Genomic DNA, 57,671 nt, shown 5'->3' on the forward strand with positions numbered 1-57,671 from the left:
TCACAGGTTCGAGTCCTGTTCGGGGAGCCATTCATGGAGAAGTACCCAAGTGGCTCAAGGGGACCCTCTGCTAAGGGGTTAGACTGCGTAAGTGGTGCGTGGGTTCGAATCCCACCTTCTCCGCCATGCTTTTCTTCGCTAAAAAAACTATTAAAAAAAGACTTGATTTAATAGTTTAGAGATGATATTATATCTCTTGTCGCTGAAATAAAAGCAGTGAAATTGATAGAATTACATAAAGCAAGGCCCGTTGGTCAAGGGGTTAAGACACCTCCCTTTCACGGAGGTAACAGGGGTTCGAATCCCCTACGGGTCACCAAATTGCCGCTTTAGCTCAATTGGTAGAGCAACTGACTTGTAATCAGTAGGTTGGGGGTTCAAGTCCTCTAGGCGGCACCATTTTTGCGGAAGTGGCTCAGCGGTAGAGCATCGCCTTGCCAAGGCGAGGGTCGCGGGTTCGATTCCCGTCTTCCGCTCCATACATCGGGATGTAGCTCAGCTTGGTAGAGCACTTGGTTTGGGACCAAGGGGTCGCATGTTCAAATCGTGTCATCCCGACCATCATTACATATTAACTTTGCAGATCACTGCAAAGTTTTTTTGTTTTAAATTCATACTTCGAATTACTAGTCTATTCGTCGCTATCTGTATACGATAGAGTAAATTCGATCCTCCCATGAATCTTTTATCCTTATTTGGGCATGCTAACAACAAATAGGGCAATTGGAGGAATGAAGGTGAAGTATACAATAAAGCTGATGAGCATATTGCTTGCTGCAGCTATGATGGTTGTTGTTCTGATTGATTGGGATGTTAACGCAGCGGCTAAAACAGAAAAGCCCTTCCATTTTGGCTTTAAGCGCAGCATTGGTGGAAATCTGCCATCGATCGAGCAAGAAGGCTTTTCAAACATTATACAAAAAAATGATGCACTATTTTTAGGAAACACAACAAAGAAGGTGTTGTATCTAACCTTTGATAATGGATATGAAAATGGATTTACAGCTCCAATATTGGATACGCTTAGAGAAAAAAATGTTCCAGCTACTTTTTTTGTAACTGGCCACTATATACAGGATCAGCCGGACTTAATTAAAAGAATGGTTGATGAAGGCCATATTATTGGTAATCACTCGTGGAGTCACCCGGATATGACAACGATGAGTAATGATCAGATTAGACAGGAGCTTGCAAAAGTTAGGGATGGAGTGGCTGCAATTTCCAGTCAGAAAACAATGCAATATTTAAGACCACCACGTGGAATTTTTAGCGATCGTGTACTCGCTGTAAGTCGGGAAGAAGGGTATACGAGTGTTTTTTGGTCACTTGCTTACAAGGATTGGGAGGTTAACAATCAGAAGGGTGGAGAATACGCTTATCAGCAAATCATGAAGCAGCTGCATCCTGGCAGCATTATGCTTATCCACTCTGTATCGAGTGATAATGCAGCTGCACTTCCTAGAGTTATCGATGACGCTCGAGCAAAGGGATATGAATTCGAGAGCTTGGATACACTTATGGCGGAGCAGCTTCTACCGTTTACATTTTAAATTAAAGATGCCAGTAAATCTTAACGCTGCTCAATTAACACGTTAGCTTTACTGGCATCTTTTTTATGGTTGCGCAGGCTGTTTCGCAAAGAAATGAGTAAGTGCTTTATAAACTTCGCCCTTTTCACGAATTATGAAGTGTTTAAACTTCTTATTGGAAATATGCTTATATGCACTCATTAACGTACTGTTCCGATTGTATTGATTAACCTCACCGTAGCCAAACATATTGCTTCGCTGCATAAGCTTCTCGATTAGGCGCACACACCGCTCATTATCTGATGTAAGATTGTCACCGTCCGAAAAGTGGAAGGGGTAAATATTCCACAGCTGTGTAGGGTAACGCTCATCAATGAGGTCTAGTGCTTTTTGATATGCTGAGGAGCATATCGTTCCGCCGCTTTCTCCGCGCGAAAAGAAATCTTCTTCGGAGACTTCCTTAGCTTCTGTATGATGGGCAACATATATGATTTCAACATGCTCATATTTTCTGCGTAAAAATCTCGACATCCAAAAGAAAAAGCTTCTAGCACAGTATTTCTCAAAAGCCCCCATTGAACCGGATGTATCCATAAGAGCAAAAATGACTGCATTCGATTGTGGCTTAACAATTTCTGTCCAAGTTTTATATCTTAGGTCATCCGGAGAGATCCCGCCAATTCCTTTTTTACCTGCATTGGCATTCCGCCTTAGATTTTCAAGCAGCGTTCTTTTTTTGTCGATATTCGACATGATGCCTTTTTTACGTATATCATGAAACACAACCTCTGAGGTTTGCAGCTGGTCCTTTTGCTTTTCCTCTAGGTTTGGTAGCTCCATTTCTTCAAAAAGCATATCCTCCAGCTCATCGATGCTAATCTCAGTATCGTATACGTCCTCTCCTGGTTGATCTCCGGCATCCTGGCCTTTTCCAGGCTTTTTAGCTGCTTGTGGATCTACACCAAGTACATCACCAACCTGTGAATCTCCATCACCTTGACCAACATGTTTCTTTTTATTGTAATTATAAATAAAACGTGCCTCATCTAAGCTTTTAATTGGAACTTTAACGGTTTTCCGTCCATCTGACAATATAATGCTTTCATCGGATACAAGATCAGGTAAATTGTTCTTGATAGCTTCTCGCACACGCTCTTGATGTCTAGCTTGATCATTATAGCCTTTTCGATGCAATGACCAGTCTTCTCGTGAAACGACAAATAACGGTTGCTGCTTCATACGAGGTCACCTCTTTTACGTCTTTTATGTATTCATTGTATGCGTGAAAGAAGCATGTATGATGATTAGAATGATTACAACATATGATTTACTCGAACATTCGGATGCTCACAATATTATCATTCGCTCGAACATTCCTACGGAATGAGGGTCGCTCATGATAATATTGTTCGCTTGAAGGCAAAACTACAGCTTGTCAGTAGATCTTGAAGTTAACAAATTATCTGGAAATTTTAATATAATTAGAAATAACATAGTAAAGGAGTAGGAGCTACTTATCGAATAATAATTTCGGAGTTGCGACAAGGGAGGAGTAGTTATGCGAAGTGAGCAGGAAATGCTGGATCTGATAATTAGTGTTGCTAAGAAAGATGAACGTATTAGGGCAATCCTGATGCTTGGTTCTCGGGCGAACCCAAGTGTGCCAAGAGATAAATACCAAGATTATGACATTACCTATTTTGTAAAGGATGTAAAGCCATTTTACAATAATATTGAATGGATTAATGAGCACTTTGGTAAACCGGTTATGATGCAGATGCCTGAAAACATGACTTTACTCCCCAACACTGGTGACGGTCATTTTATATACTTAATGATATTTGAAGATGGGAATCGTATTGACCTCAGCATAGAATATACACCTTATATAGATGACGGAGAACCTGCTATTACTCTTTTGGACAAGGACAACTATCTACCACAGCTACCAACTCCTAGTGACAAACACTGGTATATTAAGCATCCAACTGAAAAACTCTTTGCAGATTGCTGTAATGAGTTCTGGTGGTGCTTAAACAATGTTGGTAAAGGTATAGCTAGGAATGAACTGCCATACGCCATGAAAATGTTTAATGAATATGTAAGGGATATGCTTAACAAAATGCTGGAGTGGTATATTGGCGTAAATAACGACTTTTCAGTCTCTGCCGGAAAGTTCGGTAAATACTTCAAGAATTACCTCCCTGCTCATTTATATAAAATGTACTTAAAAACTTACTCTGATGCTGATTGCGACAATCTCTGGACATCGGTTTACACTGCCTGTGACTTATTCCATATCGCTGCCGTTCACGTTGCGAACAACAGTAGATATAACTACAATCAATACGAAGAAAACGAAATGAGAGGCTATTTGAACAAAATCAAAGGTGAAATATACTAGAGATTTCATACTATTGCAAGTGTACCGAAACTAAAACATGCAGGCAGCTGATTATAACAGCTGCCTGCATGTTTATTAAGACTATGCAAAAGTAATATCTATTGATATTACGCTTCAAATTTGAACCACTTCAGGTCGAATTGACTGCCTGGCAGGAACACGAACATAATCTTTTGCTTTCCTTCTACCGGCTGAAGCTCATAGGTACGCGTAATATAATCATCTGAATGAGTGAATTCAACCATTTGCTTGCTGTCGCCCTGGTCACCACTCATGATGATCGTAATTGTATTTTTGTCGATTGGAGAGTGTCCACAGATCGTAAGCTTGCTTGCACCTTCTACAAAGTTCATATCATCAAAAATGATAGAGACGTTATTTCCTATATTCTCAATGGCATGCTCTGTAATCGTAAAGGAGTCACCATACAGCTGATCGTAATCAAGTGCACGAAGCTGCTGGTATGCTTTCTCAAGCTTGGTGAACTGGAAGCCTTTAAGATGAATTTTTCGATTAAGAACAAGTGATAATGTAGTTATTCCTTTAAGTCGCTTATTCAGCTTATAGGTTTCTTCCTGATAAACATTCCATTTCGTCGGCTTGTCATAGCTTAACGTACCAAGATGTGTTGCGCCTTCATCTGTAGGATAGCCTTCCCACAGCTCCATCGTAAATGGATCACTATCTAGCGAGAAGATAGGCAGCGTTACTTCATCAGAGCCAAAGCTACCAAAATCAATTTTCTCAAAGCAGATAATGCTCTCGCTATCACGAGCAGTTGCGACACCACGCTCATTACCCATCGTAAGATTCGTACTGCGCTCACTGTAGTAGCCAGCAGAGACGAATTCATAAGGTGTAATAAACGCCTGTCCAATACCGTTAATCGAGAACTCGAGCAGGGAGTAATGCTGCAGCTTATCTTTTCCGTTTTTGATACCACAGCGAATATATAATTCACCATCGCCAAGCGCATGTATCGTCGCATGAGCGCCATTAACATCAAGCCTTGCCATATTGGCATCAACACCTGCTGCATTGGCTAGACGCCATTCTACATCCTCATACGTTGCATTGTGAGGATGAAGCTTGATCACAACAGGAAGCGAGCGCAGCTCAGCATTCATCGTTGTTCCTTGAGGAGCGATGATCTCGATTTTACGTACTGGAACTTCTTCTTGCTCCAGCTGAATGCTGCTTTGCGAGAAATCATGCTCAAAGGCTTCCGCGTACGCATAGAGTGTATCTACTTGCTGTTCTGCAGAGTACGCATAGAGTGTATCTACTTGCTGTTCTGCAGATTGCTGCGGAGCAGGCTTGCTTACCAACGTAAGCTTACTTGCTTCAAGTCCTCTAGATGCTACTGTAACAGTAATCTCACCAGGCTCTAGTGTGCTTGCTACAATTGCGAGCAGCTTTCCACTAAACAATCTACGGTTTGTACCTTTGTAGGAGTCGTAGTCTGTGCTGTCACCATTATCTAGTCCAACAAGTCGACCAGGTCCGTCAATGGTAACATGAACGCGATTGTTCGCATTTTGAACAGGTAATCCGTGCTCATCGACTGTACTTATCTCAATAAAGGCTAAGTCAGAGCCTGTTGCAGCTAGTGTTTGTTCATTGGTCTGCTGAACTAGCTTCACAGCATCCCCGAAGGAGGCTTGTGTATCCGTCGCAATAACCTCATCATACTCGTTGTAAGCAACTGCCTTTAATACACCCTTCTGATAAGGGATTTGCCATTCTCCAAGCAGCTTCTGCCCGTGCTTATGATCGATATGAACAATTCCTTGAGATTGATCGTTGAAAAACAGCTCAATCTTCGGTGCATTAGAGCAAACGCGAACATCAATCAGTTGCCCTTCAGAAAAGTCCCAATAAGGGAATATATGAACCATTGGATTTACGCGATAGTCAGTCCATTCAGCCTGATAGATATAGAAGGAATCCTTTTTAAATCCGGCAGTATCAAGCTGTCCGAAGTATGAATTTTTCGTATGATATGGCGTTGGCTCACCGATATAATCAAAGCCAGTCCATATGAATTGACCTAATGAATAGGTCGCATCGCGGTCTGCTATAATGCAGGCCTCCGTATTTTTCGCTCCCCAGCTTGTCGAGCTATTGCCTAGTGCAGAGCATTGCTCATCGTCATCAGCAAGGACAGCCTGAGCAAGTGGGAAATGGTAAATACCGCGACTTTGCACAACAGAAGCTGTCTCACTGCCGTAGATGATCCAGTCAGGATGCTCCTCATGATGCTGATCGTAGTATTTCTCACCATAATTGTAGCCAGCGACTTTTACGATATCAGCGCATTTTTGTGCATTTTCCCACGGCATAAAGTTAGAGCCGATCGTTACGACAGCATTACGCTTATAATCCAGCTGCTCTACTAGCTCCATTAGCTCACGCGTAAGCTCTTGGCCTCGTTCGCTTGCATGTGTATCATAGATCTCATTTCCAATACTCCACATAATAAGGCTTGGATGATTGCGATCGCGTCGAACCCAGCTGTTTATATCCTTTTGCCACCAGTCTGGATAGAAGCGTGCATAGTCATAAGGCGTCTTCGGTCGTTCCCACATATCGAATGCTTCTGAGCAAATAAGTACGCCCATCTCATCGGCAAGCTCCATCAGCTCAACCGCAGGCATATTGTGTGCTGTTCTAATCGCATTGACACCCATCTCGATTAACAGCTCTATTTGTCGTCTCATCGCTTTACGATTAACCGCAGCGCCGAGTGCACCCAAATCATGATGCTGGCATACTCCGTAAATTTTGACATACTCGCCATTTAAGAAAAAGCCATCGTTTGTTGTAAAGTGCAACGTACGGAAGCCAAACTTCTCAGAATCCGTTTGCAGTAGCTGCTCGTCACGATACAAGGAGGTTGATAGTGTATATAGATTTCCAGCCCCGATGCTCCATAGCTTAGGGCTTGCTACTTGAAGCTCAGACTTAGCAGTAATGGTTTCCCCTGCTGCAGCAGTAAGCGGTGTGCTTAGCTGTGCAACGAGCTTTCCATCTGCATCAAGCAGCTGCTGATCAATACGGTAGGCAGAGTCCTTGCTTACTGCTGTGTCAAAGTAAACCTCTGTATCAATATCAACAAGCCAGCTGTCGTCTAGCTGTTTTGTCGCTATATATACACCGTGCGTTGGCAGATGGGTTACAGTCTTTTCAATAAGCCAGACAGAACGATAGATCCCGGCACCGGAATACCAGCGAGAATTCGGAGATTGGTGAACGACTTTAACGAGAATCTCATTATTCCCTTGGATAAGATAAGATGTAATATCCATCTCAAAGCTAGAATAGCCGTATTTCCACTCTCCGACCGCTTGTCCATTAACATATAACGTGCTATCCATATAGACGCCTTCAAAATACAAGGAAGTGATCGTTTCTTGTGACAGCTTGTCCATAAAAAGCGTTTTACGATACCAGCCTTCACCGTTTTCGTACAGGTTGTTGCTATCGTAGATCAGCCAGTCATGCGGCAGTGTTACCGCCATCCAGTTATCTGCTGCCAGCGCAGCCTCAAGGCCAGTATCTAGTGGTTGCTTCGAGAAAGACCAGTCATTGTTGAACAATTGCTTTTTACTCATATGAGCAGCGCTCCTTCACATCAATAGTTGCAATTACACCATGAGATTGATTACTGTAGTGAATTGTTTATGCAGCGATCACAGCAGTCTGCTTCAGTGCCATGCTGCTTGTACGATTGATCGCGTGTACATCTACGCATCAGCATAACATTCATAATAGTTATATCGTTTGGAATGACATATTATTGCATTAGATTGTATTAGCCAATTTAGCTTAGCGCTCTTGAGATAGGCTGAGTAAAGCTATGTCAGTGTCCACTATGAAGCCTAATGATGTAAATGCTTTCCTACAGTTCAATGCAATCATATCATGATCGTTTTTATACTTCCACTAGTAACAATCTTTATAGTCAAATTGATAGATGAATGAAACAAAAATGAAACAATAGGTTCATATCCGATAGTAGAAGTGTTATAGGCGGGATGGTAAACTTAAATGATAAGAGAAATATGAAATTATGAAAAATGATTAGAAGGGGTGACATGATGAAACTATTTCATACAGCAGACTGGCATTTAGGAAAGCTCGTTCAAGGTGTATATATGACGGAAGATCAAGCTGCAGTGCTTGATCATTTTATAGAAGCAATAGAGAGGGAAAAACCTGATGCGGTAATTATCGCTGGTGACCTGTACGATAGAGCGATCCCTCCAACAGAAGCAGTCGAGCTGCTGAATAAAACATTAGAGCGAATTGTACTGGAGCTTGAGGTGCCAGTGCTTGCAATAGCAGGAAATCACGACAGTCCAGATCGGATTGATTTTGCAGTAAAGCTGATGGAGCGTAACCAGCTTTATATGAGCGGCCAGCTAAGATTCCCAATCGAACCCGTCGTAATGCAAGATGCTGACGGAGAGGTTCATTTTTATTTAATTCCGTATGCTGACCCTTCTATCGTCAGATATTTGCTAGGGCAAGATGATATTCGCAGCCACCAAGAGGCGATGGAGGCGATCGTTCAGCATATTGTTGAACACTGGGATCCGAATGCCCGACACGTTCTCGTTGGACATGCATTCGTAACGGCATATGGTGAAGCATCAGAGAATACGAGTGACGCAGAACGACCTTTGTCTATCGGTGGAGCAGAATATGTAAGTGCACAGCTGCTTGAAGCCTTTGATTATGTAGCACTTGGGCATCTGCATCAGGCGCACCATGTTGGTCTCGAGCACGTTCGTTATTCTGGTTCTCCGCTTAAGTATTCAATATCAGAGGAAAAGCATAACAAGGGCTATCTCATCGTCGAGCTTGGGAAAACAAATATTAGCATTGAAAAGGCTGCACTTCCTGCAAGAAGGGATATGAGACGCGTTGTTGGGACAATGGATGAGATTGAGCGTCATGAACGCAATGATGATTATGTGTACGTAACCTTAACAGATGAGAATCCAGTATTATTTCCGATGGAGAAAATTCGTGCGGTTTATCCTAATGCGATGCATGTGGAGCGTGTAGCGCATCGACATGCTAATGCCATAGAAGGAGAGGAGCGAGCTTCTGTCGTTATGAAGCAGGAGCTAAAGCCGCTTGAGCTGTTTCGAGCATTCTATGAGGAAGTACGGGGCGTGGAGCTGTCTGCTGATAAGGAAAAGCTGTTCGCTAGTGCCTATGAGCAGCTTGTGAAGGAGAGTGGGGAGTAGTATGAGACCATTAGAGCTAACACTGACAGCTTTTGGACCCTATCGTGAGCGAGAAGTTATTGATTTTCGCGATTTAGGGGATCATCGACTATTCGTCATCTCTGGAAATACTGGAGCTGGTAAAACGACGATATTTGATGCAATATCCTTTGCACTGTATGGCGCTGCTAGCGGTGAGGATCGAGCGGAAACTCGTATGCTGCGGAGTCATTTTGCTGATGAAGCGACGCATACATCTGTCGAGTTGACATTTGCAGTTCGTGACAAAACCTATCGCATTTTTAGACAGATGAAGCATAGAAAAGGTAACAATAAAAGTGAAACCGGTGAAAAAATCGAGCTGTTTGAGCTAACGGATCAAGGGGAAGTCCCGGCAGTTGATCGCTTCGTTATTCGAGATGTTGATCAACGCATTACAGAAATAATTGGTTTAACGAAGGATCAGTTTATCCAAATTGTGATGCTCCCACAGGGGGAATTCCGAAAACTCCTCACCTCGAGCACAGATAATAAAGAAGAAATATTGCGTAAAATTTTTCGCACAGAGAAATTCGAGCGGCTGGAGCAGCTCGTCGGTCAGCAAACGAAGCAGCTGCAGGAGCAGCTTCGTGATCAGCAGCATGCTCAGCGTTCGCTGCTGCAGTCAATTGCCGAGCAGCTGCCGCTAAGAGAAGGTAGTCAGCTGGAGGAAGTGTACAAGCAGGAGCAGCAAAACAGCTATCAAGTATTGATGGCCTTACAAGAAGAAAAGGCTGCATATGAGCAGCTCCAGCAAGAGATCGATCAAAAAAAGATAGAACAAGCAGAAAGGCTGTCTTCAGCTCGCAAAGCACTACAAGAAGCACAGCAGCACAACGGTAAGCTTACGCAGCTGCATTCAAAGCAAGCTGAGCATGGCTTACTTCAGGAGCGGGCAGCTGAGATTGAGGCGATGAAGAAAAAGCTTGCTGAAGGTGAAAAGGCAAGATTCGTCGAGCCCTTTGAGAGCCGCTGGCTGCGTGCCCAGCAGCAGGCTGATGAAGGTACCGAGCGATTACGACAATTATTAGAGCGTAAGCTCCAGCTGAATGCCGAGCTGCAAGAGGCTCAGCAGGAATGGGAGGCACAGCAGCAGCTTGAACCTAAGCGTACGGCGCAGCAGCTAGAACTGCATGAATTAGAAGGCTTGGCTCCGCTAGTTAAGCAGCTTAAGCAGCTTGCTGAGCAGGAGATCGAGACAAAGCAGCGTGTAGAGCACGTAAAACGAGAGCAAGCGGAGCAAGCGCTGAAGCTTCAGCAGGCGAAAGCACGAAAGCTTGAGCTGACAGAGCTGCTTGAGGCTCGTGAGCAGGACGCTGTGCGATATGCCGAGCTGCAAGCACAGCTGAAGAGTATTCAAAAGCAAGGAACAGAAATCAGCACTATTGTCATGGAAACTGCGGCACTGCTAGAGCTAGAGCAGCAAATTGGCGAAGCATCAGCTGCCGTTAAGCATGCCTTCACAGCATTGGAAGAGCTAGAGCAGCAATGGCTGAATGGTCAGGCTAGTCAGCTTGCGATGCATCTGCATGACGGACAACCTTGTCCCGTATGCGGAAGTGAGCAGCATCCGAATAAAGCCAATCAGCTCGTGCAGCTACCTTCAAAGGAACAGCTAGAGCAGGCTAAGGCTGTCCATATGCAGAAGCTTCAGGTTCAGCAGCGAATCGAAGCGGAATGCAGCGCAAAGCGTCATATGCTTATAGCTCAGCTGAAGCAGCTTGAGCTACTGGATTCATTAGACTCATTGGAATCATTGGAGTCGCTGGATAAGTCGGAATCCCCTGCAAGTGAAAGTGAGCTGGAGCCATTCGCACCGTATGATGATTTCAATCTCGTATTCAGTAAGCTGCAAGATGCTCAGAAGAAGCTACGAGAACAATGGAAATCGGTAAAGGATCAGTCTGCTGAACTACAGTTGACTATGGAACAGACGATGAAGCAAAAGCAGGAGCTTGTGCTGCTAGAGCAGAGCCTGCATAAGCTTGAGCTAGAACGTGATCGTCTCGTCACTGAGCTGCAGCAGGTCACCATTCAACAAACGACCATCGAAGCGACGATGAAGCAGCTTGCCGAGCGGGTGCCCGAGCAGCTGCAGGATAATCATAGGCTGCAGCAAAAGCTGGACGAGCTGCGCCAGCAAGTTTCGCTGCTGCAAGCACAGTGGAAGGCAGCGAGTGATCGGTACCAAGCCGTTGTTACGCAGCATACAACGGTTCTTGCGCAGATTGAGAGCCAGCAGCAGCTCGTTGATCGAGTGCAGAATGAGCTGGAGGAGAGCTTGCAAAGTCTGCAGACGCAGCTTGAGGAGTCTGGATTTGCGGATCAAGCTCATTACATGAGTGCGAAGCTAACAATGGATCAGCTTAAACAGCTAAGAACTTCAGTAGAGCAATATGAGCAGCAGCTTTCTCGTCTTAACAATGAGCTAGAGCTGCTACAACAGGAGCTGGCAGGTAAACTCGAATATATGGAGATCGAGTCTCTCCAGACGCAATACGAAAGCAGTCAGCAAATTTTTGAGCAGCTATTGGCCGACGAGGCAGAGCATAAGCGCTGCTTTGCAGATTTACAGCGTTTCATCGATCGCATTCAAAGCTATAGTGGTCAGCTTCAGGAGCTTGAGGCCCAGCTGAGCCTGCTAAGTGATTTGTTTACGACGATGAAAGGAGATAATCCGTTAAAGCTGTCGTTTGAACGGTATATTCTTATCGATTATTTAGAGCAAATTCTTGTGATGGCGAATTTACGGCTTAGTAAGCTTTCTAATGGTCAGTTTGAGCTGCGTAGAAGTGATCGACTGGAAACACACGGAAAGCAAAGTGGCTTAGGGCTGGATGTATATGATGCGTATACAGGGCAAGTTCGTGATGTAAAGACTTTGTCTGGCGGTGAGAAGTTCAATGCAGCACTATGCTTAGCCTTAGGCATGACAGACGTCATTCAGTCTCATCAGGGCGGAGTATCGATCGAGATGATGTTTATTGATGAAGGCTTCGGTTCATTGGATGAGGAGTCTTTGCAGAAGGCGATCCAAACATTAGTTGATCTGCAGCGTGCCGGTCGAATGATCGGTGTTATCTCCCACGTTCAGGAGCTGAAAAATGCGTTGCCTGCCTGCCTAGAAGTTAATAAAACAGCAGATGGTTACTCAAAGGCAAGCTTTATCATTAAGTAACCTAGCTAAACGGTTCAAATATATAAAAAGACACAGCTCAGTGTCGAGTTAACGACAACGCGAGCTGTGTCAATTTGCTTATATTATACTGCAAATGCGCCAATGAACGACAGCAGCAGTAGAATGATTCCTCCCAAGCATAGAAAGGCATTAAATATCGTGCCAAGAATACCAAAGACTTTTTTGCGCTGCTTAATAAATAGGCTTATAAAACCTAATATTAAACCAATAAAAGATAGGACTGCTGTACCCATCATTAGTAGGCCGCCGATTAAAATAGAAACGAAGAAGGGCGGGAACTCAGAGCCATTTATAATACCTTCGATATAAGCAGGGTCTTGCAGAAGTAAAATATCCTGCTCATTCATATCGAAGATGCTGGCAAAGATTACGATAAAGCCAATAACGGTTGAAAGTAAAGCGAGCATGGAAAGGATAAAGCTTGCAATGCCTAGTCCGGAATGCTTAAGCTTACCGCTTGGCTCTTGGGATGACGGATAGCCACCCTGTCCTTGTTCATTATAAGGATTAGCAGAAGCATAAGACGATTGTCCGGGAGCTGCTTGATATCCAGTCATAAAATCACCGTTCGTTTGTTCAGCGGAAGGAGCTGATTTTGGTGTATAGCGCCCTTTAACTTTAAGAGGCTTAGACGGCTTTGGTTCTGAAATAATATCTGGTGTATTTGGTTTTGATGAATGTGAATGTTCCATGATTACTCCTTCAATAGATTTTTTCTAATTATACTACAAACAAAGGATGGATGACTATGTTTAGAAAGTACTTTGCAATTGGTGTGCTTGGTGCTGCACTGGCGATAGCGCTTGGGGCTTTTGGAGCACATGGGCTTAAAGAACTGGTATCGGAACGCATGCTGCAAAATTTCGAGACAGGCGTAAGATATCAAATGTACAGCTCACTAGGAATAATGTTAATTGCTTTAGCTTCTACGATCGTGACAGAAGGGAAGAGTCTGTCAATCGGTGCCCTCCTAATTACGATTGGAACCTGCATCTTTAGTGGAAGTTTATACATTATGGCATTGACAGGAATAACCATTCTAGGTGCGATTACCCCAATTGGCGGTGTATTAATGATCGGTGGCTGGATCATGGTTTGCAGCGGTGTCTTAAAATTTAAAGCAAGATAACATTTTTTTCTATGACAAATGACATATTTCGATTATAATTGTGTTTAAGGTGACATTTTTAATCGTGGATTAAAATCTTTGGCATGATGAATCGAGGGATTAGAGTTGTTCAAGCGAAATCAAATGTATGGTTTTGGGCCTACGATTGTAGCAGGTTTTCTTATCGTCTTATCCCTTGCTTGGATGTTAATTGCGTTATTTATCGTACAATCATTTATGTACCGCGTTATTCTAGGCACTGTTGGATTACTTCTAGTTATTACTGCTATAGTACTGTTACTACGTTCTAGAAAGATTGCATCTTCAAAAAACATTCATGAATCAATCGTAGATACATTGTTTCAATCTGATGCGGTAGCACTCGCTCTAATTAACCATGAGGGGAAAATTGTCGAGCTGAATGATACAACTGCCAATATGCTTGGCTATGAAGAGCGTCAAGAGCTCCTCGGCGTGCCTATTATGGATATGATAGAGCAATCTAGTCAAGAAGCACTAGCTAGCTCATTAGAGCAAGTTCGTGCCGGAAAAATCGAATCTATAAACATACATGCGCTGCATCGTTCGTCCTTTCCACTTGAGCTCCACGTCAGCTGTGAGCCAGTCATTAAGGACGGCAGGGTAATCGGATCGTTATTAATCAGTCATGATCTAAGCGATCATAAGCGGAATCTAGAAAGAATTCGCTATATGGCCTATTATGACGATATGACAGGGCTACCTAACCGCACCTTGTTTCAAATTCGCTTTGATGAATGGCTTCTACGAGCGAAGGAAGACCATTTTATGCTTGGTGTTTGTTATATTGATCTTGATAATTTCAAGCTAATTAATGCCTCCTTTGGTCGTGAGTATGCAGATCTTATGCTGCTCCAGATGGCCGATCGTCTGAATCGATTGCTGTCTGAGCATGATTTTGTTGCAAGAATGGAGGGAGATTCCTTTGCATTGCTGCTTAATCATTTAGAGCATATTGACCAGCTATTGGAACGAGCGCAGCATATTTTGGATGCTATTAGCGAGCCATATGATATAAAGGGTGTTCCTGTACATATGAGCGCAAGTATGGGGATAGCAGTCAATATTGATCCGGATGACGATGGCTATTCCTTATTCAAAAAAGCAGATATGGCACTTGTAAAAGTGAAAGAAACAGCTAGCGACCCGATATTAATCTATTCCGAGGAATGGAATAATTCATCCTATGAGCGATTGAAGCTTCAGCATGAAATTCACCGGGCTATTCAAAAGCATGAGTTTGAATTATACTATCAGCCTCAATATGATGTGGTGCAGGGTAAAATCGTAGGTGTGGAAGCACTCATTCGGTGGAATCATCCGACAAAAGGGCTGTTATCGCCTCTCCACTTTATTCCGCTAGCGGAAGAGAGTGGTCTAATTGTCCCGATTGGTGAATGGGTTATACGTGAGGCGTGTCGTCAAAACAAGGAGTGGCTAGATGCTGGGCTGCCGATAGTACCAGTAGCTGTTAACCTCTCCATTAGGCAATTTGTTAGAAATGATATGTCGCTGCAAATCTCAAAAATACTAGAGGAAAGCGGCTTGCCTCCTGAATATTTAGATATTGAAATTACAGAATCTATGAGTATAGATATTAATGAGATGAACCGCACATTAGTGGCAATTAGTAATTTAGGGGTTGGAATTAGTGTGGATGATTTTGGGACAGGCTATAGCTCATTCCATTATCTAAAATCACTTCCAATCAATCGTTTGAAGATAGACCGTTCATTTGTGATGGATATCTTAAAAGAAAAAAGTCATGCTGAGATTGTATCAGCGATCATCGCAATGGCCCATAAGCTCAATTTACAGGTTATTGCTGAAGGTGTTGAAACGAATGAACAGCTTGAGTTTTTACGATCACTTCAATGTGATGAGATGCAGGGCTATCTAAAAAGTCCTCCCGTTCCAAGTGAACAATTCCAAAAGCTATTATATTCTGCTTAAATTAAAAGAGGCTGAGCCGATATTGATACAATCGGTTCAGCCTCTATTTTTTAGTAATCTAAGAATAATAGTGTAATTCTAAGACTCGATATAGTCCTCGATTTCGTTCAGTCTAAATGTATAAACTTGTTTTTCATCAACATGGTACACCGTAATGATCGATTCCTGTTCACTGACGTTAATGACACGACAAGGAATGCTTGATTTTATCCCCAATCCACGATTAACAATTAGACGTATAAGCTTATTTTTACTCTTAAATTGATGGAATATATCTAAGCTGTGAGAGTAGGAATCCTCTTTAGAATCTTTTTTCTTGTCAGAATCATTTGTAGCAGTAGATTTTGTGGGGCTGGAAACAGCTTTACCATTTGTATCTTGCTGCTGGATAGGAATTGTAGCCTTGGAACCCGCATTAGCTATTCTGGCATCTAATTCTTGTCCGAGCTCGATGCCGGATAAGATTTTATAATCAATGAAGTTTGCTGCGTTTAATTTATTTAGTAACTGAGCTAACGCGGACGCATGATGCTCATCCTCTATCAATAGCTGTACATTGTAAACATACGATGATTTGCTCATCTCATTCATTTCCCCCGCGTATTAAGATATTCCTACTATACCATGAAAAAATCTATTTCTAAAGCCCCAATGCAAAGCATGAAATTATTTAAATAATAGTATAAAATGCTCATTTTTGTAAAATTCTTGGTCATTTCATATGTTTTAACGTTATAATCAGAACCGTGTGAATTCGAGATGCGAAAGCAAACCATAAGGAGGAATCATAATGAAGAAAAAATTGGTGAAGACAGGTATTATTGCGACCATGCTGCTTGTGGCATCAGGTGCAACGTATGCAGCGTCAAACTTTGAGAAGATTCAAGCGAATTTGAATCACGCGATTACTTTTAAATTAAAGGGTAGTTCATGGACTCCAGTCGATTCAAAAGGAAAAAAACTTGCGCCTATTACATATAACAACACAACATACTTACCATTAAGATCTGTTGCTGAGCAACGGGTATGGAGGTTGTGTGGAACCAAGAGAAGCAGCTCGTTGAATTGAAGGAAAAGGTAGTTAGAGAAGTTCAAGAGAAGTTCTCTGAGAAAAATGTAAAGATGACTGCAGGCTACACCGCTGGAATTACGAGAGATGAAGAAGTTCTGCTTGTTGGCGGCGTTCAGTATGATGCGGCTTATATTGTAAAAGGCGTGAATAGTGCAGGCTATTCGGTTACGCTAGAGTTTCCTAAAGGCGTAAAAGAATTAAAGCTAACGCTCGGCTATAAGGATACGAAAAAAGATGGCGGTGCTGAATATTCCATACGAACTACCGATAAACAGACCTACGCAATTGGTGATATCGCAAATGATTCTACGAAATCAGATATAACCGTTGTCGCTAATGGTGAAACGAAGTTTACGTTTAATTTTAAAGCCGAAGCTGGCTCAGATGGCACAGGCTACATCTTATGGGATGATAGCTACATTATCTATGAGAAGTAAACTCTAACCATACTGCTGTCATATCAAAAATAAGTAAACAAGAAAGGGTGTCATTCGAAAGAATGGCATCCTTTTGCGCTTATAAAAAGCTATTTCTATAACTGACATTGTGATCACTGGTACACAATCACTCTGTTTATGCATATCGTGTATAAGTATATAACATTCGATATGAGGTGAACAGCAGATGATTAAAATGATACCGTTCTCTTTACCAAGTGGTGCCACAGTTATTGGAACAGAGGTGAAGCTGCCTAAAACATCACTATTATCGATATCGTCGGATAAAGGGTATATTATGTGCGGAGCGCTTGATGTAGCTCTGCTGAATAGTAAGCTTAAGGATCGCAAGATTATTGCAGGCAGAGCAGTGGGGGTAAGAACGCTGGATGAGCTTATGCATGCACCGCTAGAGTCGGTAACAGAAGAAGCTGAGCGACTAGGCATTCATGTAGGTATGAAAGGGATAGACGCTTTAGAGCGAATGATTTAGTGAGAGCGGAGTGGTTATTACGCATAACTATCAGAAGATAGCTTGATACAGTAACGTCCGCGGTGGTTCAAGCATGAAAAAGATGCCAAGCTCATATGAGCTTGGCATCTCCGCATATCATATGGTGTTATTGCTCGAACAGCTTACGTAGGTTTTCTTCGTAAGGAGCTGTAACAATGCCTTTTTCCGTAATAATCCCTGCAACATATTCATTAGGCGTAATATCGAAGGCAGGGTTGAATACTTTAACGCCTTGCGGCGCAGTACGCTTGCCAAAGCCTTCAGTAATTTCCTCATCTGGACGCTCTTCAATCGGAATTTCCGCACCTGTAGGCGTGTTAAGGTCAATCGTAGAAAGCGGGCATGCAACATAGAATGGAATACCATGAGCTTTTGCAAGCACAGCAACGCTGTATGTTCCAATCTTATTAGCTACGTCACCATTTGCCGCTACGCGATCGGTCCCAACAATGACTGCATCAACCCAACCTTTAGACATGACCATACCAGCCATATTGTCACAGATAAGCGTAACATCGATGCCTGCTTGATGAAGCTCGAACGCTGTTAGGCGTGCACCTTGTAGAACTGGACGTGTCTCATCTGCGAATACACGAAGCTTCATGCCGCGCTCTTTCGCTAGATAGAATGGTGCTAGTGCGGTTCCGTATTTTGCCGTCGCTAGTCCACCTGCATTACAGTGTGTTAGAACACCCATATCTTCCTTGAACAAGGAAAGTGCATATTCACCAATTGCACGGTTGGTCTCTTCATCCTGCTGTTGAATAGCAATCGCTTCGGCCTCAAGTGCTTTTTTGCTGTCCTCTAGTGAGAAGCCTTGCACCACAATTTGCTCAGCAGCAGCTTTCATGCGATCTAGTGCCCAGAACAGGTTTACAGCCGTTGGACGAGAAGTTGCAAGATATTCTGCAGACTCGACAACAAGCTGTTTCCACTGCTCTAAGCTTTCAGCTGCTTGGCTCGCCACGACAACGCCGTAAGCGGCAGCGATCCCAATAGCGGGTGCTCCTCGAACTTTAAGATGACGTATCGCTTCCCATACATCCTCTTTCGTTACTAGCGGTAAATATACAATTTCTTCAGGAAGCAAACGTTGGTCGAGCAGGTCAATTTGTCCATAGCTCCACTTAACGGATTCCAAGCCTACATAGGTTTCATTCATTTATCTAATTCCTTTCTCCTTGAGATCTATCTCTCTAGTTGTTTTTTAACAAGCTCTATAAGCTCTTCAATCGTATCGATGGATCGATTACGAACAATAAGCTCTGTACCTATTGCTAGTGCTAATCGTTGTGCAGAATTGCGGATCGCAGCATCTTCAATACCATCGATGTCTACTACATGAGCAAGTCCTACAATTCGACGCACCATTTTTGCGCCAGTATAGCCAACCGTATCCTGAAGAACCTTCTTCATATAGTATTCCTTATAGCCCTTGGCTTCATTAGCCATTCTGTCCACGCCATGCGTTTCCCATAAAGCTAGGAACTTATCGTTGAATTGGTTCCAAATCGAAATAATCGTCTGAAGTAGATTGTTGCGGAAAGCTTCGCGGGCAGCTGCATCCTTCATCCAATACTCTTGTCCAGCATAATTCAATAGAAGATTTGCAAAAACCGCACCAATATCATATCCCATTGGTCCGTAATATGCGAATTCTGGGTCGATGACTTTCGTAGAATTCTCTTTAATAAATATACTGCCTGTGTGCAGATCGCCGTGTAGCAGCGCTTGAGCCTGTGTTAAAAACTTTTCGCGCAATATCGCTATTTCTAGATGCAGGTCATCGTTTGCGCGAAGTGCAGCGGCTGCGTCCTCGATCGCAGGTTCATAATTGTTGTTAGATGAAACGGTGTACGGATCATCGAAGATAAGATCTTCAGTAATTTTACATAGATCAGGATTAATAAAGTTTTTTACTTGCAGCTTCTTATCCTGCTGGTTCATCCCAAGATCCGAAGTGTAGAATAACGTGTTTGCTAAAAAGGTAGAGATATGATCAGCGAAGTGTGGATATTCGTTACCTTCGATTAACCCCTTGCGCATAATCACGTGATCGCTCAGATCCTCCATAATCGTAAGAGAGAGCTCTGGATCATATTTGTAAACTTGCGGCACTAAGCCTGGTGCTAGCTTGCCTTCGAGAATTAGCTTTTCACTCTCAATACGAGCACGATCTAAGGTTAGCGGCCATGAATCTCCAACGACTTTTGCATAAGGGAGAGCCTGCTTCATAATTAAGCTTTTACCACTTGTTGAATCTATTATATGAAAAACAAGATTCAGATTACCGTCTCCGATTTCCCTGCAGCTTAAAGAGGCGTTGCTAGGAAAAAACTGGTCTAGATTGCGTGCAATTTCTATGGCCTCTTGTTCCGTCAAAGGATGATATGTTGACATATCGTCCACCTCCAAATCATTATCGTTCTTACACCATAAAGTATAGTATAATAGATTATGACATCGCATGGAATATCAAATTTACCAATTCCATTAAAATTTATCGGAATAATATGTATTTCACATATTGCAACCGGGACAATGCGAAAATGTGAAGGAGATGATGGGATGATTCAACAAGCGAATCCAGTCGCATTTAAAGAATGGGCAGTTACAGTTGATTCCTTATTAAAAGGAGAACTGATCTTTGTACTTCGTAAGGGTGGCATAAGCGAGGAAACAAAGCACTTTGCGTTAAGCTCCCATCAGTTCTATCTGATGCCTGCATATGAGCACCAAAAGGAGCATCTGTTAAAGCCCGCATATCAAGGGCGCATTCCAGATACGATGAAGGGGTGGTCACCAGATCAATCGGAGATGAAGCTTGAGGGCTACGCAGAAGCAGTGGAGGATATTTTAATCCATGATATGGACAAGCTAAAGGCAGTCTCTAATCTTCATATTTGGACAGATCAGTTTGCTGAGGAAAGACTTAAATGGAAGAAAACCGAGCCATTGCATTTAATTGTGCTGCGGGTTTACCGTTTAATGGAGCCAGTAACTACGGCAATGCAGGACGCATATCGTGGATGCAGATCTTGGGTAAACATTGAGGAATCACTTCCAGAGCTGCAATATGAGCCAGTACTGACGGATGAGCAATTTTCCATTAAATATAAAGAACTGAAGCTTGCATTGACATAAATAACGGTGAAAAGCTTGTAAAAGCTGCAATAAAGTCGTTTATGATTGATTTATAACTAAAACTAAATTATAATAATTATTGAGAATCATTGAGAATCAACATATAAAGATGTAGATAACCGTGGAGGGATAGTATATTATGTCGACGAAATTTGTCATCGATGGCCTAAAAGCCGAAATCGAAGGAAAAGAAATTCTTAAAGGAATTAACCTTGAAATAAAAGGCGGCGAGATCCATGCCATCATGGGGCCGAACGGAACAGGTAAATCTACGTTAGCCTCTGCACTAATGGGTCACCCTAAGTACGAAGTTACAGGCGGTTCCGTATCACTTGACGGAGAAGACGTACTTGAGATGGAAGTGGATGAGCGCGCTCGTGCAGGCATGTTCCTTGCGATGCAGTATCCATCTGAAATTCCTGGTGTAACAAACTCTGACTTCCTACGCTCTGCGATTAATGCACGCCGTGAGGAAGGCAATGAAATTTCTCTTATCAAATTCATCCGTCAAATGGAAGGTAAGATGAAAGAGCTTGAGATGAACCCTGAGTTTGCACATCGTTACTTGAACGAAGGCTTCTCCGGTGGTGAGAAGAAACGTAATGAAATTCTTCAAATGATGCTTCTAGATCCTAAGCTCGTTATTCTTGACGAGATTGACTCTGGTCTAGACATCGATGCATTGCGTATTGTAGCAGAAGGTGTTAACGCTATGCGCTCAGAGGAACGCGGATTCCTAATTATTACGCACTATCAACGTCTACTTGACTATATTACACCTGACCATGTACACGTAATGATGCAAGGTCGCATCGTTAAATCTGGTGGCCCTGAGCTTGCACAACGTCTTGAAAAAGAAGGCTATGATTGGGTTAAAGAAGAACTAGGTATTACTGATGAAACGGTTGGCCAGGCCTAATCGGAGAAGGAGGCAATAGTAAATGAGTACACAATTAACAACTCCGACCGATCGTCAATCTACGGAGGCGCTAGCGAGAAGTAAAGGTGAGCCAAATTGGCTTGTAGCGCTACGTGGTCAAGCGGCTGAGCTAACAGCAACACTGCCGTGGCCAAAGCCTGAAAAGGTTAAAATTGAACGCTGGAATTTAACGGCGGTTGGTCAATATGAAGCAACAGCAGCAGTAAGCTCCATTAGTGAGCTTCCACAAACAGTTCAAGAGCTCATTGCTGAAGGTACTGAAAACTTGCTAGTGCAAAAGAATACTGGTGCTGTATGGTCAAAGCTTTCTAGTGAGCTAGCTGACAAAGGTGTTATTTTTACGGACCTTGAAACAGCGGTTAAAGAGCATAGCGAGCTTGTTGAGAAGTATTTGTTCCAAGCAATCAAGTTTGATGAGGATAAATTAACAGCACTAAACGCTGCACTATGGAACGGCGGAGTATTTGTATACGTTCCTAAAAACGTCGAGGTTGAACTTCCTCTACAGGCAGTTCTTTACAATGATAAAGCTGAAGCAACGTTTGCTCCGCATATTTTGATTGTTGCTGAGGATAATAGCCGTGTTACGTATGTAGATTCTACAGTAACCGTTAAAGATGCTGTAACAGAGGCGTTTACACATCCTTCACTTGTTGAAGTGTTTGTTAAGCCAGGCGCACAAGTACGCTTTGGTTCCGTTCACTCTCTAGGTGAAAGTGGAGTTGATCTATCGCTTCGCCGTGCGGTTGTTGACCGTGATGGCCGTATCGAATGGATCATCGGTGACTTGAATGATGGAAACACTGTATCTGATACGAAGTCTGTCCTAGTTGGTCATGGCTCAACTTCGGATACAAAAGTTATCAGTGTTGGCCAGCATAAACAACAAATGAGCCTTACAACACAAGCCGTTCATTTTGGTAAGAGCTCAGACAGTAATATGATTACACGTGCGGTTATGCGTGATTCAGCTTCTGCGATCATCAATGGTGTTACTAAGATTGAACACGGAGCAACGAAAGCTAACGGTGTTCAAGCTGAGAAAGTATTGATGCTTAGCTCTAAAGCACGCGGTGACGCCAATCCAATTCTACTTATCGATGAGGATGATGTAACTGCAGGTCACGCGGCGAGTGTTGGTCAGGTTAACCCTGAGCAGGTTTACTATCTAATGTCTCGTGGTATTACAAAACCAGACGCTGAACGTTTAATCATTCACGGATTCTTGGCGCCTGTCGTTTCTGAGGTGCCAGTAGAAGCTGTTCGAGACCAGTTGAATCGACTTCTTGAAAGGAAGCTTGAGGGATGAATATAAATGCGATACGGGAACAATTTCCGATATTGCATCAAGAGATAAATGGGCACCCGCTTGTTTATCTTGACAGCGCGGCATCTTCTCAGAAGCCGCGTTCCGTCATTGATGCGGTGAGAAACTATTATGAGCTTGACCATGCTAATGTGCATCGAGGTGTCCATTCCTTAGGATCTCGTGCAACTGACGCATATGAGGGAGCTCGTGAGAAGGTAGCCAGATTTATTAATGCGCCATCTCCAGAGCAAATTGTGTTTACAAGAGGTACGACAACAGCGTTAAATCTTGTTGCATCAAGCTATGCACGTGAAGTATGCCGTGAAGGTGACGAGATCGTGATTACTCCTATGGAGCATCACAGTAATCTCATTCCTTGGCAGCAGGTAGCAAAGGCAACGGGTGCGACATTGAAATATATTCCGCTTCAACCGGATGGAACGATTGATCTTGCAGATGCAGAGTCAGTTATTACACCGAAGACAAAGGTCGTTTCAATGACGTATGTATCTAATGTGCTCGGTATTATGAATCCGATCAAGGCCATTACCGAAATTGCTCATCGAAATGGTGCAATAATGGTCGTGGACGGAGCGCAGAGCACTCCTCATTTGAAGATCGATGTGCAGGAGCTGGACATTGACTTCTATGCATTCTCAGGGCATAAAATGTGCGGTCCTACGGGCATTGGCGCGTTATACGGACGCATGGAGCTGCTTCAGAACATGGAGCCGATTGAATTCGGCGGTGAAATGATCGACTTTGTAGAATTGTATGAATCTACATGGAAAGATGTTCCTTATCGTTTTGAAGGGGGAACTCCGATTATTGCAGGTGCCGTTGGTCTAGGTGCAGCTATCGATTTTCTTGAGGAGATTGGAATGGACGCAATCGAGGAGCATGTAAAGCATTTAGCAGTCTATGCTTCTGAAGTATTGTCCTCGATAGACGGCTTGACGATCTATGGTCCAAAGAAAGAACGTGCAGGTTTAGTTACTTTTAATCTTGAAGATGTGCATCCACATGATGTTGCTACCGTATTAGATACAAAAGGTATTGCCATTCGTGCAGGGCATCATTGCTGCCAGCCGTTAATGCGTTGGTTGAATGTATCTGCAACGGCAAGAGCAAGCTTTTATATATATAATACAACGGATGAAATTGATCAGTTAGCCGATGCACTTATTCAAACAAAGGAGTTCTTCGGCTATGGAATTGAATGATTTGTATCGACGTGTCATCATGGATCATTATAAAAACCCTCGTAATCGTGGGGAACTGGAAGACGAGTCCGTATCGGTCCAGCTTAATAACCCAACCTGCGGTGACCGCATCTCGCTGCAGCTGCAGGTGGAAAATGGTGTCGTTACAAATGCTCGTTTTACAGGCGAAGGCTGCTCAATCAGCATGAGCTCTGCGTCAATGATGACGGAGGCGGTTAAGGGACGCACGTTTGAAGAGGCGCTATCACTCGCAGAACGTTTCTCCTCGCTTATGCAGGGTGAAGAAGTTGAGTTTGACGAACTAGAGGATATTGAAGCTCTATCAGGTGTTAACAAATTTCCAGCACGCATTAAATGTGCTACACTTGCGTGGAACGCCTTGAAAAAAGGGATAGAGCCGCAAAAGCATTAACGTATAAATAAGGCAGTCAAAAAAGGAGTGTGACAGATCATGGCAAAGTCGATGCCGGATTTAGGTGAGTACAAATATGGCTTCCGTGATGAGCATAAAGCGATTTTCCAATCAGGTAAAGGTCTTACGGAAGAAGTTGTACGCACGATTTCTTCGATGAAGAACGAGCCAGAATGGATGCTCGAGTTCCGTTTGAAATCTCTTGAGCAATTTAACAAAATGCCGATGCCAACATGGGGCGGAGATTTGAGTGAGCTAGATTTCAACGATATTCAATACTACGTTAAACCTTCTGAAAAGCAAGGGAAAACGTGGGAGGAAGTTCCTCAAGAAATTAAAGAAACGTTTGATAAGCTAGGTATTCCTGAAGCAGAGCAAAAGTTTCTAGCTGGTGTATCCGCTCAGTACGAATCTGAGGTTGTATACCACAGCATGCAAGAGGATCTTGAGAAGCAGGGCGTTATCTTCACGGATACGGACACTGCGCTACGTGAGCATCCTGAAATTTTCAAACAATATTTTGGAACGATTGTTCCTCCAAGCGACAATAAATTCGCTGCACTAAACTCAGCAGTTTGGTCTGGCGGAAGCTTCATCTACGTACCTAAGGGTGTACAATGTGAAATTCCGTTGCAGGCGTATTTCCGTATTAACTCTGAAAACATGGGTCAGTTCGAGCGTACGCTTATTATTGCAGATGAAGGCGCATCTGTGCACTATGTAGAGGGCTGTACAGCTCCTGTATATAGCACGAATTCCTTGCACTCTGCAGTCGTTGAGATTATCTGCTTGAAGGATTCAAAAATTCGTTATACAACGATTCAGAACTGGGCACCAAACATCTACAACCTTGTAACGAAGCGTGCGGTTGCTGACGAGAATGCATCGATGGAATGGGTAGATGGAAACATCGGCTCTAAGCTTACGATGAAATATCCAGCCGTTGTCCTTCGCGGTCGTGGTGCGAAAGGTACGGTTCTATCCATCGCTGTTGCTGGTAAAGGTCAATTACAGGATGCAGGTGCGAAAATGACTCACCTAGCTCCAGATACAAGCTCTACTATCGTATCTAAATCGATCTCGAAGCATGGCGGTAAAGTATCGTATCGTGGACTTGCTCACTTTGGACGTAATTCCGACGGAGCAAAATCAAACATCAAATGTGATACGTTGATTCTTGATAATGAATCTACTTCCGATACAATTCCATATAATGAGATCTTAAATGACAACATTATTTTGGAGCATGAAGCTACAGTATCCAAGGTTTCTGAAGATCAGCTATTCTACTTGATGAGCCGTGGACTTACTGAAGATGAAGCGACGCAAATGATCGTTATGGGCTTTATCGAGCCATTCACGAAGGAGCTTCCTATGGAATATGCAGTTGAGATGAACCGTCTCATCAAATTCGAGATGGAAGGCTCTATCGGTTAATAAGTAACGATAATAGCTTAAATGTGGGAGACGAACTTCAAAGTTCGTCTCCTTCTGTTTTTGCATAAGCTTAGAAAGTTGTGGGGATTAAATGAAAAGCTATGATATTATATTTTTTGATCTAGATGATACCCTTTTCGATTTTAGGAGTGCACAGCAAGCAGCCTTTAGTAAGGTGTTTGAGCAATACAAGCTCAAAGACATTGAGCAATATGAGAAAAGTTACCGTAGTATTAGTAAGGTGCTGTGGAGAGACCTAGAAAACGGGTTAATAAGCCTTTCAAAGTTAGGCTCTGAGAGGTTTAGAAGATTATTTGTAGAACATGAGCTTGAATTAGATGACGTTACATTTAATCAAGATTACTTAAAGTTTCTTGGAGAACAAACACATCTCGTTCAAGGCGCTGAGAAAGTCATTAAAGAGCTTTCACATAAACGATTAGCTGCTATTACAAATGGTTTTACTGATGTACAGATTTCAAGAATTAATAAATCGCCATTAGTAGGACGGTTTGAACATATAATAATATCCGAAGCTACTGGATTCCAAAAGCCGCAAGCAGGAATCTTTGATGTTGCTTTTGAGAAAATGAAGATTACTAATAAAGCAAAAGTGCTAATGGTAGGGGACTCATTAACTTCTGATATTCAAGGAGGATTAAACTACGGGATTGACACCTGTTGGTTCAATCCTAATGCTGTAGAAAATCTCTCTTCGATTAAACCTACTTATGAAGTTAATCATCTAGAAGGCCTATTAGATATAGTGAAGTAATGGCTTGGAGTTAAGCTTTTGAATTCATTTTTAGTTACAACGATGAACAAAAAGGAGAGGAACAGTACATCTGTTTCTCTCCTTTTCAGGCTAGGGCGTATTACAATTTACAGCTACTTGGACGCATCTTCACTGCCTTGCACATGCAGTGGAGGAGGAAGTAGCCAGCCCTTGTTCTTATTCATTTCTAGAATACGCAAGCCTAATGCTGTCATCGTTACATGGTACTTACCATACAATGCTCCAATGTCTTCACGAATCGATTGTCCCATCGCAGCACTGCACGCAGCTAGCGATGCAGAGGTTTCGACTGCAATCTTAGCTCCGATCTCAGGATCAGTAAAGCGTGCACCGATTGGAATATCGTCTAGCTCAACGGAAGGACGTTCTGGCATCGTAGGCGGTGGTGCAATACCATTTTCAAGTAGGATGGCATCGGTCTCTTTAATCTCGAGCTTGGATTGATCAAGTAAATCATGAATGATTTTCTTCAAATCCTCGTCCCCGGCATGATTGAGGTACAATTGATAGCAGGAAACTGCACCCTTAGCAGCCCAAGAGGTCATCCATAGTGTATAAACCTCTCCGTAGTGTAATGGTTGTTCTTTTGGATTACCACTTAAAATACCCATATTGGTTGTCTCCTTTATTACAATGTTATGGTTAGTTATTTAAATCATATAGCCCTGGTGCATGCTCGTTTGGCATTTCAGGCATTTGAGGAACAGGGAAGCCCACTGGTGGCTGCATAATTTGTAAATCCCCGCCATTGCGGCTTGGGGTTTGTCCATTGAATATCTCGCCAACTGTATCTTGATCCAAACGGAAATTAAATAATGCATTGTGGAAGCCCATATCAACAAACTTTCTGCATTCCGGATACTTGTTAATATCATAGTTAGGTACAGGGAATATTTTTCCCCAATCTACACCAAGCGTTTCCAATGCTTTTGCAAATGCGTTCTGATGAGCATTATCCCGTACAATAAGGAATCCTAGCGTTTCGCGGAAAGCCTTATTTGTGCTCATCTCATATATTCTTGATTTTTGGAGTACTCCCGTAGACTCTAATACGATGTTGTTCAGCATATCGGCTACAAGATTGCCGTGACAGTATACCCAGGAGCCGTTCCATGGGTTACCTCCAGCATCAACAGGCAGTGAGCTTTGTGCGCCCATAATAAAATGATGAGGATTCGCATTTTTAATAGCCTCATCAAGTGGCGCGCCATCGACACCTGCGTTACCGACTCCCGAATCACCTGCTCCGTTAAGTAATTGGTTTATCGTGTTTTGTACAAGCTCTACATGAGCGATCTCTTCGAGAAATACAGCTCGCAGCAAGTCACGATATTTTTTCTCTTTTCCTCTGAAGTTAGAGCTCTGAAAAAAGAACTGCATCATTGTACGCATCTCACCAAACTGACCACCAAGTGCTTCCTGTAATACTTTAGCCGCGGCAGGGTCTGGTTTATCTGGTACAATCATGTTAATTAGATCCTCTTTATAGAAATACATGATCGTGCTCCTTACTCAGCTTATTTAATGATAAGTGTTGATGCCTTATCAATTACATCATTAAATTATCCAATCGAGTCGTAAATATGTATGTTCAGAAATGAAAAAGCAGGATTAGCATTTTATGCCTTGTATCATTCTATTGAATTACATATGATAGAATTAGAAATAATAAGGTTGAAGAGATGGGATGGAGGATATAGATGAACAACAGAAATCAATATCAGCAAGGGTTTAGAATATATAAAGATTCAGATCATAGAACGACTATGTCTTCTAAACCGATATCCTCGGTCCAAGCGCAATCTCCTAGTCACGGAGATAAGCAAATGGAAATCGCACTGCTGCATAAGCTGCATGCAAAGACGAAAATCGTAGGTTTTCTTGTTTATCAAAGCGACATTAAAGGAATACGCTTTTACGATCCGACGAAGCGTAAATTCATTGATGTCGCGCCATGGCAGCTGAATAGATTTGCCTTAAGTAAGCTAAAGCTAATGGGAATTAGAACAATTGATTTGGTGCGTCATGAAGGTGGTCAGTCAGAAGGTACAGTGGTCGTCGAGTTTATATCGAAACAAGAAGCAGCCGGCCATTTTCGTGCAAATCGTATGGTTTCGAATGATCTGGCAGAGGCACTAAGTGGAATTATGAACTATATGTCCGAGGATGAATATCAAGCACTACTCAAGGAGTTTACATAAATAATCCGATAGCTCAATGCAGCTATGACAGCGTATTTCATAAATAGATCAAGAGACAGCCTAATGCAAGCTCAGGGAGGTAATGATGAAGCAGAAGCTTTATATAAATGGACAATGGACAGAGGGACATGAGCGGGATATTGAGCTCTTATCACCATATACCGGAGAGAAAATTGCTTCTGTTGCTTGTGCTTCTCAGGCACAGGTGGATGAGGCTATTCAATTTGCTGTATTAGCGAAAGAAACTATGCGTTCAATGACTGCCTATGACAGAAGTGTAATTCTTGAAGGTGTAAGCCAACAGCTTGTCGCCCGTAGAGAAGAAGCTGCTCGAATCATTTCCATGGAGTCCGCTAAGCCGCTGAAGGCTGCATATATAGAGGTAGATCGTACAGCTACGACGTTTAAGCTTGCTGCAGAGGAAGCGAAGCGACTCTATGGCGAGATGATACCAACGGATAGTGTGCCAGGTGGAGAGCAGCGACTCGCCTTTACAAAAAAAGAGCCTGTAGGCGTTATTGGCGCTATTACTCCCTTTAACTTTCCTATGAATCTTGTTGCTCATAAGCTTGGTCCTGCTTTTGCTGCTGGTAATTGTGTGATTTTAAAGCCTGCAGAGCAGACGCCATTGTCTGCTTTGCTTATTGCGGATCTGTTTCATGAAGCTGGCTTACCCGCAGGTGCATTACATGTTGTCTGCTCGAGAGGGAAGGATATTGCAGAGTTTATCGTAAAAGATGAGCGAGTAAATTATATTTCCTTCACTGGAAGTCCAGCTGTTGGTGAGCAGGTTCGCAGCAATGCACGTCTAAAGCGTGTAACGTTGGAGCTTGGATCTAATTCTGCAGTAATTATTGATGAAGATACTGATCTAGATAAGGTTGCAGCTCGCTGCGTCGCGGGTGCTTTTTCGAATCAAGGACAGGTGTGCATCTCCTTGCAGCGTATTTATGTTATGGAGAATATATTTGATGAGTTTATCGAAAAATTTGTCGCTTGTACGAAGCAGCTTGTTATCGGAGATCCGCTTGATCTAGCCACTGATGTGTCGGCTATGATTAACTCTGCTGCCATTGAGCGTTCTTTGTCATGGGTGCATGAAGCGCTGCAGCAAGGTGCAGGAATAATGTCTGGCGGATATGCCAAAGATCGAATCATGATGCCTACGATACTTGTCGGTGTACCTGAGACGGCAAAGGTGATGCAGGAAGAGGTATTCGCACCACTGGTAAGTATTAACCGAGTATCGAGCTTAGATCAAGCCATTGAGCTAGTCAATCAATCCAACTATGGCTTGCAAGCAGGAATATATACAAAGCAGCTAGAAGCAGCACTTCATGCGGGGGATCAGCTACAAGCAGGCGGAATACTTATCAATGATATTCCAACCTTTCGATTAGATCATATGCCGTATGGTGGGTGGAAAAATAGTGGGATCGGGCGCGAAGGGATTAAATATGCAATGGAAGAAATGTGTGAGACCAAGCTAATTATCATTAATCGTAGTTAATGAAAACAAGAAAAGGAGCGATCTCGTTTGTTACGAGAGTCGCTCCTTTTTCATATTGTGGTGCTTTCCATTGCAAGTATCAGATAGATAAGATTGCAGTATTATCACTTAGCCTTGATCGTTAGAAGATACAGCAGGTTGATTGCTTTTCTTGCTATCTGTTTTTCTAATAAAGAATGCTAGCAGCAATGCTAGAATACCAAGGACTAGACCAAGCGCAAAAGCTGCGCGGAAGCCTTCAATCGAAGCAAGCAGCTGCTGTGCTGGATCTAATGGGTTCTCACTGTTCTGAAGAAATGCCGCTGCGCTGTTACTCATACGAGAAATGAACAATGCTGTACCGATCGCTCCAGCAACTTGCATTAAAGTACTGAATATTGCTGTACCATGTGGATATAAGTCGGGTGTAAGCTGATTCAGACCATGTGTTTGAGTAGGCATCATCGCAAGTGCAATACCAACCATAAGTATAATATGATAAGTAATAATTTGTGCACTTGTAGTGTCACTTCCAACGCCCGTGAATAGCCATATAGCAAGCACCATCAAAGCGATCCCTGGCACAATGATGACGCGAGGACCGAATCGGTCAAACAGCTTTCCAGTTATCGGTGCCATAATCCCGTTTAGAATGGAAGCAGGCAGCATAATTAGACCGGATTTGAATGCAGTAACAAGCAATACTGTTTGTAAAAATAGCGGCAGCAGAACCATAGTCGAAAACATAGACATCATAACGACGCACATCAGGACAACGGTAAGTGAAAACATCGGAAAACGGAATGCACGAAGATCGAGGATAGGGCTTTCCACTCTCAATTGTCGTAGGATAAAGAGTAGAAGGGACACTCCACCAGCTATCATCGTGGTGTAGACGATAGGATCACTCCAGCCATAATCCCCTGAAGCACTAAAGCTGTATACGATACCGCCGAAACCAATCGTTGATAGGATAATAGATAGCCAATCTACCTTCGGCTTGGTAACAACAGTTACGTTTTTCATATATAACGCACCGAGTATAATCGATATTGCAGCCAGTGGAATAACGATTATAAATAACCAGCGCCAATTCAACTGATCAACAATAATACCTGATAAGGTCGGTCCAATAGCCGGGGCAAACGTCATAACAAGCCCAATCAAGCCCATTGCTCCGCCACGCTTTTCAGGTGGAATAATTACAAGGATCGTATTCATCATTAATGGAATCATTAACCCTGTACCTAAAGCCTGAATAATTCTTCCGATAAGTAAAACTCCAAAGCTTGGCGCTATAGCAGCAATAACGGTACCTATAAAAAAGCTAACCATTGATGCTAAAAACATTTGTCGAGATGTGAGCCATTGTTGCAGAATAGCAGTAACTGGTACAAGCACACCCACGACAAGCATATAACCTGTTGTAAGCCATTGAATGGTTGCGTAGCTCACTTGTAGATCTTCTACAAGGACAGCTAATGCGTTACCAAGTAATGTCTCATTCAATAACGAGACAAACGCTCCGACGATAAGTGCAATAAAAATCGGTATGATTTTTAGCTTGCTTACATCAACTTGTGACGTATGAGTTTGTGTGGTGTTTGGATTCATGTTTCTCTCCTCTTTATTTAGTACTTTTTGCCAACACTTATAACTATACTGAAGGCTTTAGCATATGGCTAGATAATTTTTTCTTAATTACTAAAATATTTAAAGCATAAAAATAAGCAATGACAATGCGTGTTGGCATTAGTCATTGCTTACACTTTCAGTACAGTTAGAAGTAGACATGAATTATATCAAGTGTACGTTCTTGTGTCAAATCAATAAACTCGGAGTCAACTTGAATGAGCGGACTAAAATATTCCGTTGGGTGAGTCATAACGATCATGCCTGTTCTTCCGTCGTTTAGTTGAACGCGCTTACCAATAAAGTTAGGAATCATATGAGCGATAAATGCGTGAGTAATGATAGGATCTAATTCGGTAAAGCTCAGACGATATAATTCCTTAAGAACAAATAGCAGATCACGTTCCTTTTGATAGGCACGCGAAGAAATCATGGCGCTATAAATATCAGCGACGGCAATAATTTTACCGAACAATGAAATTTCATCACCTGATTTGCCATGTGGATAACCTGAACCGTTCATTCGTTCATGGTGATCTAAAGCCCCAAGCGCCGTTTCATGATCACCAGTAGAGTTGCGTATAATTTCATAGCCGTAAAGGGTATGACGTTTAATTTCCTCGAATTCCTCTGCTGTTAGCTTCTCTGGCTTATTAAGCACTTGCGGATCAATTTTACATTTACCGATATCGTGCAAGAAACCCGCATTACCTACTTTTGTTGATTGCTCATTGGATAGTCCAATCCAGTTAGCTATGTAATAGGAAAGCATGCCAACCTGTACAGAATGCTGATAAGTATAGCTGTCAGAGTTATTTAATAGCAGCAACAGCGATACGACATCGCGTTCCAGCACTAGATTCTGTATTAAAGGCTCAAACTCGGCAGCTGCTTTATCAGTATCGATCTTATTATGTTCACGTGCACTATCGAACATTTCTTTTACGTTTTGCACAACGGAATCATACAATGGCTTCATATGCGGAACCCATTTGGGAGTAGCTGTAGACTCTAATGTGCGTTCTAACATATCTAAATCTTCAAGACTACTATTAATGATCGAACTTCGATCCAGTATTTCAATATATTCGATGGAATGCTGAATTAACTTACTAATTTCCTTACTATGTAGTACCGTGTTTTTAGATAAAATATGAAGACCATAGCTGTTAAAAACATCTTCACGCAGAACATCACTATCGATGATATCTGTTACATGGATACGCATAGCCCACCTCGCTTGTTTATGTTTCTTGTACTGGTAAAGAGGGTAATTTTAACCAAACTAGTCTTGTGATCTATATTATCAAACCGTATTCTAACTTTCAATAATTAATTGCTAATATTACCAATTTAATGTTAGATTTCAACAAATTTCTTCAGTATATTTACTGCAAATTCGACATCTTCAGTCCCTTGTATCATAATTCGATGATCAGGGAACAATATTAGATTGATTTGATCAGAATATTTAATTTTTACGAGATAGCGATTGCGCTTCGTTTCATAGGTTTTTTCATATAGAGCAGCGAATTCATCTAATGTGTAAGGCAATGGTTCAGCTAAAGTAAGCTGTATTGTTTGCCGCCCGCAAATGCTAGTAGAATGAATAAGAGATACTTCGTTTAGCCAATCTCGACTACCTTGGGAGCAGCATGGACATTGCTCATTTTTTGCATGTGAGATATCAAGGCTCAATTGCTGCAGGCTCCAGCAATCCAGCTGTAACAGTGCTGAATTGCATTGCTTCTGTTGACCAGTCGCTAGCTTCATAATTTCAGCAGCCTGGATGGATGCAATCATATGCACGATCGGACCCAGTACTCCAGCTGTATCACATGTATCTACTGCGCCGAGCTCTGGTGGCTCAGGGAATAAGCAACGAAAGCATGGAGTATGCTGCGGAATAAAGGTTGCTGTGGAGCCGCTTGTACCTACGACAGCACCGTATACCCATGGCTTATTATAGGAAACACTATAATCATTTATCAGATAGCGAATGGTGAAATTGTCGCTGCCATCAACGATGAAGTCTATACCATCAAGAAGCTGCTCAATATTGCCAGCATGTACATCTGCAATAATAGGATCAATAGTTATTGAAGAATTTACACGGCGCAGAGCATGAGCAGCTGCTATAGCTTTAGGCATAAACTGCTCGGCATCCTGTTCATTATAGAGCGACTGGCGATGTAAATTGCTAATTTCTACAAAGTCACGATCAATGATGCGCAAATAGCCGATTCCTGCTCTTACGAGCAGGTCGGCTATTGCGGATCCAAGTGCACCCATGCCAATAACAGCACAGGAAGCTGTAGCAAGCTTGTCCTGTCCAGTGGAGCCAATCGAATATGCTTTTATTTGCTTTGCATAGCGAAGCGTTGGATCAAACTTCATATACTTCTTTCCTTTTATTCATAATTTGTGGTCAGAACATGTTGTTTTCGGTGGTTTAGATGGCTAACATGTTTAGTTTTTAACAGGTGCAGTTGGATCCCAAGGACCAAGCTGATGTCCTTTCCATTCTGAGCCATCTTCCCATATTTCCTTCTTCCAGATAGGAACGATTTGCTTTAACCGTTCAATCGCATAGCGGCTTGCTTCGTAGCAATCCGCTCGTCTAGCAGTTGCGACAGCAATGACGACACTAATTTCTGCCAGACCAACCTGACCAATCCGATGAGTTATCGCAGTATCGGCATCCTTCCATCGCTCGGCGATTTCGTCTCCGATCTGCCGCATCGTTTTAATAGCCATCGGAATATAAGCCTCATATTCAAGGAAAACGGTACGCAGTCCTTCTGTAAATTCACGTGTCGTTCCAACAAAAAGCAACGTGGCACCACATGCAGGAGTGATGACTTTGTTCATTACTTCTTCGACTTGTATTGGTCGCTCTGTTATAACGAATTTGTCAGAAGTATTCCCAGTCTCCTCAGAAGCTTTCGAGTTAGCTTCGCTTTGTCCACCAGAGACAGGTGGCAGAAGCGCCAGCTCGTCGCTTGCCTTTACAGATTGCTCGTCACGGCAATAGGCCTGATTAGCAGCAACGTAGCAGCTCTTTAGAACACGTTGCTGCTCAGGATATTGTTCTATTAAATATTGCTTTAATTCTTTAGCAGTAAGCTCGCTTTGTGCCAGTTCAAGTGTAATGCTAGGTTTTTCAAAACGCTGTGCAAGTCCAGCGAAAAGTTGAATTTTCCATATGTATGTCATAATCTACCTACTTATAATTGTAATCTTAAGTAGTATTAGCATACCATAGTTGAAGGAAAAATGTTATTCTTAAGAGTAGCAAAGAAGGGAAGTGACAGCATGCGGCAACTTAAGGATTCATTTGGCAGAGTACATAATTATTTGCGACTATCAGTAACAGTTGCAATTTACGATGCCTATACTGCATGCCTGAAGAAGGTATGGAATTCGCTGCGTCAGAAACACTTCTTTCCTATAATGAAATGGACGTAAAGCCAGATCATGAAATGGCTGCAAAGCTTAAATATGGCGTACTAAGCCACACACCAACAAGTCGGCGTATGTCGAAATTAGGTGGCTAGCAGCTCAGCGAAACAAATTGAGTGGACTTAAGCTATGGTGGAGAGGTGATTCAATGTCAATAAATGATGAATATGACACTGCTATTGAGGTTGTTATCTTCCATAGTAACGATCTACATAGTCGATTGGAGCAGGCTGCTAAAACGGCAACGATTATTGAACAGGGAAGACTTAAGTACGGGACAGAGCAAGTAATAGCTGTAGATTTGGGCGATCATATGGATCGTGCAAGGATGGAGACTGAAGGAACGGATGGACTTGTTCATCAAGCGATTATAGAGGCTACTGCTTATGATGTCGTAACGCTTGGTAATAATGAAGGGCTGACTTTTTCTGCTGAGCAGCTGGATGCGGTATATAGTGACAGCTCATTTCAGGTAATCTGCTGCAATTTACATAAGCTTCATGGAGACAATCCATCATGGCTTACTTCCTCTACTATTATCGAACGTGCTGGGTTGTCCGTTGGATTTATTGCTGCAACAGCAAATTTCTATCAGTTTTATGAATTGATGGGTTGGCAAACGACGGAACCGATCATTGAAATAAAAAAAGAGATTGAGCGAATACGGTCTTCTTGCGATGTTATTGTGCTCATGTCACATCTCGGCATTAAGTATGATGAACGTATTGCTGATGAGTGCGAGCATATTGATGTCATTCTTGGATCACACACGCATCATTTGTTTGATCCTCCAGAGCTTCGTAATGGTACCCTGATGTGTGCCGCTGGAAAATTTGGTTCCTATGTTGGTAAGGTAAACATTTCATATAATAAAGTGCTTCAAAAAGCAGTGATTACTGGTGAAGTCATTCCTACAGCCGCTTATCCAGAGAATGAACAGATTATGGATATTATTGCGCAAGGAAAACTAGATGCACAGAAGAAGCTGTCACGTGTTATTGAAGTACTCAAGGAACCGCTTGAGGTTAGTCATTATCGTGAGTCACCTCTTTCAAATTTACTAGCCATTGGTCTGCGGAGCTGGTGTGACGCCGAGATTGGTATTGTAAACTCGGGGCAGCTTCTAGGCAGCTTGGCGATAGGTCCGGTAACGGCTGGAGAGCTGCATGCGATCTGTCCATCACCAATCAATCCATGTGTTTTGATGCTAAAAGGTAGCGAGCTTATACAGGCTCTTGAACAATCTTTGCTAGTGGAGTATCAGGATTTTAAGCCGAGAGGCTTTGGATTTCGTGGAGAGCAGCTTGGAATGTTAGCTGTCGATGGCTTAGAGGTAATATATGCTTTAGATAAACCGCCGCTTAACAGAATTCAATCTGTTTATGTCAATGGAGAAGCTTTAGAGCTGCAACGCTCGTACCGAGTTGCAAGTATCGACATGTTTACTTTTAAAGTAGGCTATACAAGCCTAGCAAATTTCGAAAATGCCACCTATTATTTGCCAGAGTTTATTCGAAATATTATGGAAGTAGAGCTAACCAACGCAGAGCATATTGAGCAAAGTAAAACAAAAAGATGGATAAGAAGCGAATAAACGTTAGATCCTATCATTCCTGCTCAAAAAAACTGATGCTAAATACCTAAATTATTTAAATTTATTTAGCAGGGTTGTGACATTATTCGAGTTCAGGTTAAAATTAATGTACAGTTAACAAACAGAAGGGATCAGAAGGATGCGTCTTCTTACTATCAAACAATGTAAACCGGGCATGAAGCTGGCGAAAAAAATTTTCACAGAAGATGGCATTGTGCTCCTTGGTGAAAATATGGAGCTTACAGCTAGATTGATTGCCAGATTAGAGGAGTGTAATGTACAGTACGTATATATTCATGATCCTCGCACAGAAGATATTAATAATGATACGTTAATTAGCGAAGAGACTTTTCGTGTTGCAGTAAAGGAAATACGTAAAAATTTTTCGTTAATGATGGAGCCAGTCTCTACGAATAAAGGGGCGACGAGACCTTTTATCGCTAAGCCTCTAAAGGATATGATGGGGCTTATTATTGATGATCTCTCTAGTAATAAGGACGCCATGATTATGCTGATGAATATGGGAATTGTAGATCATTACCTGTACCAGCATTCGCTGAACGTATGCGTCTATACGTCGCTACTAGGGATGAGCTACGGGTATTCTCGCGAAGAAACCATTCATTTAGGCCTTGGTGCATTGCTGCACGATATTGGAAAAACAAAGATTGACGTTGATATATTAAAGAAGCCGGATGCATTAACGAAGGAAGAATATGAGGAGATGAAGCTTCACACGAACAGAGGCTTCGAAATTTTAAAGGACGAGCCGAATTTGCCATTGTCTGTAGCGCACTGCGCTTTGCAGCATCATGAGCGACTGGATGGTAGCGGTTATCCAAGAGCATTAAAAGGCAACGATATTATGGAGCATGCGAGATGGATTGGTATTGTCGATTCGTACGATGCGATGACGACAAGTCGAGTATACAGCAGCCCCATGCTCCCTCATTTGGCAATGGAGCATCTATATGCTGGCTCTGGCACATTGTATGAGCAGTGGATGCTTGCTCATTTCCGAGATAAGGTCGTTATATATCCTATTGGCATTACGGTAAAGCTTAACTCAGGAGAAACGGCAGTTGTTGTTGACTATGATCCGAGCTATCCGCAACGGCCGATCGTACGTGTGCTTACGAACGAAATCGGCGAGGATCTGACAGTGCCTTACGAGATAAATTTGTCTCGTGAGCTAAGCACTATGATTGTAAAATGAATGACGCTGCTTTATGAGTTGGAAAGAAACCGCCTAGCGAGGCGGTTTTTCTTGTTGCTAAAATTGATTTCATTGATTCTAAGTAGGAAGAACTATACAATATACTTGTATTAATAGAATAATAAGGTGCGATTATATGATGACAAAAACAATAATTCCATTATCACCCAATAATGATCCGTGGGAAGCTATACACTCCTTAGAAAAATACGGGAAGCATCGCTTGACAAGCGTTGAAATGACCGTATCTAATCTGTGCAATATGCGCTGTGAGCATTGTGCAGTTGGAGACACACTCGTGCTTAAGGAGCCAGAAAAGATACCGCTGGAGCTTATGTTGAAGCGTTTGGACGAAGTTAAGGAGCTTACAACCATTAGTATTACTGGTGGTGAGCCGACATTCATGCAAAAAACGGTAGATGAATATATTGTCCCGCTGTTGCAATATGCGAGAAGCAGAGGGATCTATTCACAGATCAATTCAAATGTGACGCTTCCTTTTGAACGATATGAGAAAATAGCGAAGTATTTAGATGTAATGCATATTTCGTTCAATTATACGGAAGCAAAAGACTTTCATGAGGTTGGATTTGCCAAATCTGGGCATCCTGTACCATTAGAGGTTGCACAGAAGCTGTATGAGCGAATGATTGATAATGCAAAGCGGTTAAGCGATGCAGGGGTGCTTGTGTCTGCTGAATCTATGATTAATTATCGTACACATAACAAAATTTCACGTATTCATGAGCTTATCGTGGAGATGGGCTGCCAGCGCCATGAGGTGCATCCGATGTATCCAAGCTCATTTGCAAAGGATTTGCCTGTATTATCTAAGGAGCAAATGCGCAAGTCGATTGAGCAATTGCTGGAAACAAGAGATCAAAGCGTATGGATGCTGTTTGGGACGCTTCCATTCTACCATTGCAGCTCGGACTCAGAGGAACGCAAGCTGCTTGCAAGATTGGCTAACGAAAAAAATGTTACGGTGCGCAATGATCCGGATGGTCGTAACCGTTTGAATGTAAATTTATTTACAGGAGAAGTTTTTGTAACTGATTTTTCAGATGTGCCTTCCTTCGGAAGTATATATGATTCTAACTTGGATGATATCTTTGATCAGTGGCAAATGCATAAGTTGGCACAAAGCGTCAATTGTCATTGTCCAGCAGTAGCCTGCTGTGGACCGAATTTGCTAGTTAAGGATATGTATTATAAAGATGTTGATTTCTTAGCACGTCAAGCGATTGTAGAATAAATAGTGAGGAAGTGATCTATTGACCGTTCGCGCAATGCTTTCCGTTGCAGTTGCACTTGGTTTGCTGTATTTGTCTTTTACAGCAGGAGCTCCGTTTTTATTGGCTCTCGTCGTTGCGATATTTTTAGAGCCTGTCAATTTATTTCTAATAAAACGGCTTCGATTAAATCGCCTAGTTTCTGCAATTATAACCTGCACGCTGTTTACAATCGGTTTGCTTGGGCTAATGTTTTTAATTGGTCTAAAGGTGCTCAATGAAGTGATTGCTTTCGTGGAGAAGCTGCCTCGCTATTTCTCTAATTTAAGTGTATTTGCTAATGACTGGTTATCTCAGCTGCGTAAAACGTATGAAAACCTTCCGCCTGAATCGGTTGAATCGATCGAACAATATGTGATGTCGCTGCTCGATTGGCTGACAAAACAAGCGATGGGTTTATCCGGCAGACTGGGCGGCGTAATATCTAGTGTACCGAGCCTGTTTATTTTCTTCATTGTGTTTATCGTAGCCGTATATATGTTTAGCTTTAGCTTGAATACCCTAAAGCAATCGGTGCTATCGTTTTTCCATGAAGGATCGAGAGATAAAGTTAATTCAGTGCTTGAAAGTCTTAGAAATTCAATCTTCGGGTTTTTACGCTCGCAATTGATTCTAAGTGCGCTGACTTATATTATTTCGCTAGTAGGATTACTTGTACTGCAAGTGAAATATCCGCTGGCTATTGCACTATTAATTATTATCGTCGATATTATGCCTATTCTTGGAACAGGCTCAGTGTTAGTACCGTGGGCGATCTACTGCATTTTTGTAGGGGATATATTTACAGGAATCGGTCTGTTGCTATTATTTATCGTAATAACGGTGTTCAGAAGAATTGTGGAGCCGAAGGTGCTGGGAGATTCTGTTGGCATTAGCGCCTTGTCAGTTCTTATAAGCTTATATGTAGGCTTGGAGCTTGTCGGCGTAATCGGAGTCTTTCTTGGACCACTCGTCGTCATTATTTACAAAGCCTGCAGACAAGCGGGTATTATACCAACGTCAATAAAGCTGTAAAGCTCACGAAGGACGGATCATAAAGGCGCAGCAACCACTGCTTGAACGAATGGAAATAAACGGTTGCTGCGCCTTTATATTTTCTTAGTTGATAACAATATATGGTATATTATTATTGTTTAACAAGTACATGCGAAAAGGAGTCATATTCATGAAGCCATCATTCCTTGCTTTGCTGCGCTACAGGCCCACCAAAATGATAGCAGCCTCAATTCTCGTTCTTATGAGTTTATGGATTGCATTGCCTGTCTTTGCACAGGAATCCGAAGCGGAGCTGCATGTTTCGATCCTCGTTCCGTTAATGGTCATTGGACTTTACTCTTTGTTTATAGTAACCGTTCATCACATGCTATTCAGAGATCAACAGCTGGTTGACCAAGCATGGCTAATGAAACGAAGAATGCTATTAAGCGGAGCATTAATACTTGGATTACTGATAAGGCTATTATTAGCAGCGTTCAATGAAGGCTACGTGAACGATTTGAACTTGTTTCATTATTGGGGTAACTATGCCTTTAATGAAGGATTACTTAATCTTTACCATGGTGATTTCTTTCTTGATTATCCTCCTGGCTATCTGTACGTGTTATATATTGTTGCTGCAGTGCAGAAGCTGTTCGGAATAACATATGGCAGTGCAGCATTTCTTATCCTGTACAAGCTTCCAACGATCATTGTTGATCTGTGTGCATCCTACTATATATACAAGCAAGCAAATAAAAAGCTTTCGTTCCCAGTCTCGTTCGGATTAATGATGATTTATCTGTTCAACCCTGTCGTATTACTTGATGGCGCCGTATGGGGACAGGTAGATTCTATTTTCACTTTTCTTATTATCATTAGTGTTGGTCTCTATACAGATGGGAGACTAGGTAAAGCATCCGTCATCTTTGCTCTTGCAGCGTTAACTAAGCCGCAAGCCTTTATTTTTATGCCAATTGTGCTGCTCGTTCTACTCTATAAAAAGCGCTGGAAAGCGGTAATAACGTGTGCTGCATGGGGCTTTGGTACGTTTTTGTTGCTTTCATTGCCTCTATTTCTTAAGGGCGGAGGACTATGGCAGCTTATAGACCTCTATCGCGGTACATTATCGTCCTATGCCTACGCCACTTTGAATGCATTCAATACATACATGCTGTTTAACCTTAATTGGGTCTCAACTGAGCATATAGCAGCTGGTGCTACGCTTGGATTCTATGGAATGATTGCTATTTTTGCTGCGGTTGCCTACGCTGCATTTATCGGAATTCGCAGTAAAGCAAAATCATCCTCATTGTACTTTATAGCTGCAGCTTTACTTATTATCGTCTTTATGTTTGTAACCAAAATGCATGAGCGTTATATGTTTGCAGCAATCGCTCTGCTCGTTATGGCCTTTATACAGAGTGAGGATCGACGACTACTCTACTTAAGCTATGGCTTTACATTTACGAACACATTGAATTTATATGTCGTACTTGAAGCCAGCAAGACGACAACCTTTATTCCATATGACGGAGTCGCAATTCTATGCTCTGTCGCAAATCTTGTAATGACTTTCGTGCTGCTCTATGTTGGTTATGATCTCTATGTGAAGGAGCGGGTGTTCAAGCTATTCGTACGTCATGAGCGAGAGCATCATCAGCATGCTCTGGAGCGTGTGCTTTCAGCTAGCTCTACAGATTCGCAGCAGAAGGATCGTGCTTGGTATAATATCGGTATGACTCGTAAGGATTGGATTATCGTGGCAAGTGTGACGGCTGTTTACACGATAATATCGTTGATTAACCTTGGTAGCATCAACGGACCGAAAACAGTGTGGCAGCCGGCGACCATTGAAGATACTATCGTGTTTGACCTTGGAGAATCCAAGCAGCTTCAGCGAGTGATCTCCTTCGGCGGTGTGGGGGATGGCGAATATCGATATTCTTTTTCAAACGACGGGGTAAGCTGGACCGACGAGCAAACCTTAATACATGATCATGTTGCTGTGTTTTTGTGGAAAGAAGCGGATGTACAGGTTGCTGCACGCTATGTAAAGCTTCAGCCTGTTAAGCTTGGTTTTAGTTTACATGAAATGGGCTTTTTCGAGGTAGGCTCGCAAACCCCGCTGCCTGTACAAGTATCAACAGTATATGAGCCTCAAGGTGCAGCCCGCGGAGCGGCAAGCCATCTGATTGATGAGCAAAGCATTGTGCCTTTCCATCATACGTATAGTGTTGGCAGCTATTTTGATGAGATTTATCATGCCAGAACGGCATACGAGCATTTGGAAGGCATACAAGCCTATGAAAGCACGCATCCACCGCTTGGGAAAATATTGATTTCTTTAGGTATACAGTTATTTGGTTTAAGTCCTTTTGGCTGGCGAATCGTTGGTGCGATATGTGGTGCGCTTATGCTTCCGATCATTTATCTAATGGCTAAAGCGATTCTGCGAAGAAGCGGGTATGCCGTGGGGGCAATGCTACTGTATGCCGTAGACTTCATGCATTTTACGCAGACGCGTATTGCTACGATTGATGTGTATGCTGTACTGTTCATTATGCTTATGTTTTACTTCATGCAACGCTATGCGAGCATGAATTTTTACAGAGATAGGCTACGTAAAACCTTTATTCCACTCGGCTTAGCGGGATTGTTTTTTGGTTTCGGTATCGCCTCCAAATGGATCGTGTTCTATGGGGGGGCAGGCCTTGCAGTGATGCTGGCTATCACGCTGCTCCAGCGCTACTTCGAGTATCGAAGTGCCGGTGTGCTGCTTCATGGGCAGAACAGGGACAGCATAGAAGAGAACGTGATCGCTCGTGCACAAGCGATACGTGCTAGATTTTTTCCGTACACGATCTCTACGATAGCGATCTGTTTGCTATTTTATATCGCAATACCGCTTAGTATCTACGCTTTGGCGAATATTCCCGTGCTTAAACCAATGGAGAGTGGCTACACGCTGAAAGCGTTAATTGATTATCAAGTAAATATGTACAATTACCATAGCAATCTTGTTTCGTCACATCCATTCTCCTCAACCTGGTGGGAGTGGCCATTTATGAAGCGGCCGGTGTGGTATTACCTTGATTCCGCGCCTATGGAAGGAATGCGCTCTACCATTGCAGCATTTGGTAATCCACTTATTTGGTGGTCAGGCTTGTTTACAATGCTGGCTACGACTGTAATAAGTATTAGAAGGAAGGATCAAGGTGCTATCATGCTAGTTATTGCGTACTTCTCGCAATATGTACCATGGATGCTCGTACCGCGTGAAACTTTCCTGTATCATTATTTTGCTATGGTTCCGTTCATGATTGTTAGCATCATGTATGTATTTAAGCTGCTTGAGGAGAAATTTAAATGGAGCCGAAATGTGCGTTTAGGATATATTACTGCAGCTGTCGTGCTGTTTGCTATGTTTTATCCTGTGCTTTCAGGAATGCCAGCTTCAGAGGACTATATTGTTCACGTGCTGCGCTGGTTCCCTTCATGGTTATTTTAGAACAAACTTGAGCGAAGGAGTCTAATGATGTCACATGCGTTTATTAGTGTAATCGTACCGATGTACAATGAAGAGGAAGTAATCGGAACGACATTTAAACGGCTAAAAGAGGTAATGGATTCAACAGGTGATCGCTATGAGCTGATCTTTGTAAACGATGGTAGCAAGGATCGTTCGGCAGACATGATTCGAGAACTGTCTCGTAAGCATAAGGAAATTGTGCTCATCGACTTTTCACGTAATTTTGGTCATCAAATCGCCATTACTGCAGGGATGGATTATGCCCAGGGCGATGCAATAATTATCATTGATGCTGATTTGCAGGATCCACCAGAGATTATGCTGGACATGATTGCCAAATGGCGTGAGGGCTACGAGGTTGTATACGGTAAACGAATAAAACGCAAGGGAGAAACTTGGTTCAAAAAGACGACGGCTATGCTGTTTTATCGCACGCTGCGCGCGTTAACAAGTGTAGATATCCCAAGCGATACAGGTGATTTCCGCTTAATAGATCGGAAGGTTTGCGATGTACTGAAGGGGCTTAAAGAGAAAAATCGTTTTGTGCGAGGTCTGATTAGCTGGATTGGGTTTAAGCAGACGAGTGTAGAATTTGTTCGCGAGGAGCGCTACGCAGGTGTTACAAAGTATCCGCTTAAGCGTATGCTAAAATTCGCGCTTGATGCGATTACATCGTTTTCGTACAAGCCTTTGCGGATCGCTAGCTATATTGGATTTACGATTTCATTTGTCAGCTTTATATACTTGCTTATCGTCCTGTATCAGCGTCTCTTTACCGAATCAACAACTGCGGGCTGGGCAAGTATTGTTGCGATAAACCTGCTGTTTAATGGGATCATCCTCATTTTGCTTGGTGTGATCGGAGAATATATCGGTCGAATTTACGACGAAACAAAAAATCGTCCACTTTATATTGTGCGTGAAGCGGTAGGCCAGCAGCTAGACAGTGAGCATCATGCTCGTAAATCAGAGGATGAACGATGACTGAACAAGGTATGGTAAATGAGAAAGCTCAAACAAAACCGAATAAAGCGATTCGGCAATTTTTATCGTTCAGTATCATCGGTGTGCTGAATACAGCAGTAGACATTGCCGTATACTGGCTGCTGCTGCAGCTTTCTGTAGTGTATGTGCTGGCGAACATTGCTGCCTATGCTGCCGGGATGCTGAACAGCTTTATATGGAATCGAGCGATTACTTTTCGAACAAAACAGCGAGAAAAGCATGCTTTTGATGTAATCCTACGCTTTGTGCTGTGGAATCTGTTGTCTTTGCTGCTCTCAAGCTTGCTCATTACGCTGCTCATTGAAGGTCTACAGTGGCATGAGCTGTCGAGTAAGCTTGTCGCGACTGCATGCATTGTAGTGTTTCAGTTCATCGGAACGAAAAAATGGGTGTTTCGTCAGTAATTTGTCTAGCCTATTTTTTCTATATAGGTAACAATCCCCTTCAATGAGACATATTATATGTTGACTGTATCCCTTGACCTTGGTATACCATAACACCCTGGCAAGGAGGGCTGAAACACATTGAGGGACAACGACCATAAAAGCAAGTTTCTATTAACTCATCGTGAGCGCGAAGTATTTGAGTTGCTCGTGCAGGATAAAACTACAAGAGATATTGCCCAGCAGCTCTTCATTAGTGAGAAAACTGTACGAAACCACATCTCAAATGTGATGCAAAAGTTGAATGTGAAAGGTCGTTCGCAAGCAGTTGTAGAGTTAATTAAGTTGGGAGAGCTGAAGATTTAGTCGCTCTTGCCAGATTCTCTAACTCCTATCATTTGCCATGTGAATGCAAGGCTTGAGAGTTAATTAGCACATTCTTGTGCTAATTAAGCTCTCATTTTTTGTGCTGTTTTGAATATATGCTTGTCATATTAGTAGTTTTTGAGCCATAATACGAAGATAGTAACAATTTATCAGACCACATAACTAGGAATATGGTATTATGTTCTTTACGGGTTTAATTGCTATATACAGAAGGAGACACAATGCGTAGAAATATATGGTTAATTGCAATTAGCAGCATCGTCCTACTCGTCGTTGTTAACAATGTAGTATTTTTCTATATTACTCGTTACCTGCTGCAACAAGAGCTTGATCAGCAATTAATTTCTTTAAGTGCACAAGTTAGACAGGCTGCAGAGCAGAGACGGGTAGGACTTGACTTATTCGAGGAGCAGATCAGTCGAGAGCTGCGTGCGGCATCTATTGCAGCAAAGTACGCGCTGGATGAAGATGTTGAAAACATTACGGCTGAGCAGCTTGAAGCACTCGCTAAGGAACTGGACTTATCACATATTACACTATTAAAAAAGCTGGAAAACAACGACATTGTCTTATATCAATCATCTGATCCGAAGCAAATTAATAAAAGCACAGCATCGTGGGATCCTTGGCATCGTATTTTTCATGAATTATTCGAAATGAAAACGATTGATGAAGAATGGCTTGGAACGTCATTGCCGAATTTCTGGTCTGGTCCCTACGAGGTTTCATCCACGGATTACACGAATATTTACAAATGGGGCTACTTTTATGATGGTACAACCAATTACATGATAGACCCTTATATAGATTACACAGCAGTCAATACGTATAATGAGCTAACTGGCCTCGACCGATTGTTTGAGGATCTCGTACAATCCAATGAATCACTCTTGGAAATTAGTATAGTCAATCCGCTCACATTCCCAAATGATCAAGTGACCATTGAAGAGGATGGGAGTGAACGAAAGCATATTGTACAGCGACCTGTGCTATATGGCAGCTATAATTATAAATCTAAGCATGATGAGCTGGATGTAAAAAAAGCGTTTAATAGTGGAGAACGGATTACACGTACAGAGAGAACTGCTAAAGCCTACACCTACAAGATGTTTATTCCTGTATCAGTTGAAGAAGAGCGTCTAGCAATGGTGGATGAGGAAGGACAGCCTATGGAAGGCTACGTTCTTGTTATCACTTCAAGCTACGAGCATATCGCTGAAAGCTTGAGAGAAAGTGTCGTTCGTGTTGCTTTAATGACGATATTGATTACATCCATTATGCTTCCTGCTGTTATTCTTGTCATGAATTACTTTAAAAATTTACGAGAAGAGGCAGTAAAAGTTGCTCAGGATACCTACATTGAAGAAATTAATGCATTGTTTCAATCGATACGTTCTCAGCGGCATGATTTTATTAATCAAGTACAAACGATTCACTCACTTATTAAGCTGAAGCATTATGACGAAGTAGAGAACTATGCGGCAGAGATTGCCGGTGAAATTCATTTTATTAATGATTATATTAATATTGGCAATCCAGCAGTAGCAGCTCTTATTCGATCCAAGCTATCTCAGGCTGAGGCTTATCATATTGAATTTACGCACGATGTAAAGGCGGTTAAGCTGACGGAGCTGGCGGGACAAGCGTTAGATATTAATCGTATTCTCGGTAATCTGATTGATAATGCCTTTGATGAGGTGTTGAAATACGAAGAGAGCGATCGGAAAGTCTCGCTTTATGGACGGGAAGAGCAGCATACATTGCACCTGAAAATTAGCAACTATTGTGAAAACGCAAAAGAAAAAATAAATCTACCGCTATTCAAAAGCGGCTTCAGCACAAAGCTTGGAGAGCATCATGGCCTAGGCTTGTCTATTATCGAAAGTATTGTGAAGCAGTATAAGGGCGATATTCAAATGAGTGCACCTGACGATGAGACGATCGTGTTTGAAGTTAGAATTCCGCTGAAAACGAACTAATTGAATGAACGAGCACAGGTTTTTATTCTATAACCTGTGCTCGTTTTTTTATGAGCCTGCATATAGTATCCAGTATCACACCAATAGCATCTTAGTAGTGAAATTAATCACAATAGTATTTAATCAAGCAGAAAAATAAAAACATTCCCGAAATATTATAGTAGCCCCGTTTTTTTGATATAATAGATAGAATGGAGAGATATGAAGTGGGGTGACTCAAGAGGCGTGCAAATGTATAATCAGCTGTTAACTGCCTTTGATGAGCTATGTCAGGAGGGGCGATTTGCCGCTAACGTGAAACGTGCGTGGCAGTTGTTCCAAGCTGAAGCCGTGCAAAAAATAACGGTTTACTCAAAAAATATGATTAATGGAATTGTAAAAGATATAGAACTGCATGCTGTCGTCATTGATTCAGAAAACATTCGCTACAGCAGCTGTACCTGTCATCATAGTGAGTTTTGTGAGCACATTGGAGCTTTGTTTTTTCAATACTGTAAAGGTCTTGAGAATGGGAAAGTGTTAGCTGAGCAGGCTTATTTTCAATTGCTCGGTGTTACAAGAGCGTCTAAGTTCATTAAACCATCTGATTCGGAGCTGCTGATCAACCAGAATACGAACCCAGCTGAGCTGTTTCGGCTTATGCACGAGCAGTATGGAGATGACTGGAAAAAGTGCAAGCATTCATTCCATCCCTTATCTCAAACGCTAACGTCGATTAAAGGATTAGCTAAGGATAGTCCCTTTGAGGTTCAACAATTGCATTGGTGCGCGTCTACCTTGTATGTATTGTACCTAGGAGAACGGGCTTTGCAGGCTTCAGACAGCTTTAGTCGTTATTACCATGAAATGACCTTTAAGCGAATTGCAGAGCCATGGATTTCCAATTTAAATGACCTTCTGACTGAGATTAAAAGCAGCGAGCTTCAAACCTTTCAGCTTGCATGGGTAAAACAGCTGCTTGCCTTCGTATATGAATGTGCGGCGAAGTCTGAAAAGCCGACAATTGAGTGGGATTATATACACTATCATTTAATAAGCTTGCTTGCCGGCAATGCTGATCAAGAGCATGAATTTATAACATTATTCATTCGTAGACTTGATGCAGAACTGGGGCCATATATGCGTAATATGCTATACGGTTCACTTGCAGCGCTCAAGCTGTATGCTGGCGAGGATAAAGAAGCGATCAGCTATATAGAGCAATGTCAGTTTGAGAAAGTGCAGAGACTTATTTATCCGTATGTTGAAAGCAAAATGCTGGAGCAGCGATGGGATAAGGTGCAGCTGTGGATGGATATGCTGCTTCAACATTTCACTAATGGGAATCATCTGCGCTCGGTTGGACCATTTCTAGCACTTTGCCGAAAAGCGAGCCAGCTGCAGCCTGAAGATGATCGATGGCAAGCCATCATGCTGATGCTGCTGCCACATTCCTATTCAGCGCTTGCTGAGCATTATGCCGCTCATGGTAAGTATGAGGCTTGGGCTGATCTACAGATGTACATGGGAAGGAAGCCAGAGGATTTTAAGGGCAATGAGCTGCAGAGCATTGAGAAGCATGCCCCAGAGGTCGTACTACCCATGTACCATCAAGCAGTAGAAGCAGCTATTCATACGAGAAACAGACAGGGATATCGAACGGCTGCTCGACATATGAAAAAGCTTCAAGCGCTTTATGAGCAATTAGGTAAGCAGATGACCTGGGACCGGTACTTTGAAGCTATGCAGTTAAAGTACAGTCGGTTGAGAGCATTTCAAGAGGAGCTATTGAAAGGAAAGCTAATGTAATGACAATAAGCAGTGGACTACAGTCTTTATCGATTGATGGGATATGGAGTACAAATGAAGAGGGTTATGGTGTCGTCTTACGAGTAGATGGCTGGCGCGAAGCTCCTTATGGACAGCTTAGAAGCTATTTATTCGGCTGGGATGCCCGTACATGGTATGGGACGGACATCGATGAGAGCAAGCTGAATGGAAGAACAATTTTAAGGCTTAGCCCTCTACAAGCATTGGAATTTTTAGCTGCACCAGGCTCATTGCGAATGGTTAAGCTCCGCCACAGTGAGCGTTTGCAGCTATTGAAAAATATGTCACACCTATTGATTGAGTGCTTGGAGCATGGAAGATTTGAGCCAGATGCTTCTACTTGGAGCGCGGAGAAGCCAGGCTGGAGAGCAGTATTTACGCCAGATCAACAGCAAAGCTGGGAGCAATGTCTTGAGTCGGCGAAAGCTTATGGCTTCGAGGGAGTCAATCAGTGGTTTAGTTTAGTCATCAATGAATTAATTGAAGTTCAGACTAATGTTAAGCAAAGTTGGAATGCTCTGCTCCATGAGGTTGGTGATGGCATGCTGCTAACGAAGGTTGTAGATGAGGAGGAATGGCTTACTGCAATCGGCTATAAGGAGGATACCCTTCCTTATAAGCTTGCCATTGCATTGCATGAACCGCTTGGCAGGTCAGGAAGCTGGATGCTTCGAACCTCAATCTATGATGCGGATAGCGAGCAGTGGTATACCCTCACCTATAATAAGCTTGAACAACGCTGGCTAATGGAGCAGGCAGACGGAGTCATCATTGGTGTGCCAAGCCATTGGAAGGATACACTTGGAGATAAGCTGCAGCGTGAGAGGCTTAGATATGCCGAGGTTATGGGAGAGCAGCCACTAGTAGATGAGTACGGTGTCCTTCAGCAGCCAATGACTGAACAAGAGGCATGGACATTTCTAGAAACATCGAGCCAACAGCTTCTAGCAGCCGGCTGCAAGGTTATATTACCTGCATGGTGGGAAGGCATACGCAGCCGACGATTGAAGATAAAGGGGAAAGTTCGCCACTCCGTTGGTTCCGCAGCGGAGCCAATGTTCGGACTTGATCAAATCGTACAATTCGATTGGCGATTTGCGCTTGGTGATGCTGAATTAAGCGAAGAGGACTTTCTTAATATTGCGGCCAGTAACCGTCAGCTTATTCATATTGCTGACCAATGGGTTTATTTAAGCACAGAGGATCTTGCTCAAGTTAAAAAATGGCTAAAGCAGGTACATCGAAAGAAGGGTTTAACGTTCAGCGATGTGCTTCAAATGCATCTGAGGGGCGAGCATGCAGACTGGCTTGATGAGGATGCAGAATTTGAGCTGGAAACCGAGATTGAGCTCAATGATCATCTGAAGAGATGGCTATCGCAGCTGCAAAATGTTAGTGAAATTCCTCTCATGGAAACGCCATCGTTGTTTTTAGGTGAGTTAAGGCCTTATCAGCAGCAAGGCTCATCCTGGCTATTGTTTTTACGTAGCTACGGTCTTGGAGCAGTGCTTGCTGATGATATGGGCTTGGGGAAGACGATACAGTATATGGCCTATCTAGCATCAATAAAAGAAAAGGGCCAGGCAATGGATACACCTTCTCTGCTTATCTGTCCAACCTCAGTCATCGGGAATTGGGAGAGAGAGCTAGAGCGCTTTGCACCTCATCTGAATGTTGTATTGCATTATGGATCAAAAAGGCCGAAGGCGGAGCAATTTTTTGATTCGATAAGGGGCGCAGACCTTGTTATTACCTCGTATGCATTAGCACAAATCGACAGTGAAGAATTACAGCAAATCAGCTGGGATTCGTTGTGCTTAGATGAAGCGCAAAACATAAAAAATGCGTACACTAAGCAGGCGATCGCTATTCGTAAGCTTCATGCCAAGCATCGCATTGCTTTAACAGGAACGCCGATGGAGAATAGACTAACTGAGCTGTGGTCTATTTATGACTTTATTAACCCTGGCTATCTCGGCAGTTTATATCAATTCCGCAAATCGGTTATTGCACCCATTGAGCGTGATAAGGATGCGAAAAAAATCGAAGCGCTCCAGCGCTGGGTTAAGCCGTTCATGCTAAGAAGGGTGAAGAAGGATCCGAACATCTCACTATCATTGCCTGAGAAGCAGGAGAGCAAGAGCTTTATTCCGTTAACGAAAGAGCAGGTTTCATTATATGAGGGCATCGTTAGTGATCTGCTGAATAGGCTGGAGAAAGAAGGGCCGATGCAGCGTAGAGGATTAATTCTTGGTTCATTAACGAAGCTGAAGCAGCTCTGTGACCATCCAGCGCTTGTATTACAGAAGCAATCGAAGCGACAATGGGAGATTACGCGATCTAGTAAACTAGAGCGACTTGTCGAGATTGTTGACCATATATACGAGCAGGAGGAGCGCTGTCTAATTTTTACACAATACATTGAGATGGGCGAGCAGATTCAAAAGATATTATCTCAGCGGTACGAGCTAGAGGTGCCTTATTTACATGGAGCGGTGCCGAAGCAAAAGCGTGACGATATGATTGCCGCTTTTCAAAATGAGGATCTCCCTCATGTTGCCTTTGTACTAAGTCTTAAAGCAGGCGGAACGGGCTTAAACCTTACTGCAGCCAATCATGTGATACACTTTGATCGCTGGTGGAATCCTGCTGTAGAAAATCAAGCGACGGATCGTGCATTTCGGATTGGTCAGAAAAGACAAGTGCAGGTGCATAAATTTATAACAATAGGTACGCTTGAAGAAAAAATTGACGAAATGATCGAAGGAAAGCAGCAGCTTAACGATCAAATTGTACAGCAGTCAGATCAATGGATAACCGAGTTGAGCACAGATGAGCTAAAGGATTTGTTTACGCTAAGGAACAATTGGCTGAAGGAGTGACGTACGCGTGAAGAAGCAGGAGGAACATGCAGCGAATCATATCGCGGAAGCCTTGAAGGAAATAGAGCAAGCGAATACTGCAACGAGTGAAGAGATCAGTTCAGTGCCCATGCAGGTCGATGCTGATCAGGAGGAAGCTCCGCCAAAGACTGGAAGCAAGCAATGGAAAGCATTCTATCAGAGGGTTTCCGAATATGCAAAGGAATTGCGCGAGAGTAGAAAGTAAATGTATGAACAAGGGGGGGACAGAAGCTAGAATGGCTTTTGTCCCCTTTACTGCTTTAATACTAACGATTACCGCATCACGTGATCAAAGGTCAAATCATGCAATATATAGGCAAGGAAGAAAATGACCGATGGGTTCTCATAGCGATGTTGAATATGGGTAAGCTGCTGCTCGTATTTGGACGCGTAATGAGGATTGTTACGTATCTCAAGATTGCTTTTAATGAGTGCATCGATTTTATCTGCGATGTCAACGAGTAGTCCCTCGTAGGTGTCGTCCTTCGCATAGACTAAAAAGTCCATCATATCCTCGATCATAAAGCTAGGCAGCTCATTGACCATATCTCTTGCAACTTGAGCCTCGAACTGTGCGAAGGCTTCCTTCACATCGACAGAGGAGTGCTTAATTGGCGATGCAACATCTCCGCTTACACCTTCGACGACATCATGCATGATCGATTTGCCGAGCAAACTGTATAAATTGATATCCTCGATCTTATATTTTTCTTTTTCCAGATGAGCATGAAACAATGCAATAGCTGCTACACGGAAGCTATGCGTTGCATCGTTATCAGGGATGAGATTAAAGCTGCCACCCCAGCGCTCGATCATATCAAGATTAAGTATATAATCTAAAAATTGGGCGACACCTTGATCCTGCTCCATGGCATGTAACAGCCAGCGGATCGAATCATAGCTGCTCGATAATAGCTGCGTTCTCAGCTCTTCGTAGCGGGCTGTAAAATACCCTCCTTGCTGCAGCTCGCTTTCGCGCTTGCAAAACAGCATCGCATCAAAGGAATCAATGTCACGAACTAGTCCTCCAGTATAGCTCGCATCTTCGGCTTGGACGATATACTGTGTAAAGGAATATTGTAGTGATTTTGATAAATGACTGACAAGCTGCTGATTGACCTCACTCTCAAGTCTCTGGATATGCGCAATCAGCGTCTTCTCTTTTTTTGTTACATATTTAATAGACCCTGTAACTGTCTCGTTCAGATCATGAAGTAAAGCTTTACCTATTAATTCCGCAGGAGATATTGCTTTCATTAACAAACGTTGCTCAATAATGCTGATGAGAACGGCAATTGCAGCGCAACGGAAGCTGTGACTGGCTGCATTGTCCTGGTGTCTTGGTGAATATTCCTGCCAACGTCGAACATATTGCATCTGGAAAATAGATTTGTAATAATGACTATTGTTCATAATACACCTCATCCTTATCATCTGAACAAACGATACATATGTATTTATGATATTATACAGTTAATTGTAAGGAACAACTAGTGGATTCAAGGGATTGCGAGCCTACTTCACTAGCGCGCAGTAGGCCATTCATGAAAAAAAGTTTACAAAACTTTTACAATCGGAAGCTAGTCAAAGCGATCTGACGAGAGTACGATGAATAAGGACATGATCGAATGACAAAGGAGGTCGCGTAGTGTTAAGCTTTCGTGCGAGATTGACGACGATTATTATTTCTATGGTCGCATTATCTGTTATCGCTTCAGGTTTATTGATGCTTAAAACATTTAAGGAAAACCATATTAATGTACTAGAAGATACACTGGAACGTGAAATGAGATTGATTGCCGCGCAGATGGAATGGATTAGCGGAAGTGATGAACTCCTTATTGATTTTTATACGCCACATGTACAACAGCTGAAGGAGCTGATGGAAACACGAGTTACCCTTATCAAGGGTGACGGCACCGTCATAGCAGATTCAGATTATAATCCACGCGATATGGACAACCATGGCCATCGTGAGGAAATAATCGGTGCGATTGAAAATGGAATTGGAAAATCAACACGCTCGAGTGACACTCTACAACAAAGCATGCTGTACGTTGCTATTCCAGTGACGAATACGGTTAGTAATGAAAACTACGTGCTGCGGCTCGCAATCAGCCTGCAGGAGGTTGAGCAATCGATAAGCAGCTTAACAGTCGTACTCGTTGCAGGCTTAATTATTTTATTTGTAGTAGCAGCTCTAATAAGCTATCGTATAGCGCTTGGTTTGACAAGACCGCTTGAGAAAATTACACAGGTTGCAAAACGAATTAAAAATATGGACTATCGTGCCCGTGTTGATGTGCAAAAGAATGATGAGATCGGTGAGCTAGGACATGCGATCAATGCAATGGCAGAGAGTCTTCAGATTCAAATGACCCGCATTCGTCAGAATGAAAATCATCTGCAAAGCGTGCTTAGCAATATGATTAACGGCATTGTCATGATGGATGCAAGCGGCTCGATTCTCATCATGAATGAACGTGCTGAGCAGATTCTAGGGATTTCTGCAGCCAAGCTCATAGGTAGACATTATCGTGAAATGAAACAGCAATTTGAGCTGTCCCAGCTCATAATAGAAGGCTTTGAAACGAAAAGTCATATTCATGAGGAGATTACATTCTATTACCCAGAGGAACGACTGCTGGAGCTGAATATTGTTCCAATCTATCAAGGCAGCAGCTCTGATCTCGGAGGGGTACTGCTTGTATTGCAAGACGTATCGGCCATTCGCCGATTAGAGCGAATGAGAAGTGAGTTTGTCGCTAACGTTTCTCATGAACTAAAAACACCGATTGCAGCAGTAAAAGGCTTCGCTGAAACATTGCTGGGCGGTGCTGTTAAGGATGAAGAAACGACTAAGGCGTTTCTTGGAATTATTTACGATGAGAGTGAACGTCTAAATCGTCTGATTGGTGATATATTGGAGCTGTCTAAAATTGAATCTCGTCGTGCTCCGCTTATATTATCTCCTGTAGATATTAAGCAATTTATGACTAATACGATTGCCATCCTTGAGGTTAGTGCAGATCAAAAGCAAATCGAAGTAAATCTTTATTCTCCTGAGGAGCTTTATATGGAGGGGGATGAGGATCGATTAAGACAAATTTTCGTTAACCTGCTGAGTAATGCAATATCCTACACACCAGAAGGCGGGAAAATTTTCGTTAACATATCACTTACTGAGCAAGAGAAGGTACAAATTACGATTAAAGATACGGGTATTGGTATTCCAGAGAAAGATCTTCCACGTATCTTTGAGCGATTCTACCGTGTGGATAAGGCACGTTCCAGAGGTTCAGGCGGGACGGGACTAGGTCTATCGATCGTTAAGCATTTAGTTGAGATGCATAAAGGGACGATCACTGTGGAGAGTGCAGTTGGAGAAGGGACAACCTTTACACTAGAGCTTCCGTTAATGCATTAATTGTTTTACATTTTTTTAATATTAGTGTTACACTATGCTTAATTGAATTATTGTTTCGTATGGAGGTCAAGCAATGTCGAATAAAATACTGGTCATTGAGGATGAGCCGACACTTTCAAGGTTATTATCTTACAATTTGACACAAGAGGGATATGACACTACTGTCATCGAGCATGGTGGTGAGGGGCTGCAGACAGCGCTGCAGAACAAGTTTGATCTCATTATTCTAGATATTATGCTGCCTGGCATGAACGGGTTTGAAATTCTTAATCGCCTTCACCAGAATGGAGTGAGAACGCCTGTCATTATTCTTACGGCTCGCAATGCAGAGGAAGAAGTAGTACAAGGTTTGAAGCATGGAGCTGATGATTATATAACAAAACCTTTCGGTGTAGCAGAATTGCTTGCCCGTGTATCAGCAGTTCTTCGTCGCACTCAAAATGAGGATCCCAAACCACTACTTTCTGATGAGAAGGTGATTCAGGCTGGTGAGCTGTCTATTTATCCTGAGAAGTATGAAGTGAGTGTTAAAGGACAGCCCATTTCCTTGCGTCCGAAGGAGTTCGAAGTACTGCTATATCTTGTTCAGAGACCAGGTATGGTCATTAGTCGTGATGACCTCATGAATGTCGTATGGGGCTTTGACTATATCGGAGGCCAGCGCACCGTTGATGTCCATGTAAGCTCTCTTCGGAAAAAGCTGGAGCTTGAACAGCAGTCCGTACGTATTGAATCGATTCGAGGCGTCGGCTACAAGCTCGTAATGCCAAAAAAACTCGTAAGCCCTAACACATAGGACTTGCGAGTTTTTACATTTTAAAGATGCTATAGAATAGTTGAGCTTCATATCGTGCATCCACCACAATCTACTCCTCAGATTTCCAAAGCAGCATTTTCTTTTGGTATTGCTTTGGAGAGCAATCGTTATACTTTTTGAACATTTTGTAAAAGTGGGCCATATTGGGCATGCCAATTTTTTCTCCCACCTCCATTATACTTAAATCCTTCGTTAACAAAAGGCGTTCAGCCCGTTTTATTTTACGATAGTTTACATATTCAGTAAAAGATAGTCCGATTGTTTTTTTGAAAAACTTGACGAAATAATAATAGCTCATATTGGCAATGCGGCATACTTCCTCTACTTGAATACGATCATCGAGATGCTGCTCGACATGGTCGAGTACAGGCTTGAGCCTAATTTTATCGAAGGGCTCCTGCTCGGCTATAATGTTTTTGCTGTCATTACGAAGCAGCATTAATAGAATTTGCTTGATTAATATACTTACTGCGATTTCATAGCCTATATTTTTCGTTGTTGCTTCTTCTAGAATACTTCGAATATAGCGTGCGATTTCAGCCTTTATGTGCGGATGCTCATTAAAGATATAATTGGCTTTACTTAAAGGAGCATGAGTATCAGAAAAGTAACGCATATAAGAGATTGAGCTCTGATCGAAGAAATGCTCCAGATCAAATTGCACAACAATATATTCTAGCGCTTCAGAACAATAATCACGATGAAGCTCTGAAGCCCCTAAAATGACGACATCGTCCTTGCAAAGCTGCAATGATTCATCTTCCATATACAAATCT

The 57,671-nt window shown here is 42.5% G+C and carries 46 protein-coding genes, 5 tRNA genes and 1 pseudogene (1 of these 52 running past the window's edge); 38 read left to right on the forward strand and 14 right to left on the reverse strand.

Features of this window, described 5'->3' with window-relative positions; all coding sequences use genetic code 11:
* Window positions 1–35 precede the first annotated feature (35 nt).
* The 6 genes from M3180_RS18385 (at window position 36) to pdaA (ending at window position 1,550) form a co-directional block, all read left to right on the forward strand.
* Window positions 36–126, forward strand: a tRNA-Ser gene (locus M3180_RS18385).
* Between the two features lie 118 nt (window positions 127–244).
* Window positions 245–319, forward strand: a tRNA-Glu gene (locus tag M3180_RS18390).
* Window positions 320–323: 4 nt separating this feature from the next.
* Window positions 324–399 (forward strand) — tRNA-Thr (locus M3180_RS18395).
* A gap of 5 nt (window positions 400–404) precedes the next feature.
* Window positions 405–479: transfer RNA gene (locus M3180_RS18400), tRNA-Gly, on the forward strand.
* 5 nt (window positions 480–484) lie between these two features.
* Window positions 485–561, forward strand: a tRNA-Pro gene (locus tag M3180_RS18405).
* A 221-nt stretch (window positions 562–782) separates the two neighbouring features.
* The gene (pdaA, locus tag M3180_RS18410) at window positions 783–1,550 is read left to right on the forward strand and encodes a delta-lactam-biosynthetic de-N-acetylase (RefSeq protein WP_432806956.1); all 768 of its coding nucleotides are present in this window, start codon (window positions 783–785) and stop codon (window positions 1,548–1,550) included.
* A gap of 63 nt (window positions 1,551–1,613) precedes the next feature.
* Here pdaA and yhbH read toward each other — a convergent pair whose 3' ends face one another.
* Window positions 1,614–2,768, reverse strand: a complete 1,155-nt coding sequence (gene yhbH / locus M3180_RS18415) for a sporulation protein YhbH (RefSeq protein WP_251670208.1) — start codon at window positions 2,766–2,768, stop codon at window positions 1,614–1,616.
* Window positions 2,769–3,087: 319 nt separating this feature from the next.
* Here yhbH and M3180_RS18420 point away from each other — a divergent pair, with 319 nt between their 5' ends.
* Window positions 3,088–3,933: an aminoglycoside 6-adenylyltransferase gene (locus tag M3180_RS18420; RefSeq protein ID WP_251670210.1), complete on the forward strand. Its 846-nt coding sequence runs from the start codon at window positions 3,088–3,090 to the stop codon at window positions 3,931–3,933.
* Between the two features lie 107 nt (window positions 3,934–4,040).
* Here the strand turns inward: M3180_RS18420 and M3180_RS18425 are convergent, their stop codons facing one another.
* Window positions 4,041–7,547, reverse strand: coding sequence for a glycoside hydrolase family 2 TIM barrel-domain containing protein (locus M3180_RS18425; protein WP_251670212.1), 3,507 nt, complete (start codon window positions 7,545–7,547; stop codon window positions 4,041–4,043).
* A gap of 486 nt (window positions 7,548–8,033) precedes the next feature.
* Between M3180_RS18425 and M3180_RS18430 the strand changes: the two genes are divergently transcribed.
* Complete coding sequence (locus tag M3180_RS18430) at window positions 8,034–9,191, forward strand: exonuclease SbcCD subunit D (RefSeq protein ID WP_251670349.1); 1,158 nt, start codon at window positions 8,034–8,036, stop codon at window positions 9,189–9,191.
* 1 nt (window position 9,192) lies between these two features.
* Window positions 9,193–12,387: an AAA family ATPase gene (locus tag M3180_RS18435; RefSeq protein WP_251670216.1), complete on the forward strand. Its 3,195-nt coding sequence runs from the start codon at window positions 9,193–9,195 to the stop codon at window positions 12,385–12,387.
* An 83-nt stretch (window positions 12,388–12,470) separates the two neighbouring features.
* Here the strand turns inward: M3180_RS18435 and M3180_RS18440 are convergent, their stop codons facing one another.
* Window positions 12,471–13,100 (reverse strand): hypothetical protein, encoded by a 630-nt coding sequence (locus tag M3180_RS18440; RefSeq protein ID WP_251670219.1) that lies wholly within the window; start codon window positions 13,098–13,100, stop codon window positions 12,471–12,473.
* A 56-nt stretch (window positions 13,101–13,156) separates the two neighbouring features.
* Here M3180_RS18440 and M3180_RS18445 point away from each other — a divergent pair, with 56 nt between their 5' ends.
* Entirely contained in the window at window positions 13,157–13,537 is a 381-nt protein-coding gene (locus M3180_RS18445) for a DUF423 domain-containing protein (RefSeq protein ID WP_251670220.1), read from the forward strand.
* A 105-nt stretch (window positions 13,538–13,642) separates the two neighbouring features.
* Complete coding sequence (locus tag M3180_RS18450; protein ID WP_251670222.1) at window positions 13,643–15,508, forward strand: putative bifunctional diguanylate cyclase/phosphodiesterase; 1,866 nt, start codon at window positions 13,643–13,645, stop codon at window positions 15,506–15,508.
* A 78-nt stretch (window positions 15,509–15,586) separates the two neighbouring features.
* Here the strand turns inward: M3180_RS18450 and M3180_RS18455 are convergent, their stop codons facing one another.
* A complete protein-coding gene (locus M3180_RS18455; protein ID WP_251670227.1) occupies window positions 15,587–16,090 on the reverse strand; it encodes a hypothetical protein in 504 nt (167 codons plus the stop codon).
* A gap of 208 nt (window positions 16,091–16,298) precedes the next feature.
* On the opposite strand from M3180_RS18455, the gene M3180_RS18460 reads away from it, so the two are divergent.
* From M3180_RS18460 to M3180_RS18470, 3 genes are all read left to right on the forward strand, one after another.
* The gene (locus tag M3180_RS18460) at window positions 16,299–16,577 is read left to right on the forward strand and encodes a hypothetical protein (protein ID WP_251670228.1); all 279 of its coding nucleotides are present in this window, start codon (window positions 16,299–16,301) and stop codon (window positions 16,575–16,577) included.
* Window positions 16,535–17,017, forward strand: coding sequence for a hypothetical protein (locus tag M3180_RS18465; RefSeq protein WP_251670230.1), 483 nt, complete (start codon window positions 16,535–16,537; stop codon window positions 17,015–17,017). The genes M3180_RS18460 and M3180_RS18465 overlap by 43 nt, the downstream gene beginning before the upstream one ends.
* Before the next feature lie 187 nt (window positions 17,018–17,204).
* The gene (locus tag M3180_RS18470) at window positions 17,205–17,510 is read left to right on the forward strand and encodes a YunC family protein (RefSeq protein ID WP_251670232.1); all 306 of its coding nucleotides are present in this window, start codon (window positions 17,205–17,207) and stop codon (window positions 17,508–17,510) included.
* A gap of 127 nt (window positions 17,511–17,637) precedes the next feature.
* On the opposite strand, the gene mtnA is transcribed toward M3180_RS18470, so the two are convergent.
* Window positions 17,638–18,693 (reverse strand): S-methyl-5-thioribose-1-phosphate isomerase, encoded by a 1,056-nt coding sequence (gene mtnA, locus M3180_RS18475; RefSeq protein WP_251670233.1) that lies wholly within the window; start codon window positions 18,691–18,693, stop codon window positions 17,638–17,640.
* Between the two features lie 26 nt (window positions 18,694–18,719).
* Window positions 18,720–19,931: an S-methyl-5-thioribose kinase gene (mtnK, locus tag M3180_RS18480; RefSeq protein ID WP_251670234.1), complete on the reverse strand. Its 1,212-nt coding sequence runs from the start codon at window positions 19,929–19,931 to the stop codon at window positions 18,720–18,722.
* Window positions 19,932–20,099: 168 nt separating this feature from the next.
* Here mtnK and M3180_RS18485 point away from each other — a divergent pair, with 168 nt between their 5' ends.
* The 7 genes from M3180_RS18485 (at window position 20,100) to M3180_RS18515 (ending at window position 26,771) form a co-directional block, all read left to right on the forward strand.
* Window positions 20,100–20,675: a DUF1802 family protein gene (locus M3180_RS18485; RefSeq protein WP_251670235.1), complete on the forward strand. Its 576-nt coding sequence runs from the start codon at window positions 20,100–20,102 to the stop codon at window positions 20,673–20,675.
* 139 nt (window positions 20,676–20,814) lie between these two features.
* The gene (sufC, locus tag M3180_RS18490) at window positions 20,815–21,594 is read left to right on the forward strand and encodes a Fe-S cluster assembly ATPase SufC (RefSeq protein ID WP_251670237.1); all 780 of its coding nucleotides are present in this window, start codon (window positions 20,815–20,817) and stop codon (window positions 21,592–21,594) included.
* Window positions 21,595–21,616: 22 nt separating this feature from the next.
* Window positions 21,617–22,924, forward strand: coding sequence for a Fe-S cluster assembly protein SufD (gene sufD, locus M3180_RS18495; protein WP_251670239.1), 1,308 nt, complete (start codon window positions 21,617–21,619; stop codon window positions 22,922–22,924).
* On the forward strand, window positions 22,921–24,147 hold the full coding sequence (locus tag M3180_RS18500) for a cysteine desulfurase (RefSeq protein WP_251670241.1): 1,227 nt from the start codon (window positions 22,921–22,923) through the stop codon (window positions 24,145–24,147). The genes sufD and M3180_RS18500 overlap by 4 nt, the downstream gene beginning before the upstream one ends.
* The gene (sufU, locus tag M3180_RS18505; protein WP_251670243.1) at window positions 24,134–24,559 is read left to right on the forward strand and encodes a Fe-S cluster assembly sulfur transfer protein SufU; all 426 of its coding nucleotides are present in this window, start codon (window positions 24,134–24,136) and stop codon (window positions 24,557–24,559) included. Before M3180_RS18500 ends, sufU begins: the two co-directional genes overlap by 14 nt.
* Before the next feature lie 39 nt (window positions 24,560–24,598).
* Window positions 24,599–25,996 carry a Fe-S cluster assembly protein SufB gene (gene sufB, locus M3180_RS18510; RefSeq protein WP_251670245.1) on the forward strand — a complete coding sequence of 466 codons (1,398 nt, stop codon included), beginning with the start codon at window positions 24,599–24,601 and terminating at the stop codon, window positions 25,994–25,996.
* Between the two features lie 91 nt (window positions 25,997–26,087).
* Complete coding sequence (locus M3180_RS18515) at window positions 26,088–26,771, forward strand: YjjG family noncanonical pyrimidine nucleotidase (RefSeq protein WP_251670246.1); 684 nt, start codon at window positions 26,088–26,090, stop codon at window positions 26,769–26,771.
* 113 nt (window positions 26,772–26,884) lie between these two features.
* Here the strand turns inward: M3180_RS18515 and M3180_RS18520 are convergent, their stop codons facing one another.
* Together M3180_RS18520 and M3180_RS18525 are read right to left on the reverse strand one after the other, a co-directional pair.
* Complete coding sequence (locus M3180_RS18520; protein ID WP_251670248.1) at window positions 26,885–27,403, reverse strand: DUF3231 family protein; 519 nt, start codon at window positions 27,401–27,403, stop codon at window positions 26,885–26,887.
* A gap of 31 nt (window positions 27,404–27,434) precedes the next feature.
* On the reverse strand, window positions 27,435–28,289 hold the full coding sequence (locus M3180_RS18525; RefSeq protein WP_251670250.1) for a manganese catalase family protein: 855 nt from the start codon (window positions 28,287–28,289) through the stop codon (window positions 27,435–27,437).
* Window positions 28,290–28,492: 203 nt separating this feature from the next.
* Here M3180_RS18525 and M3180_RS18530 point away from each other — a divergent pair, with 203 nt between their 5' ends.
* Window positions 28,493–28,993: a hypothetical protein gene (locus M3180_RS18530; protein ID WP_251670252.1), complete on the forward strand. Its 501-nt coding sequence runs from the start codon at window positions 28,493–28,495 to the stop codon at window positions 28,991–28,993.
* A gap of 85 nt (window positions 28,994–29,078) precedes the next feature.
* Entirely contained in the window at window positions 29,079–30,503 is a 1,425-nt protein-coding gene (locus M3180_RS18535) for an aldehyde dehydrogenase family protein (RefSeq protein ID WP_251670254.1), read from the forward strand.
* Window positions 30,504–30,611: 108 nt separating this feature from the next.
* Here the strand turns inward: M3180_RS18535 and M3180_RS18540 are convergent, their stop codons facing one another.
* The 4 genes from M3180_RS18540 to M3180_RS22800 all read right to left on the reverse strand — a co-directional run bounded on the left by M3180_RS18540 (window position 30,612) and on the right by M3180_RS22800 (window position 35,330).
* Window positions 30,612–32,096 (reverse strand): MDR family MFS transporter, encoded by a 1,485-nt coding sequence (locus M3180_RS18540; protein WP_251670255.1) that lies wholly within the window; start codon window positions 32,094–32,096, stop codon window positions 30,612–30,614.
* 166 nt (window positions 32,097–32,262) lie between these two features.
* Complete coding sequence (locus tag M3180_RS18545; RefSeq protein ID WP_251670258.1) at window positions 32,263–33,342, reverse strand: HD-GYP domain-containing protein; 1,080 nt, start codon at window positions 33,340–33,342, stop codon at window positions 32,263–32,265.
* Between the two features lie 131 nt (window positions 33,343–33,473).
* Window positions 33,474–34,511: a ThiF family adenylyltransferase gene (locus M3180_RS18550; protein ID WP_251670259.1), complete on the reverse strand. Its 1,038-nt coding sequence runs from the start codon at window positions 34,509–34,511 to the stop codon at window positions 33,474–33,476.
* A 72-nt stretch (window positions 34,512–34,583) separates the two neighbouring features.
* A complete protein-coding gene (locus M3180_RS22800) occupies window positions 34,584–35,330 on the reverse strand; it encodes a molybdenum cofactor biosynthesis protein MoaE (protein ID WP_285855798.1) in 747 nt (248 codons plus the stop codon).
* A gap of 99 nt (window positions 35,331–35,429) precedes the next feature.
* On the opposite strand from M3180_RS22800, the pseudogene M3180_RS18565 reads away from it, so the two are divergent.
* The 13 genes and pseudogenes from M3180_RS18565 to M3180_RS18625 form a co-directional block, all read left to right on the forward strand.
* Window positions 35,430–35,575 (forward strand): annotated as a pseudogene (locus M3180_RS18565) (GTP 3',8-cyclase MoaA); the annotation flags it as partial.
* A gap of 149 nt (window positions 35,576–35,724) precedes the next feature.
* The gene (locus M3180_RS18570) at window positions 35,725–37,170 is read left to right on the forward strand and encodes a bifunctional metallophosphatase/5'-nucleotidase (protein WP_251670261.1); all 1,446 of its coding nucleotides are present in this window, start codon (window positions 35,725–35,727) and stop codon (window positions 37,168–37,170) included.
* A gap of 139 nt (window positions 37,171–37,309) precedes the next feature.
* The gene (locus M3180_RS18575) at window positions 37,310–38,386 is read left to right on the forward strand and encodes an HD-GYP domain-containing protein (protein WP_251670263.1); all 1,077 of its coding nucleotides are present in this window, start codon (window positions 37,310–37,312) and stop codon (window positions 38,384–38,386) included.
* A gap of 136 nt (window positions 38,387–38,522) precedes the next feature.
* A complete protein-coding gene (gene yfkAB, locus M3180_RS18580) occupies window positions 38,523–39,641 on the forward strand; it encodes a radical SAM/CxCxxxxC motif protein YfkAB (protein ID WP_251670265.1) in 1,119 nt (372 codons plus the stop codon).
* A 19-nt stretch (window positions 39,642–39,660) separates the two neighbouring features.
* Entirely contained in the window at window positions 39,661–40,692 is a 1,032-nt protein-coding gene (gene ytvI / locus M3180_RS18585; RefSeq protein WP_251670267.1) for a sporulation integral membrane protein YtvI, read from the forward strand.
* Between the two features lie 151 nt (window positions 40,693–40,843).
* A complete protein-coding gene (locus M3180_RS18590) occupies window positions 40,844–44,164 on the forward strand; it encodes a phospholipid carrier-dependent glycosyltransferase (protein WP_251670268.1) in 3,321 nt (1,106 codons plus the stop codon).
* A gap of 24 nt (window positions 44,165–44,188) precedes the next feature.
* A complete protein-coding gene (locus tag M3180_RS18595; protein WP_432806955.1) occupies window positions 44,189–45,169 on the forward strand; it encodes a glycosyltransferase family 2 protein in 981 nt (326 codons plus the stop codon).
* Window positions 45,166–45,594, forward strand: coding sequence for a GtrA family protein (locus M3180_RS18600; RefSeq protein WP_251670271.1), 429 nt, complete (start codon window positions 45,166–45,168; stop codon window positions 45,592–45,594). The genes M3180_RS18595 and M3180_RS18600 overlap by 4 nt, the downstream gene beginning before the upstream one ends.
* Window positions 45,595–45,714: 120 nt before the next feature.
* A complete protein-coding gene (locus M3180_RS18605) occupies window positions 45,715–45,939 on the forward strand; it encodes a helix-turn-helix domain-containing protein (protein WP_251670273.1) in 225 nt (74 codons plus the stop codon).
* 242 nt (window positions 45,940–46,181) lie between these two features.
* Window positions 46,182–47,939, forward strand: coding sequence for a sensor histidine kinase (locus tag M3180_RS18610; protein WP_251670275.1), 1,758 nt, complete (start codon window positions 46,182–46,184; stop codon window positions 47,937–47,939).
* A 231-nt stretch (window positions 47,940–48,170) separates the two neighbouring features.
* Window positions 48,171–49,727: a hypothetical protein gene (locus tag M3180_RS18615; protein WP_251670277.1), complete on the forward strand. Its 1,557-nt coding sequence runs from the start codon at window positions 48,171–48,173 to the stop codon at window positions 49,725–49,727.
* A complete protein-coding gene (locus M3180_RS18620; RefSeq protein ID WP_251670279.1) occupies window positions 49,727–52,630 on the forward strand; it encodes a DEAD/DEAH box helicase in 2,904 nt (967 codons plus the stop codon). The genes M3180_RS18615 and M3180_RS18620 overlap by 1 nt, the downstream gene beginning before the upstream one ends.
* 7 nt (window positions 52,631–52,637) lie before the next feature.
* Window positions 52,638–52,856: a hypothetical protein gene (locus tag M3180_RS18625; RefSeq protein ID WP_251670281.1), complete on the forward strand. Its 219-nt coding sequence runs from the start codon at window positions 52,638–52,640 to the stop codon at window positions 52,854–52,856.
* A gap of 68 nt (window positions 52,857–52,924) precedes the next feature.
* Here the strand turns inward: M3180_RS18625 and M3180_RS18630 are convergent, their stop codons facing one another.
* On the reverse strand, window positions 52,925–54,064 hold the full coding sequence (locus M3180_RS18630; RefSeq protein ID WP_251670283.1) for a YfbR-like 5'-deoxynucleotidase: 1,140 nt from the start codon (window positions 54,062–54,064) through the stop codon (window positions 52,925–52,927).
* A 235-nt stretch (window positions 54,065–54,299) separates the two neighbouring features.
* Here M3180_RS18630 and pnpS point away from each other — a divergent pair, with 235 nt between their 5' ends.
* Window positions 54,300–56,078 (forward strand): two-component system histidine kinase PnpS, encoded by a 1,779-nt coding sequence (gene pnpS, locus M3180_RS18635; protein WP_251670285.1) that lies wholly within the window; start codon window positions 54,300–54,302, stop codon window positions 56,076–56,078.
* A gap of 73 nt (window positions 56,079–56,151) precedes the next feature.
* Window positions 56,152–56,874 (forward strand): response regulator transcription factor, encoded by a 723-nt coding sequence (locus tag M3180_RS18640; protein ID WP_251670287.1) that lies wholly within the window; start codon window positions 56,152–56,154, stop codon window positions 56,872–56,874.
* A gap of 70 nt (window positions 56,875–56,944) precedes the next feature.
* Here the strand turns inward: M3180_RS18640 and M3180_RS18645 are convergent, their stop codons facing one another.
* A protein-coding gene (locus tag M3180_RS18645; RefSeq protein ID WP_251670288.1) for an AraC family transcriptional regulator crosses the window boundary here: on the reverse strand, window positions 56,945–57,671 show its 3' portion. Its footprint extends 143 nt past the window's final position; only the last 727 of its 870 coding nucleotides appear in the window; the start codon falls outside the window, past its right edge; the stop codon is at window positions 56,945–56,947.

The sequence above is a fragment of the Paenibacillus camelliae genome, assembly GCF_023715345.1.
Taxonomy (GTDB): domain Bacteria; phylum Bacillota; class Bacilli; order Paenibacillales; family Paenibacillaceae; genus Pristimantibacillus; species Pristimantibacillus camelliae.

Excerpts from the sequence above, each read along its gene's own strand:
- M3180_RS18455 (WP_251670227.1), bottom strand. The coding sequence starts at position 16,090 with ATGAGCAAATCATCGTATGTTTACAATGTACAGCTATTGATAGAGGAT.
- M3180_RS18525 (WP_251670250.1), bottom strand. The coding sequence starts at position 28,289 with ATGTATTTCTATAAAGAGGATCTAATTAACATGATTGTACCAGATAAA.
- M3180_RS18590 (WP_251670268.1), top strand. The coding sequence starts at position 40,844 with ATGAAGCCATCATTCCTTGCTTTGCTGCGCTACAGGCCCACCAAAATG.
- mtnA (WP_251670233.1), bottom strand. The coding sequence starts at position 18,693 with ATGAATGAAACCTATGTAGGCTTGGAATCCGTTAAGTGGAGCTATGGA.
- M3180_RS18520 (WP_251670248.1), bottom strand. The coding sequence starts at position 27,403 with ATGGGTATTTTAAGTGGTAATCCAAAAGAACAACCATTACACTACGGA.
- M3180_RS18630 (WP_251670283.1), bottom strand. The coding sequence starts at position 54,064 with ATGAACAATAGTCATTATTACAAATCTATTTTCCAGATGCAATATGTT.
- M3180_RS18515 (WP_251670246.1), top strand. The coding sequence starts at position 26,088 with ATGAAAAGCTATGATATTATATTTTTTGATCTAGATGATACCCTTTTC.
- M3180_RS18595 (WP_432806955.1), top strand. The coding sequence starts at position 44,189 with ATGATGTCACATGCGTTTATTAGTGTAATCGTACCGATGTACAATGAA.
- M3180_RS18465 (WP_251670230.1), top strand. The coding sequence starts at position 16,535 with ATGGAGGTTGTGTGGAACCAAGAGAAGCAGCTCGTTGAATTGAAGGAA.
- M3180_RS22800 (WP_285855798.1), bottom strand. The coding sequence starts at position 35,330 with ATGACATACATATGGAAAATTCAACTTTTCGCTGGACTTGCACAGCGT.
- M3180_RS18530 (WP_251670252.1), top strand. The coding sequence starts at position 28,493 with ATGAACAACAGAAATCAATATCAGCAAGGGTTTAGAATATATAAAGAT.
- M3180_RS18545 (WP_251670258.1), bottom strand. The coding sequence starts at position 33,342 with ATGCGTATCCATGTAACAGATATCATCGATAGTGATGTTCTGCGTGAA.
- M3180_RS18425 (WP_251670212.1), bottom strand. The coding sequence starts at position 7,547 with ATGAGTAAAAAGCAATTGTTCAACAATGACTGGTCTTTCTCGAAGCAA.
- M3180_RS18620 (WP_251670279.1), top strand. The coding sequence starts at position 49,727 with ATGACAATAAGCAGTGGACTACAGTCTTTATCGATTGATGGGATATGG.
- yfkAB (WP_251670265.1), top strand. The coding sequence starts at position 38,523 with ATGATGACAAAAACAATAATTCCATTATCACCCAATAATGATCCGTGG.
- pdaA (WP_432806956.1), top strand. The coding sequence starts at position 783 with ATGATGGTTGTTGTTCTGATTGATTGGGATGTTAACGCAGCGGCTAAA.
- M3180_RS18615 (WP_251670277.1), top strand. The coding sequence starts at position 48,171 with ATGTATAATCAGCTGTTAACTGCCTTTGATGAGCTATGTCAGGAGGGG.
- M3180_RS18535 (WP_251670254.1), top strand. The coding sequence starts at position 29,079 with ATGAAGCAGAAGCTTTATATAAATGGACAATGGACAGAGGGACATGAG.
- sufD (WP_251670239.1), top strand. The coding sequence starts at position 21,617 with ATGAGTACACAATTAACAACTCCGACCGATCGTCAATCTACGGAGGCG.
- M3180_RS18540 (WP_251670255.1), bottom strand. The coding sequence starts at position 32,096 with ATGAATCCAAACACCACACAAACTCATACGTCACAAGTTGATGTAAGC.
- M3180_RS18460 (WP_251670228.1), top strand. The coding sequence starts at position 16,299 with ATGAAGAAAAAATTGGTGAAGACAGGTATTATTGCGACCATGCTGCTT.
- M3180_RS18440 (WP_251670219.1), bottom strand. The coding sequence starts at position 13,100 with ATGGAACATTCACATTCATCAAAACCAAATACACCAGATATTATTTCA.
- M3180_RS18640 (WP_251670287.1), top strand. The coding sequence starts at position 56,152 with ATGTCGAATAAAATACTGGTCATTGAGGATGAGCCGACACTTTCAAGG.
- M3180_RS18420 (WP_251670210.1), top strand. The coding sequence starts at position 3,088 with ATGCGAAGTGAGCAGGAAATGCTGGATCTGATAATTAGTGTTGCTAAG.
- M3180_RS18445 (WP_251670220.1), top strand. The coding sequence starts at position 13,157 with ATGTTTAGAAAGTACTTTGCAATTGGTGTGCTTGGTGCTGCACTGGCG.
- M3180_RS18575 (WP_251670263.1), top strand. The coding sequence starts at position 37,310 with ATGCGTCTTCTTACTATCAAACAATGTAAACCGGGCATGAAGCTGGCG.
- sufC (WP_251670237.1), top strand. The coding sequence starts at position 20,815 with ATGTCGACGAAATTTGTCATCGATGGCCTAAAAGCCGAAATCGAAGGA.
- sufB (WP_251670245.1), top strand. The coding sequence starts at position 24,599 with ATGGCAAAGTCGATGCCGGATTTAGGTGAGTACAAATATGGCTTCCGT.
- M3180_RS18430 (WP_251670349.1), top strand. The coding sequence starts at position 8,034 with ATGAAACTATTTCATACAGCAGACTGGCATTTAGGAAAGCTCGTTCAA.
- M3180_RS18570 (WP_251670261.1), top strand. The coding sequence starts at position 35,725 with ATGTCAATAAATGATGAATATGACACTGCTATTGAGGTTGTTATCTTC.
- M3180_RS18610 (WP_251670275.1), top strand. The coding sequence starts at position 46,182 with ATGCGTAGAAATATATGGTTAATTGCAATTAGCAGCATCGTCCTACTC.
- yhbH (WP_251670208.1), bottom strand. The coding sequence starts at position 2,768 with ATGAAGCAGCAACCGTTATTTGTCGTTTCACGAGAAGACTGGTCATTG.
- M3180_RS18485 (WP_251670235.1), top strand. The coding sequence starts at position 20,100 with ATGATTCAACAAGCGAATCCAGTCGCATTTAAAGAATGGGCAGTTACA.
- M3180_RS18600 (WP_251670271.1), top strand. The coding sequence starts at position 45,166 with ATGACTGAACAAGGTATGGTAAATGAGAAAGCTCAAACAAAACCGAAT.
- mtnK (WP_251670234.1), bottom strand. The coding sequence starts at position 19,931 with ATGTCAACATATCATCCTTTGACGGAACAAGAGGCCATAGAAATTGCA.
- M3180_RS18470 (WP_251670232.1), top strand. The coding sequence starts at position 17,205 with ATGATTAAAATGATACCGTTCTCTTTACCAAGTGGTGCCACAGTTATT.
- sufU (WP_251670243.1), top strand. The coding sequence starts at position 24,134 with ATGGAATTGAATGATTTGTATCGACGTGTCATCATGGATCATTATAAA.
- M3180_RS18435 (WP_251670216.1), top strand. The coding sequence starts at position 9,193 with ATGAGACCATTAGAGCTAACACTGACAGCTTTTGGACCCTATCGTGAG.
- M3180_RS18500 (WP_251670241.1), top strand. The coding sequence starts at position 22,921 with ATGAATATAAATGCGATACGGGAACAATTTCCGATATTGCATCAAGAG.
- M3180_RS18550 (WP_251670259.1), bottom strand. The coding sequence starts at position 34,511 with ATGAAGTTTGATCCAACGCTTCGCTATGCAAAGCAAATAAAAGCATAT.